Below are 57671 nucleotides of genomic sequence, written 5' to 3' on the forward strand. Positions count from 1 at the left end.
ATCGATAAAACCTGTTCAGTATTTCGCTTACGCGAAAACTGAGTCATTACTTGAATTAATTGGTTGGTTTACTGTTCAGTTTTCAAGGTTCTGTTTGTTACTCTCAACAACTTATGTTTGACGCAACAGAAGCTATCTTATCATGTATCATCTGCTTTGTCAACATCTTTTTTATATGTTTTTAACGGAGAAGGAGGGATTTGAACCCTCGCGCCGCGTGAACGACCTATACCCTTAGCAGGGGCACCTCTTCAGCCACTTGAGTACTTCCCCATGGTTGAAAAACAAGATAAAAAAGCATTTTATTGTCTGTCCTAATTTATAGGCGCAAATGATATTATACTAAAGCTTGAACCACTTGTCAACCCTTTTTGGCTGTAAGTTTTCCCATACTGCAAAAGTTCTATATTATTACATTTAACAATTAAATGCCTTCATTATAATCCTATAGAATTCACACTATATTACCCAATCTCTAAACCCTAGTCACTGTTTTATTTACCTTAAATATTAATTTAGAATATTTACTTCTGAACTTTAATTCCGATCTTTATTAAAACAGTCAGAATTTTAGCTGGTCATCACACTTTGGCTATTGATTCATCTAATCTATCTTTTCTTAACAGAAGATTTTTAGCCTTAATTATGCTTACCCATTAATATAAATCCTTACCTATTACTATAGTTCTGTCTTCCTTAGTTCTATTATTAAAAACTCTTGACACATGAGGTACCTTTATAATTAAACATGATCTTCCTCTCATGTTATCAACATATAATCAAAAAAAGACACAAGCTATCAACCGAAGTTGACAACTCATGCCTTCCTACTAGATAAATTAAATCAATCTACGATCTACCTCTTACCTTTATCATAAGGTTCCCCTGCTGCCTTTGGCCCAACTGCCTTTCCACTAAATACAACAAGTGCAATAATTGTTAATATATAAGGAAGCGCATAAAAAAATTCAAAAGGTAACTTAGATAAAATCCCAAATTTATTGGAGTAAATACTAAGTATTTGTGAAAAACCAAAGAATAAACTTGCTCCAAGCACACCAACTGGTTTCCATTTTCCGAAAATTAACGCTGCCAAAGCAATAAATCCTGTTCCATGAATACTCATAACAGTATATTGTGTATCTTGAGTTAGAATCATGATTCCTCCTCCAAGACCAGCTAGACAACCAGATAGGATAACACCTATATATCTAATCTTATAAACATTGATACCCATACTGTCCGCAGCATGTGGGTGCTCTCCTGTTGCTCGTAAACGCAATCCAAACTTAGTCTTATATACAACGTACCAAGTTACAACAACGAGTGCTAACGCAATAAATACTGTCGGATAAATATTAGTAAAGAAAACATCACCAATAATTGGAATATCACTTAATCCATTATAAGTAGTTTTGATGAATCCTTTTTTAAATGTTTCTGTTCTTTGTTGATGAAATATTACTTGTGACAAATAAATTGTAATCCCAATAGCAAAAATATTAATTGCTGTACCCGAAATGACTTGGTTCCCTTGCAAGTTAACACTAATATATGCATGTATAAGAGAAACCAATCCCCCTACTAGCATACCGATAACGATTGCTATCCATGGTGCCAAACCTGGTATTGTTTTTTCAAGAAATACGATACTTGTTGCTGCTGAAAAACCACCAATCATCATTAAACCTTCAAGGGCAATATTAACAACCCCTGCTCGTTCAGAAAACAATCCACCTAATGCAACTATTATTATTGGCGTAGAAAAAATTAGTGTTAAGGTTAGCATTGATAGTAATGTACTCATATTATTTTGCACCCCCTAATTTTTTTAGAATCATTTTAATACCATTTTGCATTGCAATAAATAGTATTATTGAGGATACAATTATGATAGCAATATCTCTTGGGATTTTCATTGTTTGCATAATGGGTTGTGCTGCTTTTAAAGAACCTAATAAGAGTCCTCCAAAAAGACTGCCTAGCCCCGTATTCCCACCAACTAGAGCTACTGCGATTCCATCAAACCCATAATTTTCGAATGCTGGCAAAACTCTTCCATAACCAAACGTGCCCACTGCGATAATTGCCCCAGCCAAACCTGAAAATGCTCCAGATATCATCATAGATAAAACCGTGTTCCTCTCTACTTTCATACCTGCATATTTTGAAGCATTTTTATTAAAACCTACGGAACGTAATTCATATCCAAAAGTTGTTTTTTCAATAATGAACCAGAATATAAACACCGCAATAATGACAACAATAAATCCCCAATGAAGTCTAGATTTATTCGTAATACTTGCAAGAAAGTCACTACTAAGCGTTGCACTGAGTGGAAGATCCGCTGTTTTTGCATTATCGCTACCTGGTAAATTTTTCAGGAAATAATTTGTAATATGTAAGGCTGTATAGTTCATCATAATACTTACAACAACCTCATGCACATTAAATTTTGCCTTTAATATACCTGGTACAAAACCCCAAATCGCTCCTGCTAACGCTCCTGAAACGATAACTAATGGTAGATGAATGAAAACTGGTAGGTTAAAAGATAGTCCAACCACTACTGCAGCAAATGAGCCTACTATTACTTGCCCTTCTGCTCCAATATTGAATAATCCAGTCCTAAATGCAAAGGCTACCGATAAACCAGTTAAAATAATAGGCATTGCATATACAAAATATTCACCCACATATCTAGGATTAAAAACATCCTTTCCACTTCCAACTTTGTTTAAGTCAACACCAAATACGGCTCTTAAAATGGCTTTAAAGATATCTATCGGATTTTCACCTGTTATTAGTAAAATAAAAACCCCCACAAGAAAGCCTGTAAATACTGCTATAAATGGTATTAGGAATTTTTGATTTTTATCACTACTAATGAACTCTTTAAATTTTGTCATTTGGTTCACCTTCTTTCCTCGTAGAACCAGACATCATAAGTCCAAGCTCATTTTCATTTGTTTCATGTGCCTCTACAGTTCCAACTATTTCACCTTCATACATTACAGCAATTCCATCTGCTAAGTTCAATACTTCTTCCATTTCAAATGACATAAGAAGAACTGCCTTACCTTTATCACGCTCTTCTACAAGGCGCTTGTGTATATATTCAATCGCACCAACATCGAGTCCTCTAGTTGGTTGTGCTGCAATCAAAAGAATTGGAGAGCGTTCTAATTCTCTTGCAATAATCGCCTTCTGTTGATTACCCCCAGACATACTTCTAGCTTTGGTAATGCTTCCTTGACCACTTCTTACATCAAACTCGCTAATTAACTGTTCAGAATATTTTCGAACCTCTTCATATTGTAAAGTACCCTTCTTTGAAAAAGGCTCTTTAAAATAAGTCTGAAGAATAAAGTTTTCTTCTAAACTAAAATCTAAAACTAGTCCATACTTATGGCGATCTTCCGGGATATGCCCTATGCCACCTAATGTTCTTTCTCTAATACTTAACCCTTGAATTTCTGTACCATTAAATACGATCTTGCCACTTTCTACTTTTCTAAGACCAACAATTGCTTCTATAAGCTCTGTTTGACCATTGCCTTCTATCCCTGCAACACAGGTAATTTCACCCGCTTTAAACTGAAGGTTTAAATTCTTAACAGCTGGAAGCCCTCTTGCATTTTTTACCACTAGATTATTGATGGATAAAACAACTTCTCCAGTTTTAGGATAATCTTTATCAACCTTAAAGCTTACCTCACGACCTACCATCATCTCAGCCATTTGCATTTCTGAAGTCTCGTGAACATTAACTGTACCGATATACTTACCTCTTCTTAGTACAGTACAATGATTTGCTACCATTTTTATTTCTTTTAATTTATGAGTAATTAATACAATGGACTTACCTTCATTTGTTAACTCCTTCATAATACCCATTAATTCATGTATTTCTTGAGGTGTTAAAACTGCAGTTGGTTCATCAAAAATAAGAATTTCAGCATCTCTATATAGCATTTTCAATATTTCAACTCTTTGTTGCATGCCAACTGATATATCTTCGATCTTTGCATAAGGATCAACACTTAATCCATACTTTTCACTAATTTCTTTTACTTTTTTTGCTGCACTCTCTATATCTATTCTCGAAAAAGATTTCATTGGTTCAATCCCAAGAATAATATTTTCAGTTACTGTGAAATTTTCTACTAATTTAAAATGTTGATGCACCATGCCAATGCCATATTTATTCGCTATATTCGGATTAGAAATTGCCACTTCTTCTCCTCTAACTTTAATAGTCCCTTTTTCAGGTTGATATAGACCAAATAAAACACTCATAAGTGTAGATTTACCTGCTCCATTTTCACCTAACAAGGCATGAATTTCACCCTTCTCAACCTGTAGGGTTACATTATCATTTGCTTTAATACCAGGAAACTCTTTTGTAATGCCGAGCATTTCAATAACATATTCCATATAAGCTCTCCTTGTCTACTGTATTATAAAACATACTCCATCTTCTGAATTCCCAGATCTCTTCCAAACTGAACTAGTTCTAGTATTTGTTCATCAGATGGTATAAAATCATTCACCATGACTACTTGTTTTTTTAATAGCCCTTGCGTATGCACCTTTGTAATTCTATAGGTTACATCAAGATTGTTTAATAGCAGTTTTGCTACCTGTTCAATTGTTTTTCTTCCATCCATATAAGAGTTTATTACAACTGTTCTAACCTCTTCTACCTTATTCCTTTTTAATAAATATTCTAATGTAGCTAAAGAAGAAAGATCAGCTACACCACATAACTTCTGAGAATCATCAACTGTTTTAATATCGAATAGAAATTTATCTGTTATCTCTACTAGAGCTTCCATTTCACTAACATCAAAAAAACCATTTGTATCTACATAACACGACAATCCTAAAGTTTTCACATTTTTAAATAATTCAATAATGAGATCTTTCTGTAAAGTCGGTTCTCCTCCAGATATTGTAATTCCGCGTATAAAAGGCAAATATTGTTTTATCACATCTAACAATTCAGGAACACTATAGGTCATAGTCTTAGGTGATGAATTGTTTTCACATGCCCTAATACAATCACTGCATGAAATACATAGCTTTTTATTATATTGAATTCTTCCATTTACAAGTCTAATAGCCCCGAATCTGCAAGCAGTTACACATTCACCACAGTCATTACAATGCCTGATTGTTTCAGGATTATGACAATAAACACATGAAATATTGCAACCTTGCAAGAAAATTGCGCATCGATTCCCATTTCCATCTACATTAGAAAAAGGAATTATTTGGTTTACAATCAACTTATTGTCCATCTTTTCTCGTCTTTCTGTTGAATAATTGAGAATTCTTATTCGTTCCGTGTCCAAAAATATCAGTATCTCTTAGAACTACCTTTTCATCTTCAACCTTTGCAACTTCACTTCTTTTCACAAGATAACCTGTAATTCGAATCAAATCACTATCTTGAAGATATATAGAAATATATCGAAATTGAATATCTATGGCACCCTTAATAATATCGGCCACCCCATCTAAGTTCTTGACATAGGTTTGATCAAAAGCAAATAGATCTCCTGTACCAGATGGAAAATACTTGTGAAACTGAGCTGCTTGAATTAAATGCATAGGTAATGGTGGTTCGTCTCCAACAGGTATTCTATGTGCTGGTGCATTAAAATTATCCTCATCATCAAGGCTAGCTCCTACTTGCCCGTGAAACAAATAATGGTTATTTGTTCTTTCAACATATTTCCCATTATAATTGTTCACGATAACTTCTAGTTTTGAGAGTATTAGATGACCTATCTCGTCTCCACGCTTTGAAGTCCCAAACTTTTCACTAATTCCCTCACACTTTAAGAGATGATTTACAGCATTTGCTAATCCTACTATTCCAAACATTGCTGTAAAATTCTCTTTCTTAATATATCCTTCTTCAACTAAAAAGGAGGTTTCAAAAAAATGTGATTTCTCAACTATATAAGAAACTCTTTTATCGATCATTGATAACATAGCATTTGCCACACGAGGTAGCTCATCTATTATTAATTCGTCTATTGAATTTGTCTCTCTAGCAATTGTCCCTAACCTTAATCTAGTCAGCGTATAAGCCCCTCCTGCTAAAGGCAAAGCATTATAGCAGCTCACTATAGCATGATCACCTACATCTTTATTATATAAAACATCATTGCTAAAGGATGGTTTTGCTACCCTTAAGCTAGCATTAATCGCGTTTAATAGAAAATCCTCCTGCACAACATCTTTATTATACTTAAAGGTTAAATTTGGTGTTGGATTTTCTAATTCAATAATCGCTCTAAGTATAAGCTCACCTGCCAAGGTTTTCTCTGGACCAATATTGCCATGACAAAAAGAGTCCACAATTGTTTTATCAATATGATTTAAAAATCGCTTAATCTTAACATATGCTTCTTTTTCTTCTATAATAAATGGATCAATAAGCTTATCTAAATCTCCAATATAAACAGGAAAAGAAGTTATGGATGGCACATGATGATACAATATTATTAATCCATCTAATAATTCATCTAAGCACTGAGGTGGCTGAATATTCAAGAATTTACAACCATTTTCTACAAAAACCTTGTAATCTGGAACTATATAACGAGGTCTATAGAGAGCATATCCTTCATTCAAATCACAAATCATCTTATTGTTCAAATATTGCATTTCTTCATTTGAATAGCCTAATAGCTCTCTGGGATCTATTAATCTTTCTGCAACATTTGCCATATTAAATAACTTTTGTTGATAAGTTAACGATTTACTTTCAGTAACTTGGATAATATCTTGAATGGTTGATATCAAATGATGACCTCCTTAAATAAATTGCTTAGAAAAAAACCAAGACAATTGCCTTGGCTTTTTATAGACAAGGAAGCTTGCTAACATAAGCGAAGCTCTCCTGTCTACTTAAGTAGCTTAACTACTTTATTTATAATTTTTAATTACTGAGCTAAACGTACAGGAGCTGTAGGAACTACAATTTCTCCAGATTTTACTTTACCTTCAAATTCAGTAACTTTAGCTACTATTTCAGCTGATAAATTTGGATTTTCTGCTGGAATACCAACACCACTGTTTTCAAGTGTAAATGCTAATATCTCTCCACCAGGGAATTCACCCTTCATAGTCATTTCAGCTACATCATATGCTGCTACGTCTACACGTTTCATCATTGATGTAAGAATAACTGACTTAGTTCCATCATAAATACCATCTTCATATTGGTCTTTATCAACACCAATTGCCCAAACTTCTTGGCCATTTGTTGCACGGTCTTTTGCTTCTTTTATTAAACCATTTCCTGTAGCTCCAGCTGCATGATAAATAACATATGCGCCTTCATTATACATTTTTGCTGCTAGGGTTTGACCTTTTTGAGCATCTGCAAATGAACCAGCATATTCAATTAATACGTTCATCTCTGGATCTACTGCTTTAACGCCAGCTTCAAAACCAGCTTCAAATTTTTGGATAAGATCAAAGTCCATACCACCAATAAATCCTACTGTATCTTTTCCTGCTTCTTGTGATTTTAATGCTGCTGCAACACCAACTAAGAAAGAACCTTGTTCTTCTGCAAAAACTGCACTAGCTACGTTTGGTGCGTTAATTACCATATCGATAATTAGATATTTTTGATCTGGGAAATTTGCAGATACTTCTGTTAAAGAATCTTCAAACAAAAATCCTGGTGCAACAATAAGGTCAAATGCTTCATCAGAAAATGTTGATAAGTTAGGAATATAATCTGTATCTGATTCTGATTGTAAGTAATCTGTAGAAGCACCTGTATCTTCAGCAAATCTTTTAATACCTTCCCAAGTTCCTTGGTTAAATGATTTGTCATCAATACCACCTATGTCAGTTACTAAACCTACACTAATTGCTTCGACAGTTGGCTCTTCTGGTGTCTCCACTGGAGCTGGTGTTTCTTTTGGTTCATCAACTTTCTTACCACATCCTGTAATTCCTAAAGATAAAACCATAGTTAAAACTAATAATAATGCAAAAATCTTTTTGTACATTTCCAAATCCTCCTGTTAGTTTTTTATAAACTACTTTCCTATTAATATACTACATTTTACCATACTATATCTGATTTGTCACTTAAAGCTATTAAAATTTCTAATTTTGGGCAATTATCCACAAAAAGCTATGCTCTATATTTTGCTCTTTCACTTTTATACAGGTTATTTCCATTGCAATCAATTACAACAATTACAGGAAAATCTTCTACCTCTAACTTTTTTAAACTTTCTGTTCCCAGCTCTTCATAAGCAATAACTTCACAATTTTTTATTGTGTTTGCAATTAAAGCTGCTGCTCCACCAACGGCTGCAAAATAAACACAAGTATTTTTTTTCATACTTTGAATTACCGCTTCATTTCTATCACCTTTTCCTATCATTCCTTTTAAACCCAAATCTAAAAGTGTTGGTGTATAATCATCCATTCTATAACTTGTTGTTGGACCTGCAGATCCAATAACTTGACCTGGCTTAGCTGGAGATGGACCAGCATAATAGATAATATTGTCTTTTATGTTTATAGGAAGAGTATCCCCATTATTTATTTGTTCTATCATTTTCTTATGTCCAGCATCTCTTAACGTGTAAATTGTACCTGTTATTAGTACCTTATCCCCACTTTTCAAGCCCTGAACCTTTTCTTTTGTTAATGGTGTAGTCAATTTAATATCCATAACAACCTCCAATACTTTTTTCGCTAGGATCAATATTAAGAAACCTCCGCATTCGCTACGGTTTCGTAACCGTATACAAGCTTCGCTTGCACATCGGTGGGGGCCCCCACCGATGTTGGAATAAGTTCCCCGCTTTAGAAGCGGGGAACTTATTCCATTCGGTTAAATTACTCTTGTACTATGTCTTGTAACATGACAACTAATATTAATAGCTACCGGCAATCCGGCAATATGTGTTGGAAATACTTCTACTTTAACTCCCAAAACCGTAGTATTTCCCCCCAGACCTTGAGGACCAATTCCTAGTTCATTCGCTTTGTTAAGTAATTCCTTTTCTAATTCTTTTACATACTCTATTTTTGAAACATCACCCACTGGCCTCAACAATGCTTTTTTTGCTAAAATTGCTGCTTTTTCAAAGGTACCACCAATGCCAACCCCTACAACCATAGGTGGACAAGCATTACCACCAGCTGCTTCTATCGTTTCTAGGATTACTCTCTTTGCACCCTCCATACCATCTGAAGGCGTAAGCATATAAATTCTACTCATATTCTCACTCCCAAAGCCTTTTGGAGCAATTGTAATTTTTATATTTTCTCCTTTAACAATGTCATAATGAATGATTGCGGGCGTATTATCCTTTGTATTTTCTCTAAAAAAAGGGTCTCTAACAACTGATTTTCTCAAATACCCTTCTTCATACCCTCTTCTTACACCTTCATGAATCGCCTCACTCAAATCACCATCAACAATTCTAACCTCTTGACCTATCTCAAAAAAAACAACCGCCATTCCAGTATCTTGACAAATTGGCATCTGTTTTTCACTAGCGATCTTTGAATTCTCAATTAATTGATCTAAAACCTCTTTACCAATTTCAGAACTTTCCTTTTTATAATACTCCTGAAAGGCACATAAAATATCTTTGCTTATATTATAATTTGAATCTATGCACAATTCTTTCACTACATTAATAATCTCATTCACACCAATTTCTCTCATTTTATCCTCCTATCTGGCCATTTTCATTTGCTAATGTATTCATTTTAATATATACGTATACAACAAAGTGGTTATACCCTGTACAACCACTTTATTTTTACATTCTATTCTTCTTCATTCTCTATCTCAAACACGTCTTTAATCTTTGCGATACTTGCAATATTGATATGTTCATCAATATTCATTAATTTAACACCTGATGTAACACGTCCAGATTGAGAAATTTCTTTAGCACGTATTCTAATAATAATACCTTGATTCGTTACTAACATAACATCATCATCAATATTAACAGCCTTCATACCTATAACATTACCCGTTCTATCATTAATCTTATAGAATTTAACCCCTTTACCTCCACGTCTTTGGATGGTAAAGCTCTTAATTTTCGTTCTCTTTCCTAGACCATTTTGAGATACAACTAGTATATCAGAACCTTGCGATAATAATTGCATACCTATTAATTCATCATCATCATTTAAATTCATACCTCTAACACCCATTGAGGTTCTACCCGTTGATCTAACATCATCTTCATTAAATACGATGCATTGTCCATGCTTCGTACCTAAAATAATCTGTTGACTTCCATCCGTTAATTTAACTTCGATTAAATCATCTTCTTCTTTTAGGACGATTGCTTGCAAACCACTCACTCTAATATTTACATAATCCATAATACTAGATTTTTTGATTACACCTTTTTTTGTCGCCATAATCAAAAATTTATCTGCTTCATATTCCTTTAAAGGAATAACTGCTGTTATTTGTTCACCAGGATCTAATTGTAGCAAGTTCACAATAGCTGTTCCTCTTGCTGTTCTTCCAGATTCTGGTATTTCATACGCTTTCATTCTATAAACCTTACCTTTGTTGGTAAAGAATAAAATATAATGATGGGTTGAAGTAATGAAAATATTTTTAACGAAATCTTCTTCCCTTGTTTGCATCCCTTTTATTCCCTTACCACCTCTATTTTGGCTTTTATAAGTATCCATTGGAATTCTTTTAATATAGCCAAGATAAGTCATAGTAATCGTAGTTTCTTCTACTTCAATTAAGTCCTCGATGGATATTTCACTGTCATCATAGGTTAATTGAGTTCTTCTCTTATCACCAAATTTTTCTCTAATGATTAAGATTTCTTCCTTAATAACCTTATATAAAATATTTTCATCGCCTAAGATAGCTCTTAATTCTTTGATTTTCTCAAGTAACTCTCTATATTCTTCTTCAAGTTTTTCTCTTTCTAAACCTGTTAAAGCTCTAAGACGCATATCTACAATTGCTTGCGCTTGAACATCGGAAAATGCAAAGGCTTCAATTAAATTACTTTTAGCTTCTGCAGTGTTCTTGGAAGCTCTAATAATTCTAATGATTTCATCAATTGCATCCAATGCTTTTAGCAAGCCTTCTAAAATATGTGCTCTATCTTCCGCTTTTTGAAGATCAAATTTAGTTCTTCTCGTTACAACATCCTTTTGATGCTCTAAATAATATTCAAGCATTTGCTTTAAATTAAGAACCTTAGGCTCATTTTTTACTAATGCAAGCATATTAATACCAAAAGTATCTTGTAATTGTGTATGCTTGTATAACTGATTTACAACTATATTGGCATTTGAATCTCTTTTTAATTCAATAACAATTCGCATACCTGTTCTATCAGATTCATCTCTTAAATCAGAAATACCATTGATTTTTTTATCTTTTACAAGATCAGCAATTTTTTCAATTAAACGTGCCTTGTTCACTTGAAATGGCAATTCCGTTACAATAATTTTTTGTCTATTACTAGCGGTGGTTTCTATTTCAAGGGCAGCTCTTACTTTTACTTTTCCTTTTCCAGTTCTATATGCTTCTAAAATACCTGTTTTACCTAATATTTTAGCAGCTGTTGGAAAATCAGGACCTTTTACGATTTTAATTAACTCTTCAATATCTGTTTCTTTGTTTTCCAATACATGATTATCAATAATCTTAACCACTGCATCAATTATTTCTCTAAGGTTATGCGGCGGAATATTAGTTGCCATTCCTACTGCAATTCCAGAGGTTCCGTTAACCAATAGATTTGGATATCTTGCAGGTAGAACAGATGGTTGCTTCAAGGATTCATCAAAGTTTGGAACAAAATCTACAGTATCCTTTTGAATATCTGCTAACATATCCATTGCCATTTTACTAAGTCTAGCTTCGGTATAACGCATTGCTGCTGCACTATCTCCATCAACAGAACCGAAATTACCATGTCCATCAACTAACAAATACCTAGTAGAAAAATCTTGTGCCATTCTAACCATCGCTTCATAAATAGAACTGTCACCATGAGGATGGTACTTACCCATTGTATCCCCAACGATACGTGCTGATTTACGAAATGGTTTATCTGGAGATAAGTTCAACTCACTCATTGCATAAAGAATTCTTCTTTGAACAGGTTTTAATCCATCTCTTACGTCAGGTAATGCACGAGATGCGATAACACTCATTGCATAATCTATATAAGATTTCTTCATTTCTTCCTGTAAATCTACACCAATAATCTTGTCAAAATCTTCATTCTCATTCATTTAACAGTATCCTCCCATTTGATATGGATTAATCCTAGATGTCTAAATTCTTAACATGCTTAGCATGAGTTTCAATAAACTCTCTTCTAGGTTCTACTTTGTCTCCCATCAGGGTTGTAAAAATTTCATCTGCAGCTGCAGCATCTTCTATTTCAACCTGTAATAAAATTCTTTTTTCTGGATCCATTGTTGTATCCCATAATTGAGTTGCATCCATTTCACCAAGACCTTTGTATCTTTGTAATACAATATTGTCTTTTCCTAGTACTGTAAGTAATTTATCCAGTGCTCTTTCATTGTATACATACTCAGATTTTTTGTTTTTTGTCACCCTATAAAGTGGTGGCTGAGCAATATAAATAATTCCATTTTCAATTAATTGAGGCATAAATCGATAGAAAAAGGTTAATAGCAATGTACGTATATGCGCTCCATCAACGTCTGCATCTGTCATAATAATAATCTTATAATATCTCAATTTTTCAAGATTAAAGTCATCAGAAATTCCGGTGCCAAATGCTGTAATCATTGAAATAATTTCATTGTTTCCAAGTATTTTATCTAATCTAGCTTTTTCTACATTTAAGATTTTTCCTCTAAGAGGTAAAATGGCTTGCGTTTGTCTTGAACGAGCAGATTTTGCTGAACCACCTGCCGAGTCCCCTTCGACTAGATAAATCTCACAATTTTTTGGATCTTTATCAGAGCAATCTGCCAATTTTCCTGGCAAGCTTGTCCCTTCAAGCGCACTTTTTCTTCTAGTTAAGTCTCTCGCTTTTCTTGCAGCTTCTCTTGCTCTATTTGCCATAATAGATTTTTCAAGTACTATTTTTGCAACACCAGGATTTTGTTCAAGAAAAAATGTCAAGCCTTCTGTTAGAATTGAGTCAACAGCTCCTCTTGCTTCACTATTACCAAGTTTTTGTTTCGTTTGTCCTTCAAATTGAGGATCTGCTAATTTTATACTAATAACTGCTGTTAAACCTTCTCTTGCATCTTCACCAGAAAGATTTTTATCCTGATCTTTTAAATACTTATTTTTTCTTGCATAATCATTCAGTGTTTTTGTAAGTGCATTTTTAAAACCACTAAGGTGTGTACCACCCTCAGGAGTTGTTATGTTATTAACAAAACTAAATATATTTTCAACATAAGTATCATTGTGTTGCATTGATACTTCTACAACTACTCCATCTCTTTCACCTTCACAATACATGATTTTGTCATAAAGAGGAGTCTTATTTCTGTTTCTATAGGCAACAAATTCTTTTATTCCACCATCATATTTAAACTCTACCTTTTGACCATCCTCTCGTTTATCTTCTAAGGTAATCTTTAAGCCTCTCATTAAAAAGGCCATTTCTTGTAGTCTTTGTTTTAATGTATCAAAGTCATATTCAAGTTCTTCGAAAATTGTACCATCTGGCTTAAACTGTATAAAAGTACCTCTATCTTTCGTTTTTCCAATCACTTTTAATTCAGTCTTTACATCACCAAATGCATATTCTTGATAATGAACTTTACCTTCCGTATATATTTCTACCTTTAACCATTCTGATAATGCATTTACTACAGAGGCACCAACGCCATGGAGTCCGCCTGAAACCTTGTAACCACCACCGCCAAATTTACCACCTGCATGAAGTGTTGTGAATACCAATTGAATTGCTGGAACACCCTTTTCATGCATACCTACTGGTATTCCTCTACCATTATCTAATACAGATATAGAATTATCTTCATGTATAATTACTTCAATGGTGTCACAAAACCCTGCCAATGCCTCATCTACTGCATTGTCAACAATTTCATATACTAAATGATGCAATCCTCTTGCAGAGGTACTACCAATATACATACCCGGCCTTCTTCTTACAGCCTCTAAACCTTCTAAAACCTGTATCTGACTTTGATCGTAATCTGTATCTTTACTCATTGTATACCTCCTCTAAATAATAGAGCAATTTATTAACTCACACTTTAATAGATATCAAAGTTTGATTAAATACGTTTTTATATTTGCAAATGATTTACTTTCATATACGACAAGAAAATCGGCTGTATCATCTTAAAATCTTTCCTTGATACCTATCTACCTCTTTTCCAATTGCTAATGATTTACTTTCATATACGACAAAAAAATATGGAACCAATTTCCTTCCATCATTCCTATTATATATGAATCCTTGTTTTATTGCAAATTTTAAGCGAAATATTTATAACAAATCACTTTTTATTGTCTTACCTAACTTTAATACTATTTAATGCTTTGTTATATGCTTCCGTGGAAATTATTAATTTTATATAGAAAATATTTTATTTATCAAAATTATTGAACCCATGAACCATTTTCAATTTTAATCATATTTTCAATTTTAATTTTACTATTGATAAAATCTTCAATACCTGTACAAGTAATAATTGTTTGAATATCCTTAATATTTTCAATTAAATAACTTTGTCTCATTTCATCTAACTCTGATAAAACATCATCCAATAAAAGAATTGGATTATCTTCACCTAACGTTTTTATCAATTCGATTTCAGATAATTTCAATGAAAGTGCTGCTGTTCTTTGTTGACCTTGTGACCCATATTTTCTAATGTCTATCCCATTGATTTCAAATTTCAAATCATCTTTATGAGGTCCTACAGATGTTGAACCTATAGAAATATCATATTGAATATTTTTAAATAATTTTTTTTCAAATTGATCTATTTCAACATTTCTTTCATAAAAAATATTACTATTTTCACACTCACCTGAAATTTTATAATGATTACTCTGGAAATAAGGATTTAATTCATCTATAAAAATTTGTCTATGTTTCATAATATGTTTTCCATACTCAACCAATTGAAGATCCCATACTTCTAACTGATCCATATAACTACTATTTTTCTTAATAGTTTTTAAAAGATTATTTCTTTGCTTTAACACCAAATAATAGCTTTTCAGATGGTGATAATATATTGGATTAATTTGACACAATTCCAAATCAATAAATCTTCTTCTTTCCTTTGGACCATTCTTAATTAAACCTAAATCTTCAGGAGAAAACATAATAATTTTCATTACACCAAATAATTCATTTAATTTTCTAATTGATACTTTGTTAATTGCAATTGACTTTTTATTATTTTTTCTAAGATGTACATCAATTAACTTTATTTGATTATCCTTAACAATCTCAACAGTTATATGAGCTTCCTCTTGATGAAACAATATTAATTCTTTTATATTAGAAGTTCTATGAGATTTCGATGTTGAACATAAATAAATTGCTTCAAGAATATTTGTTTTTCCTTGCGCATTTTTTCCATATATAATATTGATATGGTCATCAAATAAAATTTTAGTATCTTCGTAATTTCTAAAATTTTTCAATGATATGGATTTGATGTACATTTTTTATCACTCCATCTACTCTACTTTAAGGGAATGACCTATGAGTTCAATAACATCCCCTTTGACTATTTTTTTACCTCTTTGCATTTCTACAGCTCCATTTAATTTCACTTCTCCATTTAAAATTAATATCTTAGCATGAACACCTGAATCTGCTATACCTGCAAGTTTTAATAATTGTCCAAGTTTAATAAATTCAGTATCTATTTTTATTTTTTTCATATTACACACTCCTACTACTTTTAATTGTTTAATCTTATTGGTAAAATCAAATACTTATATTCGTTTCCATCTATTTTTCTAATAATACATGGATTCAAGGCATTTGTAAATTGAAGATTAACAAGCTCATCATCAATAACCTTTAACGCATCTATTAAATATTTAGGATTAAAGGCTATTTCAATTTCATTTCCCTCTTTTTTTATGTCTATTTCCTCATATACATTTCCTATTTCGGTATTTGAAGTAATAATCATACTTTGGTCTTTAATTTCAATTTTAATTGGATTTTTCTTATTTTCTCTTGTAATAAGAGCTGCTCTTTCTAAGCTTAAAATTGTATTTTTACGATCTACTGTTGCAATGATATCATAATCTTTAGAAAATATTTGATCATATTTAGGAAAATCACCTTCTAACAATCTTGATACAACAATACTATCATCTAATTCAAATAAAATATGTTTGTCTGTATAGTAAATGGTTATGTAATCCTCTTCAAAGCTGGATAATATTTTATTGATTTCATTTAATGTTTTACCAGGCACAATAACTTTAAAATCTCTTACTTCATGATCTAAATCTATTTCTCTAATAGATACCCTATATCCATCTACAGAAACAATATTGAATTTACCGTTTTTAACCTCTAATAATTCACCTGTAAAAATAGGTCTAATCTCTTCTATTGCAATTGAAAAAATTGTTTGTCTAATCATTTCTTTAAAAACACCTTGTTTAAGAGTAAAGGAATTGTTTTTTTCTATTTGTGGTAATTGAATAAATTCACTACCTGGTTGTCCTGAAATATTGAATTTTGATTTTTCACATTCAATAGTTGTTAAATGGTTTTCATCTACCGTAATCGTTACTTCATTGTCAGGAAGCTTTTTTACAATTTCAGAAAATATTCTAGCTTCTAATGCAATGCTTCCATTTTCCCTAATAATAGCCTTTACAGTACTTTCAATACCTAATTCTAAATCATTACTTATTAATTTTAATTCATCATTTGTAGCTTGTAGTAATATACATTGTAGTATAGGCAGTGTAGTTCTAGAGGATACTGCTTTCAATACAGTATTGACACCATTTAGTAAATCTAATTTGTTACATTTAATTTGCATTGTGTATATCTCCTTTCGAGGTTTTGTATATAAATAATTAAATATTTTTATAGTAATTCTAGTAATAAGCGCTGTTAATTTGTTGAAAAGTAGTCTAGAGCCTTATTTTAAAAGGGCTGAAATCTAGGTATAAGGTTGTTTATGAGTTAAAAACTTATTAGACTTCATTCACAGGACAAAAACAGTGGATATTTATTCCACAATCTATGTACAAGTTATCGTAATCTTATTCACAGGTTTTATTTAGGTGTATATTTGATTATTTGCCGGTTACCTTTTTGGTTAAAATAGAGATTGTATTAAATAGAAGCTGATCTGTTTTCATTTCGGAATTAATTTTTTCATAACCGTGAATAATTGTTGTATGATCACGTTTTCCAAGCTTATTTCCAATTTGAGGTAAGGACATATCTGTTAAAGTTCTGCTAAGGTACATAACAATTTGTCTAGGATATGATATTTCTCTTGGTCTTTTTTTAGAGGTAATGTCTTCAGGATTTAAGTTATAGTGTTGAGAAACAACTTCAACAATGTATTCTATTGTGATAGCAGGGTTTTCTTTAAGAGAAATAAGATCCTTTAATGCATCCTCTGCTAATTCCTTGGTAATTTGTTTATGAACTAGTGTTGAGTAAGCCACAATTTTATTTACAGCTCCTTCAAGCTCCCTTATATTAGAAGTAATATTGTTAGCTACATATTGATTTACTTCATTTGGTATATCTAAATTTTCAAGTTCAGCTTTTTTTCTAAGGATAGCCATACGTGTTTCGAAATCAGGAGCCTGAATATCAGCAGTTAAGCCCCATTCAAATCTAGACCTTAATCTTTCTTCGAGTGTTTCAATTTCCTTTGGAGGACGATCAGAAGAAATGATTAATTGTTTTTTTGCTTCATATAAAGTATTAAAGGTATGGAAAAATTCTTCTTGTGTTCTTTCTTTACCTGCAATAAATTGAATATCATCTACCAAAAGAACATCAATGTCACGATATTTTTTTCTGAAGTCTTCATTATTACCTGTTTTAATAGAATTAATAAGTTCGTTTGTAAATTTTTCAGAAGAAACATATAGAACCTTAGAATGAGGTGATTCATTCAAAATATTATGTGCTATGGAATGCATTAAATGAGTTTTGCCAAGCCCTACTCCACCATAAATAAACAAAGGATTATATGCTTCTGCAGGAGAGTCTGCAACAGCTAAAGAAGCAGCATGAGCTAATTTATTATTGTTACCAACGACAAAAGTATCAAAAGTATATCTTGAATTTAAGTTATTGTGTTTTGAAGCAATACCAACCATAGCAGATCTACTAACAACAGTTTGATTTTCTTCATCAATCATTTCATTAATTGAAGAAAGCTCTTTTGGTATGATAAACTTAATATCATAAGATTTACCAGTAACTTCATTAATAGCAATCATAATAATTTTTGAATATTTTTTTTCAATATAATTTCTTTCAAGATCATTATCTGCTTTAATAATGACTAGATTGTTAGATACTTTAACAGGTTCTAGTGTTTCCAAAAATGTTTTATAAGACATATTAGAAATATCGGATTCATTTTTTAATAAAGATTGTATCTCACTCCATTGATCTATTACGGACATAATATACCTCCAAAATATCTTATTATATATATTAAAATCATCTAATATTAGAATTTTACAACTCAAAAGAATATATGACTTCTTTTATTATAGGAAAGGTAGTCCTTTAAAGAACAGAACTTTCCTATAATACTTGAACAAAATAGAAAGAAATTCAAGGAAAAAAAAGAATATATTCATTTAGTTTGTTTCAATATATAAGATGTATACTTATATTACTCTAAAAAAAAGATTATTTCAATCCTATATTAGTGGGTATAAACGGTCTGTTTGTTAATAAATTATTAATTACACATTGTGAATAATGTGGATAAGTTTTATGAAATGAGATTATACACAAGGTGTTAATTATATAATAAACAAGGTGTTAATATATATTAATAGATATTTCTGTTTTTTATAAAGCATAATAAATAAAAATTAACATTTGTAACCAATAATATGGGAATAAAAGTTTTAAACAATTTATCCACAGAAACAAAGGTTTCTTATGAAAAAATATGTGGATAAAAAAAATAAATAAATTAAAAATTTTCTTCTTGACTAAAGTGAACATATTTAATATAATTGAAATAGTGCTTTTTCAAGGAGTGGACGATAATGCAGTAGATTCCGCCTTGTTATTAAAGCAATTTATATCATTAATTCATTTAAATTGATATAACTTCTGAATTTTAAAGGAGGTGCTTAGAGTGAAAAGAACATATCAGCCAAAGAAAAGACAAAGAAGTAGAGAGCATGGTTTTAGAAAAAGAATGGGTACTAAAAGCGGAAGAGCCATTTTAGCAAGTAGAAGAGCTAAGGGTAGAAAAAAATTGACAGCATAAGGCCGCATTTTGTGGCCTTTTATACTATTTAATTACTAACCAATTTTTACCTTTTATCTAAAATAAACAATGAAAGCTAAGGTAAAAATATGAAAACTTATATTTCTCTGAAAAACAGATTTGAATTTGATAGAGTGTATAACAACAAAAATTCATGTGGAAATAAGAATTTAGTGATGTATATATGCAAAAATGAATTAAATGTGAATAGATTAGGGCTTTCTATAAGTAAAAAGGTAGGAAATAGTGTAGTCAGACATAGAATTGGGCGTTTAATAAAAGAAAGCTATCGATTAAATGATACGTCCATTTCTAATGGATATGATATTGTTATAGTTGCAAGAACTAGTGTTGTCGGTAAGTCATATCAAGAAGTTGAAGGATCATTACTACACTTATTTAAACTACACAAGCTACTATGTAAAGCCGATTATAAGTAGAAGGAAATTGAAAAGTTTAAATATGAGAGCTTTTCTAATTTCCAATATCATGATTATGAATAAGAGAAGTGATTAAATGAATTTATTAAAGAGAAGTGTTTTATTACTAATTAGATTTTATAGAAAGTACATCTCTCCTTTAAAAAAACCATCTTGTATTTTTATACCAACATGTTCACAATATGCGCTAGACGCAGTAACTAAGTATGGGTTTTTTAAAGGATTATATTTAAGTATAAAAAGGATATTAAGGTGTCATCCATTCTCAAAGGGTGGATATGATCCAGTTCCATAATTAATTGGAGGATATACAATGAATTTTTCATCTATTTTTATTTTAACTCAGTCAAGCTTTCCAATTATTGGAACAATTGCTAAGGTATTTGGTCTAATAATGAATGCAATTTATAATTTTTTCTTTAACAGTTTCGGGGTTGTTTCTATAGGTATCAGTATTATAGTATTTACAATAATTGTAAGATTATTAATGATTCCATTAGCGATAAAACAACAAAAGTCAATGAAGGATATGCAAAAGGTACAACCAGAGTTAAAAAAAATACAAGAGAAATATAAAAACAAGAAAGATCCAGAATCCCAAAAAAAATTACAAGAGGAATCAGCTAAATTATATCAAGAGCATAATGTGAGTCCTTTAGGTGGATGCCTACCTCTCATGATTCAAATGCCTATTTTATTTGCATTGTTTGCAGTCTTAAGAAATATACCTGCATATATTGGTCATGTTAGAGTAGTATATGAAAATGTTGTGAATAATATTATAGCGGTTCCAGGATATGAAAAAATCATAGATGCTGTACATGGTGCACAAAAGATAAAAGTAAAAGGGTTTGTTGCTACAGATCAAAATAAAATTATTGATTTACTAAATGGATTATCATCGTCAGGATGGGTAGATTTAACAAATTCATTTGCGATTATCTCTGATAAATTAACACCGTTGATGGAACAAATTACTAAGATGCATTATTTCCTAGGTATTAATCTAGCTGATAGACCAGTTAATTTCACAAATGGTATTGATGGTATTTTAACTCCAGGCTTACTAATTCCGATACTATGTTTTATTGCACAAGTCTTGGTAACGAAAACAACTTCATCACCAAGTTCATCAGGCAATAAGCAAACTGATCAAACTCAAAAAACGATGATGATTATGATGCCTTTTATCACCTTAATGTTTGTTTTCCAAATGCCTGCTGGTTTAGGTTTATATTGGTTAATAAGTAATATATTCCAAGTAGTACAACAAGTTGTTGTTAACAAACATTTAGAAGAGAAAATTTAGTTGGAGGGAAGCATTTATGAATGTAATAGAAAAGAGAGCAAGAACTGTAGAGGATGCTATTACTGAGGCATTGGTAGAATTAGGTATTACGAGCGAAGAAGCAAACATCGAAATAATTGAAAAAGGTGTAGGCGGAATATTAGGTATTTTTAGTAATAAACAGGCTGTCGTAAAAGTGTCTAAAAAAATGAATCTTACAGAAACAGCAGTTCATTTTTTAACTAGTGTATTTGAAAAGATGAATTTAGAGGTTAAGATTGACGTTAATTTAGATGAAACCAATTCAATGAATATTGATTTATCTGGACCAAATATGGGCGTTCTTATAGGTAAAAGAGGACAAACGTTAGATTCACTTCAATACTTAATTAGCCTAGTTGTTAACAAAGAAGCAGATATATATATCCGAATTAAACTTGATACAGAAAATTATAGATTAAGAAGAAAAGAAACACTTGAAACCCTAGCTGTAAATCTTGCTAGTAAGGTTAGAAAAACTGGTAAAAAGTTCTCATTAGAGCCAATGAATCCGTACGAGAGAAGAATTATACATTATACATTACAAGATAATAAGTTTGTTGAAACTCACAGTGAAGGTGAAGAACCTTATAGGAAAGTTATCATAACTCCTGCTGTAAAAAAATAGTCCAAGTAATCAACTACCCCAGGCTTTATAGCGTGGGGTATCATTTCTTAAAGGAGCTTTTATATGATTTATGATACGATTGCAGCTGTTGCCACACCTATATCTTCTGCAGGCATAGGTATAATTAGGATAAGTGGTGAAGAAGCCATTAATATTGTGGATAATATTTTTCTTTCAAAAAAGAAGGGTAAATGTTTAAAACATGCCCTATCTCACACCTTAAACTACGGGTATATTATTGATAAAAAAAATAATCAAGTAGTAGATGAGGTATTAGTGTCTGTAATGAAAGCACCAAATAGCTTCACTAAAGAAAATGTTGTAGAAATCAATGCTCATGGTGGAATAGTTGTAGTTCAAAAAATACTAAGAATGGTATTGAATGAAGGAACAAGATTAGCGGAACCAGGTGAGTTTACAAAAAGAGCATTTTTAAATGGCAGGATTGATTTATCTCAGGCTGAGGCCGTGATTGATATTATAAATGCTAAGACAGAAATGTCCTTAGATGCTTCTGTTAATCAATTAAAGGGTTCAGTATCCGCGAAACTTGAGGTTATAAAAAAGCTAGTTCTTGAGCTAGTTGCTCATATTGAAGCGTCAATAGATTACCCAGAATATGACTTAGAAGAATTGAATTTTGATAATATTCAGGTGCAAATTCAAAACATAAAAAGTTTGATAGAAGAACTTTTAATTACCTATGATGATGGAAAACTAATTAAAGAAGGTATTAAAACTGTAATTATTGGAAAGCCCAATGTTGGAAAATCTTCTTTATTGAATACTCTCCTAAAAGAACAACGGGCAATTGTTACAGATGTACCCGGAACTACAAGAGACGTCTTAGAAGAATATATGCAAATACATGGAATTCCACTCAGACTTATTGATACAGCAGGGATTAGAGAAACTAAAGATATAGTTGAGAAGTTAGGTGTAGAAAAATCTTTAGAAAAAATAGATGAGGCTGATTTAATATTACTAATGCTTGATGCATCTGAGAAATTAGATGAGGAAGATTTTAATATTCTGGAGTTAGTTAAGAAAAAGAAAACGATTGTAATTTTAAATAAGTCTGATTTAGACCAAAAACTCGACATAAAAGAAATTGAAGCATTTGTTGGGGGTAAAGAAATTATATATATGTCAGTTAAAACTTTAGATGGTATGAATCAACTTGAAGACCATATTAAAGAACTATTTATGGTTGGAAATATAAATATGAATGAAAATGTTTATATAACGAGTGTAAGACATAAAAATGCATTAGAAAAAGCGATTCATAGTATTGAGCAAGTTATGAATGCACTTGAATCAAAAATGCCAGTAGATTTATTAGCGATTGATATCACTAATATTTATGAATCAATAGGTGAAATAACCGGTGATTCTGTTAAGGAAGATCTTATTCATCAAATATTTAGTCAATTTTGTATCGGTAAATAATCAAAAGGAGGCACTACTATGCGATTTGAAGAAGGAAGTTTTGATGTTATTATAATAGGAGCAGGACATGCAGGTTGTGAAGCTGCTTTAGCTTCTGCAAGATTAGGACTTAAAACTGTTGTATTTGCAGTAAATTTAGATAGCATTGCTATGATGCCTTGTAACCCAAGTATTGGTGGAACATCAAAGGGACATTTAGTAAGAGAGATAGATGCATTAGGTGGTCAAATGGGTATCAATATTGATAAAACCTATATTCAATCTAAAATGTTAAATACAGGAAAAGGGCCAGCTGTACATTCTTTAAGAGCACAAGCAGATAAATTTAAATATTCAAAAACGATGAAAAAAGTTCTAGAGGATACAGTAAATTTGCAAATCAGACAGGCAGAGGTTACAAATATTTTAATTGAAGACAATCAAATTATTGGTGTACAAATACTATCAGGTGCTATATATAGATCAAAAGCTGTAGTCATTGCTACAGGAACATACTTAAAGGCGAAATGTATTTATGGTGATGTGACTGTCTATAGTGGACCCAATGGGCTACAGGCTGCAAACAACTTATCAGCTTCTTTAATAGAATCTGGTATTGAATTATTTAGATTTAAAACGGGTACACCTGCAAGAATAGATAAAAAATCGATTGATTTTTCTAAACTTGAAGAACAAAAGGGAGACGATCGAGTAGTTCCCTTCTCATTTACTCATAAGGAACAAGATATTAATAGAGAGCAAATATCTTGTTGGTTAACATACACGAATAATGAAACTCATCAAATAATTAGAGATAACCTAGACCGATCCCCTCTTTACGGTGGAGTGATAGAAGGTACAGGACCTAGATATTGTCCATCAATAGAGGTTAAGGTTGTGAATTTCCATGATAAAGATAGACATCAAGTTTTTCTAGAGCCTGAAGGTGAAGAGACAAATGAAATGTACGTTCAAGGAATGTCAACTTCTTTACCTGAAGACGTTCAAAGAGATATGCTAAGAAGTTTACCTGGGTTAGAGAATTGTAATATTATGCGAACGGGATATGCAATTGAATATGATTGCATTAACCCAATTCAATTAAACCCTACATTAGAATTTAAAGCTATTAGTGGATTATATAGTGCAGGACAATTCAATGGTAGTTCAGGTTATGAGGAAGCTGCAGCACAAGGCCTTATAGCTGGAATAAATGCGGGGCTTAAGGCATTAGGAAAAGAACAAATTGTTATCGATCGATCACAAGGATATATTGGAGTACTAATTGATGATTTAGTAACAAAAGGTACGAGTGAGCCATATAGAATGATGACATCAAGAGCAGAATATAGATTGTTACTTAGACAAGATAATGCAGACTTAAGACTTACTGATATCGGTTACAAGGTTGGATTAATTGATGAGAATAGATATGAAATGTTTCTTCTGAAAAAAGAAATGATAGAAAATGAGATTAGTAGACTAAACCAAACAATTGTGGGGACTACTGAAAAAGTTCAAAGTCTATTATCAAAGCTTGAAAGTACACTTTTAAGGAGTGGTGCGTCATTGGCTGATTTGTTAAAAAGACCAGAATTAAACTACGAAGACTTAAATGAAATAGATGATGGAAGAAGTCCATTGCCTTTAGATGTAATTGAGCAAGTGAATATTCAAATTAAATATGAGGGTTATATCTCAAAGCAAATTAAACAAGTTGAACAATTTAAAAAGTTAGAAAAGAAAATTATTCCAGAGAGTTTAATATATGAAGAAATTAAAAGCTTAAGAATTGAAGCGAAACAAAAGCTCATTCAAGTTAAACCAATGTCTATAGGGCAAGCATCAAGAATTTCTGGTGTATCGCCTGCAGATGTTTCGGTTCTTCTGGTTTACTTGGAACAATTCAATAGAAACAAATCTGTGTAAACAATAATTTGTATAAAGGTGATAGTATGAAAAATATTGAATTTTTTTTGAATGGTCTTAAACAACTACACATCAATCCTACGGATGCAATGCTTGAACAATTTAGTCTATACTTTGAGATGCTCATCGATTGGAATGAAAGAATTAACTTAACCTCAATAACAGATGAAAAAGATGTTATTATAAAACACTTTTTAGATAGTCTGTTACTTGTTCATTCAATCAATTTAGAAAAGGTGAATAGTATTATTGATATAGGAACAGGAGCTGGATTTCCAGGGATACCATTGAAAATTATCTTTCCAAATATGAGATTGGTATTATTAGATTCAGTTAATAAAAAAGTTAGTTTCTTGGAAGAAGTTTGTAAAAGATTAAGCTTAACAAATGTAAAGTGTTTACATGGACGAGCTGAGGATTATGCAAAAGATCCAATCTATAGAGAAAAATTTGATTTGGTTGTATCAAGAGCTGTAAGCAATCTTTCTACACTATCCGAATATTGTATCCCGTTTGTTAATATGCATGGATCATTTATAGCATATAAAGCTGTCGACTATGAATTCGAACTGGAAGATGCACAACATGCAATAGAAGAGCTAGGAGGCCAAGTTAAAAAGGTAGATCAGTTAGTCATTCCTAATTCAGACATAACACGAACATATGTTTGTATTGAAAAATGTTCAGTAACTCCTAAGTATTATCCTAGAAAGGCTGGGCTACCTGCCAAAAACCCTCTATAAATGACAAATTATTTCCTGGGAAATAGAAATTATATAGCTCTCTCTTGAAGATATTATATCACTATGGTATAATTAGTCTATAAGAGGGGGTTTTTTATGAGAAATTATGGTGACTATAAGGTTATAATGATACCAATTGCAAATATTCGACCTAATCCATACCAACCTAGGAAGGTTTTTGATCAGGTTATGCTTGAAGAACTGTCAAATTCCATAAAAGAGTTTGGGGTAATTCAACCAGTTAATGTAAGAGTAATAAAAGATGAAACTTATGAATTAGTGGCTGGTGAAAGAAGATTAAGAGCTGCCAAATTAGCAAAGTTAGAAAAAATTCCTGCAATTGTAATAGATGTGAATGATAAAGACAGCGCTGTTCTTGCGTTAATTGAAAATTTGCAACGCGAAAATCTTAATTATTTCGAAGAAGCAGAAGGATATTATAATCTTATGGAAGATTATAACTTAACACAGGAAGATATTGCAAAACAAGTTGGAAAAAGTCAATCTACAGTAGCAAATAAGCTCAGATTATTAAAACTATCAGATCAAGTTGTTAAAGTACTGTTAGATCATCATTTATCAGAAAGACATGCTCGGGCACTTTTGAAGTTGCCAACTCCCGATTTACAATTAGCAATATTAGATAAAGTAATTATACAGTCTTTAAATGTCAAAAAGACGGAAGATTTAATTGATAACACATTACATAAAGTAATCAATGATGAGAAAACAAATAGCAAACAAAATGCATACTTAAAAAGGTATATTAAAGATATTCGAATATTTACGAATACCATTAAGCAATCTGTAGAAATGATGAAAGAAAGTGGTGTCGATGTGCAATACAAGCTTGAGGAAAATGACAATGCGTATTATATTTCAATTGTGATACCAACTACAAAATAAATAAGGTGATTATATGATAGAAGCGATCGTTGTAAAGGGGTTAGAAAAGATTGAAGACATTCATGTTATTAGAAATGAAATTCATTTAACACAAGAGGATAGTTTGAAACTATTTCGTGTTGATTCTTTTGATGAGAAAGCTATCCACGTGATTGTGTATGAAGGTCAACGAGTTGTAGCAACTGGACGATTATTAATCTTTGAGGAGTATATCGTCGATAAGGTGTGTGTTAGAATAGTTGATCGAAAAAATCATTACGGAGATCTTGTAGTAAAGATGTTAATAGATAAGGCATTTACTATGGGGGCTAGGAAGGTTGTTGCATTAGTTCCAGATGATATTACAGGATTCTTCAGTAGAATTGGATTTGTAAATGAAGAAGAGTTGGATGGATTGAATAAAATGACTATTACTAAAGAAAGTATTATAAAATGCAAACATTAAATGCATTAATTGCATTAATTGATGGGTTCAGACAGTCGACAAAAGCATTTTTTCTGGTAGGTGTATTCATTATAGGCAGTAAGTGTTCATTTTTCTGGCCTTACCCTTCGGCCGGTCAGGCGAAAAATGAACACTTACTGCCTTTGTATTAATCTAGAAGAAAAAATGCTTTTATCTCTGTTTCGTAATTGATCATTAATTAAAATGTAGACAACCTGAATCCATTAATTGATCATTAATTAAAATGTCGACAACCGAATCCATCAATTGATGGGTTTTTGATTTAAGATAACTAAAACTTTTACCTAACTTAAATATAAAGATAAAACTTCTAAAACTGCTTTTGGTTTTTCAATATGTGGAAATTCTTTTGTTTTATAAATAATTGAACTTTCTATAGAAGCATTCGCTTTTTTATATTCATTTATAATATTCTCAAAAGGTTCTGTACGTTCATTTCCTTGTATAATATAGATGCTATTGTTAATTTGCTCTAGAGCAGTGGTGATATTTACATTATTATAACGGCATAAGTTTGATGCAAAAATAAATTTATTATTTGCATCGCCAATATGGGAATTTTCATAAAAGGAATCAATGAATTTATTACTAATGTGAGTATCGTTATAAAAATAAGACTTTTTGAATTGTCTCTTAATTTGATTTTTTGAATTTATAACTAGATAGAGCATTGTTCCAATAATAGGAGTTTCTAATATATATTTAAGTATTGAGTATTTTTTAATTGGATTCTTTGACAATTTAGTTAAATCACCAGGATTGATAAATATCAATTTGTTAATATAGTTTGAGTTTTGAATGCTTAACATTGTAACAAAAGAGTTGCTGTGACCACTTGTGATGATGTCGGTGTCTTCTTGGATTACATCCTTAATGAAGTCATGTAAAAGTTGAACATACATGTATGCGGTATAGGTTATTTTGGGTTTCTCGGACAATCCGAAACCAATTAGATCAATTGCATATACGGTGTGGTTTTTAGCTAATTGTTTTGTCAGTTTACTAAACTCGTAAGAGGATGAACCGCTTTTCATAGAGTGAATACATAGAATGGGTTTTCCTGAGCCCATAGCAGTATAATGAATTTTGCCAAATTTCCATTGATAATAATAGCTATTATAATCGTATAGTTTTTTGTTAAGAGTTGCAATTGCAAAAATTACTTTATTAATAAATAACATCGTTATAAAAACGAAGCTTATATATAAACTGAATTTTGTAATTTTCTTTAATATGTTTTTCATGTATTGTACTCCTTTTAAATATTCATATTTATATTATGTAGCATAAACATGTAAATATCAAGAGTAAAGTGATTTCTTTATACATTTATTAATAGGGGTAGTTTACATATGATACGAATCAGTGGAGATAAACATTGTAAGTACCGATATATATCAAAGAAGAAAACATACCAAATTATATGGGGTTGTTTTTATCTTTAATTTAGTGGTATAATTAAGAATATTATTTATTATAAAAAGGTGCACTAATGTATAAAAATCAAATAAATAAGCTTGACGAAATTATTGATAAAACTTTAAAAACAATTAGCGAAAGCCATGATGAAATCAAAGAAATCAGCCATTTTGCAAAACATGAATACCTTGAATTAGAAGAAGAGTTTTTGAAATTAAAAATCGAGGCTAATTATGTTATAGATAAAGTGGAGGAGTTAGAATTAGGTTTAAAAAAGAGCAAATCAAGGCTTTTGTACGTTAATAAGAATTATGAAAAATTTTCAGAAAGCGACATGAAAGAGGTGTACGATTCAACGGATAAGATTCGTTTAGAATTAGCTGTTGAAAACGAAAGAGGAATACACCTTATCAGACGAAGAAATGAACTGGAGCTTCATTTAAAAAGCGTACAGAAAATATATGATAAAGCTGATAAATTGTCAAATGATTTTAACATGGCATACGGTGTATTGGTAGGCGATCTAAAGCAAGCAACTGAGCAAATGGATGGCTTCCAGGATAAGGAAATTTGGGGCGTAAAAGTACTTGAAGCACAAGAATTTGAGAGAAAAAGAATAGCAAGAGATATGCATGATGGACCTACTCAAAACTTATCTAATCTATTGTTAAAAACGGAATTATGTATTAAGTTATTAGATAAGGATATTGATAGAACCAAATTAGAACTCAATTCTTTGAAGCTTTTAATTAGAGCAACTATAGAGGAAACAAGAAGACTTATACACAATTTGAGGCCAATGTCGATAGATGATTTAGGATTGATACCAACCATTGAAAGATTGATTGATGAAATGAAGGGTGAAGTTAAATTTGAACTAAATTTAACACATGCTAAAAATTTAGAACTTAATCTGGATCCTGTAATGACATTAGCGGTGTATAGAATTTCACAAGAAGCACTTAACAATATTAAAAAATATTCTCAGGCAACTAAGGTTGAATTTGAGATAAAAGTCGAGGGAGATATTTTGAATTTGCACATTACTGACAATGGAATAGGTTTCGATATTGATGGTGTTAAACTTAATCTTGAAGATAATAGAGGATTTGGTATTTCCATGATGCGTGAGCGTACGAATTTATTGTTAGGGGAATTTCAAATATTTTCTACAAAGAATAAAGGGACAACTATTACCGTCAAGCTACCTATAATTTTGAAAAAAGAGGTTCTCAAAGATGAATAGAATTAAGATACTAATAGCAGATGATCATCTAATGGTTCGAGAAGGATTGAAGCAATTAATAGAATTAGAAGAAGATATAGTAGTAGTAGCGCAAGCTGGAGATGGGAAAGAAGCAATTCAAAAAATAATTCAGTATGCGCCAGATGTTGTTTTACTAGATATTAATATGCCTGTTATGAATGGTCTAGAGGTAATCAAGCATTTGAAAGCAGAAAAAATTGAAGCTAAGGTTTTGATGCTTACATTACACAATGAAGTAGAATATCTTTTCAAAGCAGTTGAAATTGGAGTAAAAGGGTATGTATTAAAGGATTCAGAAGCTGATGTCTTGATAAAAGCGATTAGAGAAGTATATAAGGGCGATTCCTATATACAACCGAACATGGCAGCTAAGCTATTTCAAAAGATGAATGATCATGCAGAAAAAACTAGTACCTGTGAGAAACTAACGAAAAGGGAACTTGAGGTACTTAAGCTCATTACGGAAGGTTTGTTAAACAAAGAGATTGCGCACAAGTTATGTATAAGCGAAAAGACAGTGAAAAATCATATTTCTAATATATTCAAAAAGATTGAGGTTTCAGATCGTACGCAAGCAGCGGTGTTTGCAATAAAAAATAAAGTTGTAGATGTTTTTGATAGATAAATTCATGAAAAATCAAATGAAGGGCACTTCAATAGTTAGTGTCTCGGACGGTCGACAAAAGCATTTTTTCTGATAGGTGTATACATTATTGGCAGTAAATGTTCATTTTTCTGGCCTTACCCTTTGGCCGGTCGGGCGAAAAATGAACACTTACTGCCTTTCATATTCATCTAGAAGAAAAAATGCTTTTATCTCTGTTTCGTCAATTGATAATAAATTAAATTGTCAACAATCTGTGGCACTTCAATAAGAAGTGTCTTTTTATTTGTTTCTTATAGCCGCAATAATAAAGCGTTGCACTTAATATATAAAAAGCAGATAGTAAGCCAGAACATATTATAATGTGTTTGATTGGCGAGGAGTATAGATTTTCTAGATTATACATGCATAGTATTTCCATGTACGTTCCTGCTTTCTGTATTCATTCTTGGATATATGTTATTTGTCTTGGAAGTTGAAGGTATAGAGGACGAGACGGGGATAGCTTTTTTATGCGAATTGATAAATATATTAATTGCTGTAGCTAACAATGCGGGTTTGTCGTAGGTGTTATATTAATAGAGGCATAATTGGAACGGGTACTTCTTATTTATACCAGTGTAAAGGCTTAAGCTTTCTATGAGGTTTACTAAAATAATATATTGTAACTAGTAGGGGGCTTTGTTATTAGAAATATCAAATATTACATTTAGAAATTGCTATTGAATTGCATTATTCTAAATTTAATGATTTTCGGTGTGTATTTTAGCATTGTTTTGCAATCATGCCGATATTGGCGTTTAAAGCACTGTTTAACGGGTTTTGTAGTGTAGTGGACCTTTTATATGTCTGATTTTATGACTTTGTATTAATTTGCCTGTTTTTTTGCATTTTTTTAAAAACCATGAATATTAAAATTAACAAGATTATTGATTACTAATTTGTTTTATAAATTTAAATTTTCTGAAAAAGTGGGAGGATAGTTTATCCATTGAATGAGAAAGTATATGTAATTAATATAAAGTATATCTTTAGATAACGTAGTATCTATTTATTCATTTTATTTTGTTTGTATAATTCAAGATATAGTCTAGTTTCTATTTTGAATAGTAGAATGTTTAGAAAATATATTCATCTTAACATGGTGATTTTGAAACAATAGTATGTGTTTGAAGTGGTACAAACTGTATCATATATAGTGAAAACCAATTATGTATTTACTTAAAAATACATCCTAATAATATAAATTTACTTCTATTCAAAGGGATATGTCTTTTAGAATGAATAAAATATTTCATAGATCAATTTGAATTTAATCCTTATTGCTACATATTTGTGCTCTAGTATAACGGTTGTAACCCAGATAACAAATATTTAAGTTTGTTTTTATCGCATAAAAGTAGGTACTAAAGTATATTTTTGTTGTATTAAATACGCTATTTGGGGGCCCATTTATTTTAAATGCTATAATTGGATTCTAAGGTTCACAAGTATTTGGGTTGAAGATAATTAATTTCAAGGCGAAAAATGAGCGAATATTTGAAAGCTATTTGATAAAGATATCTTTCAAGGTTCTAAGTATTAGATGAGAAAATTCATTATGTAGTTTACAGGTATTAAATAAGTTGATCAAATTCTTATACCATTTATGTGTTTAACAAGCTCTTTTAATTCGTTAGTTATCTTATTATAAAAACGATGAGCTGGTTAAACGCCCAGAATCTATTAAGTAAGGTGTTTTAATTATAATGTTTATGGGTTTTTAATAATCTTTTCTAATGACAAAGTTCGGATAATTAATAAGGTATTGTATGGTTTGTATGTGAACAAATTAGCTTGTTTCCAATTATTATACAGACTACATTTTCCGTTTTGATAGATATAAATATTTGTTAATAGTATGAATTTGAAAATATTTTCTCTGCAAGCAAGATGTCTTTATCAAATAGCTTTAAAATATCCGCTTATTTTTACCTTGAAATAAATGAAATACATAGTATTTAATTGATATTTAAGACGCTAAATGCATTTAACCGAATAGAGATTTTCATCAGTTCCTCTTAAGTGGGGGAACTAGTTCCAACATCGGAGGGGGGTGAGTCCCCTCTGATGTGGAAGCGAAGGTTACATTTGATTACAAAACCGTAGTAAATGCGGGGGTTTTGTAACATTGATATGTTTCACGTGAAACATTTTATCTGTTCCAATCTGTTCATGGTGGTTTTGTCGGCTATAATACTTTGTTAGGAATAATGAGAATCATAGCTTGAAGTCCATGATAACGCACCTTTATTGTGTGCTTGACATCACTCCTAACTAATTATAAGGAGAAATGCATTAAAAAATGTTTCACGTGAAACATTTTAAATAAAATTAAGCGTAAAATTGACGCAAAAAAAGCAAAAACTAAGGCAAAGAAGTGGTTAATTGAAAACGAATGTGCTATAATAATAAAAGGTACAATTGACATATTAGGAGGAAGTAGCATATAATGGGTAGAATTATTGCTGTGGCAAATCAAAAAGGTGGAGTGGGTAAAACTACAACAACAGTGAACTTGTCAGCATGTTTAGCTGAAAAGGGAAAGAAAGTCCTTACTGTAGATATAGATCCACAAGGAAATACAACAAGAGGTTTAGGCATTGATAAGAAAAAAATAAATGAACAAAAGAAAACAATGTATGAGTTACTTCTTGGTGAAATATCAATTGAAGATTGTCTCCTAACCAATTTGATTGAAAACCTATCAGTAATACCAGCGGATGTTGACTTAGCGGGTGCAGAAATTGAGTTAATAGGCACAGAAAGCAGTAGCTTTACTCTAAAAACTGAACTCGACAGAATCAAAAACTCTTATGATTTTATTATAATTGATTGCCCTCCATCCCTTAGCATACTAACGGTAAATGCATTAACTGCAGCTGATACTGTTCTTGTTCCGATACAATGTGAGTTTTTTGCACTCGAGGGGTTATCTCAATTGATGTATACAATAAATCTTATTCAGAAAAGATTAAATCCGCATTTGGAAATTGAGGGTGTTGTATTCACTATGTATGATGCAAGAACGAATCTATCTATTCAAGTTGTAGATGAAGTGAAAAAAAAGCTAAGAAAAACCAACATCTACAAATCAATAATTCCTAGAAATGTTCGACTTGGCGAAGCGCCTAGTCATGGACTTCCAATAAATTTGTATGACCCTACATCAAAAGGGGCTGAAAGTTATAGACTACTTGCGGATGAAGTAATTGAAAGAGAGGAAAAGAAGAATGACGACAAAAAGAAAGGGTTTGGGAAAAGGTTTATCCGCTCTTATTGAGGATGACCTAGAGGAAAAGATATTAGAACAAAACAATAATGGCGTTATATATCTTAAAACTTCAGACGTTGAACCGAATAGAGAACAACCAAGAAAGACATTCAATGAAGATTCATTGCATGAGCTAGCTGAATCTATAAAGTTGTATGGAATCATTCAGCCATTAATAGTTACTAAGAAGGAAAATTATTTTGAAATTATTGCAGGAGAAAGAAGATGGAGAGCATCTAAGATTGCTGGACTGAAAGAGATTCCAGTAGTAATAAAAGATTTTACACAAGAAGAAATTTTAGCAGTATCTCTAATTGAGAACATTCAAAGAGAAAATCTGAATCCTATTGAAGAAGCCTTGGCATATCAAAGACTATTAACAGAGTTTATGCTGAAGCAAGATGATATTGCAGAAAGAGTATCAAAGAGTAGATCAGCTATAGCAAATATTATGAGATTACTCAATTTAGATAATCGTGTTCAACAAATGATAATTGATGAAATGATATCAAGTGGTCACGCAAGAACATTATTAGCGCTTGAAGATAAGCAGACTCAATATGAATTAGCGTATAAAATATTTGATGAAAAATTAAGTGTTAGAGAAACAGAAAAACTAATCAAAAGCATTATGAAACCATCTGCTAAAAAACAAAAAACCATCGAAAATATGGATATGCTAGAACCAATATATCGAGAAATGGAAAAGAACATACAAGAGATACTGGGGACAAAGGTAACTATTAATAGAAAGAATGAGCATAAAGGTAATATTGAAATTGAGTATTTTTCAATGGAAGAGTTAGAGAGAATTTCAGATTTGTTATCAATAATAAAAGCAAATTAATATTTGACAATCACCGATAAAAGTCGAACAGAAATGTTCTAGTTACACAACAGGCATTGTTATAAATACGTGCGATCTATATTTTATTTGCTTGTAAAATCAAAAAATGAGAATACTGTATAGTGAAAATATAATCATTATTACTAAGGAGATTTACAATGGAAACTGTTACATATTTAATGAGCAATTATGGTTTAGAAATAATAATTGGAACATACTCATTTCTAGCCCTATTGTTTATATTATTAATTATTCAAATGGTTAAAACTTCCAAGCTTAAAAAAAGGTATAATTTAATGTTTAAAGGTGAAAAAGTCCAAAATGTTGAAGAAATGTTATTAATGCATAAAATTGAGGTAGATAAGGTAATAAATACTCATGCAGATATTAAATCTAACATATCGAATATGCAAAAAGCATTAACAACGGCATATTCAAAATCATCTATTTATAGATATGATGCGTTCTCGGGGTTATCAGGAAAGTTAAGTTTTGTATATGTATTATTAGATTCAACAAATTCGGGACTTATATTAAATGGTATTTATAGCAGCGAAGGCCATTATTTATACATTAAAGATGTAGTTAATGGGAAGACGGAAAAAGAATTGTCAAAAGAAGAAAGATTAACATTAGATAAAGTAATGAATACGAATAACTAATTATTGTAATGTAGGAGGCACACTTGTCATATAAATTATTAGCAATAGATTTAGACGATACATTATTAAATGATAATTTAGAAATAAGCAGAACCAATCTTGACGCATTAAAGTATGCCTTAGACAAGGGAGTGAAACTGGTACTTTGTACGGGAAGGCCTACCCAGTCTGTAAGTAAATATATTGAAGCAATTGAAGGCTATGGAAGTGAAGATTTTGCAATCGTGTTTAATGGATCAATAATTACGTCTGCCAAGGGAGAGGTAATTTTTAGAAAATATATAAACAAGGAATTGTTAGAAAAGCTAGTAGATATAGGTAGAGCAGAGGATGTAGATATACAGATCTATAATGATAGAGAGCTTCTTGTAGAAAAATATACAAACAGAATCAAAGATTATGAAAATTTATCAGGTATGAAGGCGAAACATATAGAAGATTTAAAGAATGAGCAAATGAGTATAAAAGTTCTATATAATTGCACAGACACATCTAAGCTTGATAGAATAAAAGCGAAAATTGAATGCGAATTAAAAAATGAAGTATTTGTATTTTATTCAAAAAAAGCATATTTAGAGGTTTTGTGTAATGAAGGAAACAAGGGTATTGCGCTCGAGTATTTAGCAAATAAGTTATCAATAACTAGAGAACAAGTTATTGCGATTGGTGATAGCGAAAATGATATTTATATGCTTGAATTCGCGGGATTAGCAATATGTATGAAAAACGGCAGAGAGACAGTTAAAGCTATTGCAGATTACATTACTCAAAATACGAATAATGAGAACGGAGTTGCCGAAGCTATATATAAGTTTATTTAAAAATATATAGTTACTATGAAAGTGAAAAGCACATCCGATAATTAAGATATTGAACATGAATAAAGATGATCTTTTTCATTAAGAGATAGTGACAAAAAATTACAAATTATTTCCTGGGAAATAAAAACCTGCGCAATGAAACGCAGGTTGAGGGGGGTATTAGATGTTATTGTACCAATTTAATAAAAAATGTGGTACAATCGTAGTATAACCTTTCTAGCAATATTTATTCAGGAAGCGTGCAAATTAAATAAGCATGAGAAACAGTGGGGCCGACAGGGCTATCATATTAACTGGTGTAGGTGATATAAATGAGAAGAGTATTCGTAGATAATTTAAAAGGAACAGAAATATTAGCTAAACCAATATACACTAAGAATGATATGATTTTGCTATCCCAAGGTATTAGGGTGAAAAAATCATACGTTGGAAAATTAAAGGAATTGGGGATAGACTATATTTATATTGAGGATGCAATATCTGAAGGTATTGAAATTGAAGATTTTATCGATGAGCGTACAAGAGACCTTTGTAAAAAAGAAGTTAAAAATGTTTTGGAAAAATTCTCTACGTCAGGTAAAGTTGAACTAGATGCTATAGCACAAGTAGCACAAACTGTAATTGAAGACATTCTATCTAATAAAGAAGTTCTTGTAAATATTTCTGATATTAGAAGAGAAGATGAATATACATACTCACATAGTGTTAACGTATGTAGTCTCTCTGTCTTAACCGCAATAAAAAGAGGATACTCACCTGAGAAGGCAAGAGACTTAGCAATTGGTGCATTGCTTCATGATTTAGGAAAAGTATTAATACCAGATGAAATATTAAATAAAGAAACAGGGTTAAGTGCTCAGGAAAAGGAAATATTTAAGCAGCATGTAATACATGGGTATGAAGCAGTAAAAGATGAAGTGTGGCTGAGTGCTATTTCAAAGGTTGTAATATTGACACATCATGAAAGACTTGATGGAAGTGGATATCCATTTGGATGGACAGGAGACAAGATACATGACTCAGCTAAAATAGTTGCGATATGTGATGTGTTTGATACAATGACGAATAGAAGATCTAATAGGGATGCCTACAAAATATATGAAGTGATTGAGTACTTAACTGCAATGAAGGGTGTTATATTTGATCAAGAAATTGTAAATACATTTACCAATCACATAGCTGTTTATCCATCAGGATCAGGAGTAATTACCAACAGAGGGGATTATTGTATCGTTATCAAACAAAATAATACCCTTACTACTAGACCTATCATTAGACTAATAAAAAATTCTAATGGCGAACCATATGAAAATATGAAAGAATTAGATTTGGCAACGGAAACTACACTATTTATAGTAGACACATACGAAATCTAAAACAAGGGAACATGTATGCGTGTTCCCTTGTTAGTTCTAAAAATAAGATAATACGATAGTACGAATATAAATAAGCAAGAAAAACTAGGAAGAAAAATTATGTGTGAAAACATAAACACATGTTCCTTTTAGACACTCCGATTAATAAGTTTTTTCACATAGAGCAAAATAATTATTTATTATTGAATTAATATTATTACTTGAGATAAATCATCTTTAATAAATCTGTTTTGTAAGATTTCTTTTCACAATCTAAATCATAATAAGGTTTAATCAATGGTGGGCAAGTATTTATATCATGTGCTCATACAACTTTTTAGATACAATAACAGAAAAAACATATACCAGTACATATTTAAAAATATTTATTGAAAAATAAATTCTAATAGATTATAATAAGAACAGATAAATTGACGTTGATAGAAGCTAAGATTATTGTATCACTTAAGAGAGTCGATGGTTGGTGAGAATCGATGTGACATATAATCCCTCTACTTCTGGAGTTGCCGATGAAAATCGGAAGGGTTGTATCCTTTATAATACATCAGAGAGGCCGATTAGGCAATTTGGGTGGCAACGCGGAACTTTTTCGTCCCATATATTTATATGGTGGCGTAGAGGTTTTTTTTATGTTCCAGGAAGCACAAAAAGTAAGACAATGTAAAGGATATAATACACGAACAAGCGCTTTCATTCCTTACAGAATAAGTTCTGCATAAGTAACTAGAAAAGAGACAGATAGGTAACGTGAATTTACATGCTTCACAACCATTTGTGATTAATGAATAGGAGAAAAAAACAATGATTGATATTAAACTATTAAGAGAGAATTTTGAAGAAGTACAAAATGCATTAAGTAATAGAAAAGAAGACTTTAATCTAGATCGATTTAAGGATCTTGATCTAAAAAGAAGAGAACTTTTGCAGGAAGTAGAACAACTTAAGAACAAACAAAATGTAGTATCTAAACAAGTTCCTATTTTAAAAAAGGAAGGCAAAGATGCTACCGCAATTTTAGAACAAATGAAAGCATTATCTAACGAGATCAAGGATTTAGATCAAGAAATTAAAGAGATAGAAATTGAATTGAATAACTTCATGTTAACAATTCCCAATATGCCTCATAGCTCGGTTCCGCTTGGAGATACAGATGAAGACAATGTTGAAATTAGAAAGTGGGGGGAACCAAAATCGTTTGGGTTTGAACCAAAGCCACATTGGGATCTAGGCACGGAGCTTGACATATTAGACTTTGAAGCTGCAGCTAAAATAACGGGTGCAAGATTTACAGTTTATAAAGGACTAGGTGCAAGACTCGAAAGGGCTTTGACTAATTTTATGTTGGATTTACATGTTGATAAACATGATTATACAGAAGTGTTTCCACCTTTTATGGTTCATAGAAGAAGTATGATAGGAACCGGTCAACTACCTAAGTTTGAAGAAGATGCTTTTAAAGTTGAAGGGACGGAGTATTTTTTAGTGCCTACTGCTGAGGTTCCTGTAACAAACATGTATAGAGATCAAATATTAACTTCCGAGCAGCTACCAATTAGACATTGTGCTTATACTGCGTGCTTTAGAGCAGAAGCAGGATCAGCGGGTAGAGATACCAGAGGATTAATAAGACAACATCAATTTAATAAGGTAGAGTTGGTTAAATTTGTTAAACCAGAAAATTCATATGAAGAATTAGAATCACTAACAAGAGATGCAGAAGAGGTGCTTCAATTACTAGGTATACCGTATAGAGTTGTGAAAATATGTATGGGAGATTTAGGATTTACTGCAGCAATGAAGTATGATTTAGAAGTATGGATGCCAAGTTACAATAGATATGTAGAAATATCTAGTTGTAGTAATTTTGAATCTTTTCAAGCGAGAAGAGCTAATATAAAATATAAAGAAAATGTCAAAGACAAAGCAAATTTTATTCATACACTAAACGGCAGTGGCGTTGCAGTAGGTAGAGCAACTGCAGCTGTACTTGAGAATTTTCAACAAGAAGATGGTAGCATTATAATACCTGAGGTATTAAGGCCATATATGAACGGTAAGGAAAAAATAAATAAATAATTACAAAATAATAAAAAATACAAAAACAAAAAATACAAAAACAAGAAAAAAAATAAGAAATACAACAATAAGAAATACAACAAAACAACAATTAGAAACTAAAAGAAGAATTTCAATAAAATAGAACCTATAGTATAGACACTTGTTAAAAGAGTTTATACTATAGGTCCTTCTTGTTTATAACCGTACTAATTAATTAGCATCTTTGTGCATAAGTGCATTAATGACGCGAATAGCATCTTCATTTATAACCTTATAATTGATTTCTAAACCGTTACGTTCGCCAGATATTATTCTAGCAGATTTAAGTTTTGAAATATGCTGGGATACAGTTGATTGAGGTATATTTAGGCAATTTTGCATAAATGAAACATTACATCCATCTTGATTTAGTAATCCATTTACGATACATAACCTTGTTGGATGGCCTAGTACCTTTAAAAGTTCAGCCATTTCAGTATATTTGTTGATATCCATTTGTTCACCTCGTTAATTGTATTATTATAATATGTGAATAAGTATAGTTTAGCAGAAAAATAAATGAAAGTAAAGCGGAGATATCTTTATTCTAAAAGGACATTTTAGTATAGTATAGGAGGTGACTTATGAAGGTAAATGGTCGAAGGCTTATATTGAAAGGATTCTTAATAAATAAAATTTAAAACCGCATTTATGAAATCATATGTTATAATTGTATAATAAGATATGAATTGAGGAGTTTATTATGACAACACAAGACAGTTATGAAATTGTTAAACATAATATTAGAGTGAGTAATCTAGCAGAAGGGTTTGCTAGATATTTAGGATTCTCAGAAGAAATGAGTAAAATGGTCGCAGTAGCGGGTGTTTTCATTGACTTAGGTAAAATTGCAATGGATTATAGCGTTTTCAATAAGGAAAGAGTGTTAACAGAAGATGAATTTGAATATGTTAAACAACATTCCTCAAAGAGTACAGAAATTCTTATTCAAAGCAATCTGATTTCTAAGGATATTTTATCTTGTATTATTCATCATCATGAAAACTTTGATGGAACAGGGTATCCAAGTAAGTTGAAAGGGATTATGATTCCAGAAGGTGCTAGGGTACTAAAGATATGCGATGTATATTTAGCACTCATTGAAAAAAGACCCTATAGAGAGTCGTTTTCTCATGAAGGTGCAATTGAAATAATTCGAAGTGAGAGAAACAAGTTTGATTCTAAATTACTAGATGAATTTGTTGTTTATATAGAATCATCCAAACAAGAATATAAATAAACCAGAAGAATAATAAAATAACAACTAAGAAAAACTGTAAATAGGATTGTTGAAATTGATCAACGAATCTATAAACAGTTTTTGATTTTTAAAATATTAAAACGTTAATACATATTGATACATAAGAACAAAGTGACAATAACTACCTAATAAGACAAACAAATGAAAGATTTCATGAAAACCAAACCACTTTGAATTAATTTTTGGCCATTTAGTACCATAAATAATAGCACCAAGTGTATAGGCAATCCCTCCTGCGAATAGCCAACTAATAGCTGTACCAGGTAAAGTTTTTGCAAGTGGAAAAATTGCTATTACAATCATCCAACCCATTCCAATGTATATTCCAGTGTTAATCCACCGAGGAGCATTCATCCAAAATAATTTGAATAAGATGCCTGCGATTGCAGTCGACCATATAATACATAGTAAAGTAAGTCCAATTGTTCCCTTCAAGGGTATTAAACAAATAGGGGTATAGGTTCCAGCTATTAAGACAAAAATCATCATATGATCAATTCTGTGAAGAATATTGCTTAAGCCTTTTGGTCTATCGATAATATGATATAAAGTACTAGCTAAATATAGTAGTATTAAACTCGATCCAAAAATTGCAAATGCTGCAACATGAATTGTGGAACCAACGATATACGACTTAGATACTAGACTAAAGACAGCAATAATGGATAGAATAACTCCAATAAAATGAGTGAACGCACTCATAGGATCTTTAATATACTTCATATTAACACCTCCAACACGTAGTATCTAATACTACGTTTGATAATACGTACATTATAATACGTGATTAACGATAACGCAAGAACTATTTATTATAAATACATTGAACGATATTAGTATTAACTTTCATAGCTCAGCTTATACATTATTAGCCGTCATAATCGAAAAAAATCTATAAAGCGAGATAACTAGTTGAGTATATAAATGTAGTTACATATTATTTTTACTATGCTATAATTATCCTTACTGAAATATAATAAGATTACCAATGGAGATACAAATGCAAGAAAAAATAGCAACACCAAAAAGAACAATGGAAATCATCAATAAATACAATTTTATTTTTCAAAAAAGATTTGGGCAAAACTTTCTGATAGACTCAAATATCCTTGAAAAAATTGTACACGGGGCAGAATTAACAAAAGAAGATGTTGTTATAGAGATTGGTCCGGGTATTGGAAGTTTAACTCAAGTTTTGGCTGAGAATGCAAAAATGGTTATCGCTATAGAAATTGATAAGAAGTTAATTCCTATACTAGAGGAGACTCTAATAGGATACGACAATGTTATCATTATCAATGAAGACATTTTAAAGGTTGATATGCAAAAGCTTATAGACCAATATAATGATGGTAGAAAGATTAAGGTAATAGCAAACTTACCTTATTATATTACTACTCCCATTATTATGGGTCTGTTTGAAAACAACGTTCCAGTTGATACAATCACGGTAATGGTACAAAAAGAAGTTGCAGACAGAATGCAAGCTGGACCTGGCACAAAAGATTATGGTGCACTCTCTTTAGCGGTACAATACTATTCAAAACCAAAGGTAATTGCTCAGGTTGGTCCTAACTGTTTCATACCAGCTCCGAAGGTAGGATCTTCAGTTATTAGTTTGAAGAGATTTGATGAACAAGAGATAGAAGTCGCCGACGAGAAATTCTTGTTTAGAATAATTAGAGCCTCATTTAACCAAAGAAGGAAAACATTAGTAAATAGTATAAGTAATCAAGAGACTCTTAACGTTTCAAAGGCTTGTTTGCAACAAGTACTTGGAAAAATGGGATTAGATGAAAGGATCAGAGGAGAAGCACTAACCTTAAAACAATTCATTGAGCTAAGTAATTATATATTAACTAATTGAAAAAATAATAAAACCCCCCTTTAACTAATATAAATATATAAAGGGGGTTTTTAAATGGAAAAATATATTAGAAAAATTGTTCATCTTGAAGTAATTAATAAAGAATATTGTTTAAAAGGAAAACCTATTATCGCGTACTATAAATTAGAAAAAAGAAGTGGTAAATACAAAATTACACTATCTATTGAAGGTATGAAACCTTTAGAAAATGAGAGCTATTATTTTTGTATAGTATTTAATAGAGGACAAAAATATTATATGAAAGAAATACAAGCAATAAGGCCAGATAAAAACGGGAAAATGAATGAATTAATTCCAGTTGAAGGTTTATGGATGGATGATTTAAAAGGAGTAGTTATAACAAGATATAAACATGAACAAATTTTAGTTGGATATCATGATGATGTGTTTAACCATGAAAATCTTGTCTTTGAAGAAGAAGTTACCAAGAAACACATCGTGGCAGCTAGCGACGAAGTTACAGTTGAGGATATTCGTGTTAATCAGCTGAAAAATTATAATCACGATAAAATTCAAGGCATTACTAACAAACAGAGTATGCATAATATAATTGATGAATCAAGCAATATGGATGCAAAGAATATTCATGATAATGAAAATACATCGAATGAACAAGGAACACCAAACACTCAAAACACTCAAAACACTCAAAACACCCAAAACACCCAAAACACCCAAAACACCCAAAAAACTCAAGACATTCCATATCCACATGACAATAAAATAAATAGTAATGGGAACGATACTAATACTGAAAATAACAATAACAATAAAAATACTAGCATACCAGATTCGATTAATAGGCAAAAAGTACTTAATAAGACGGAGAAAGATTTTAACCAGAGGTCGGATAATCAAAATCAACGTAAAACGAATATGAACCCTGAAAGTGGCTTAAATACAATTGAATATATTAAAAAGCAGCTTGAAATGAAAGAAGAAGTTAAAATTATTGATGAAATATTTGAAAAGAACGAAAAAATAACACCTTTTGATAAGCAAGATACAAAAACAGAGTGGGTAAAAATAGAAATAACTGACCTTGTATTTTTACCATTAGAGTCATGGATATTAATGAACAATGCCTTCTTGATGACTTGTTATAGAAAATACAAACATTTAATTTTAGGTAGAAGTAAAGTGGAAGGTGCATTAAAGCTGGGGATACCTGACATATATTATTTTAAAGAAAGTTTAGTAGCAAATGTATGTGGATTTCATGAATTCTATTCCTGCAATGGAAAAAATCCAAAATCAGGTGAATACGGATATTGGGTAATAAAAACTATATTATAACTTAAGATATGCTTTCGTAATATGTAATATAAATGTAAGGAGATATTCATATAAAATACATATTAACAAGATAGTATAATAGTATAGTTTGAATCCCCCTTTAAATTTAAATAGATATAATAATGAAAAATGTCCTATCCGCTTAAAAGTGGGTAGGACTTTTTTGTCATTTATGGTAAGTAATTTATAATTTTTTATTTTGAAGAAATTGACACGTTTCCAAAACTTGAGTAAATATGAAGATCAGGATTATCACTTTCTTTTACAATTGAAAAGCTTGAATCAATGTCAATATTGCCCATATTTGAATCAATATATGCAGTCGAGTTTTTATTATTTGCAAAGGATAGATCTACATTTCCCATCTCAGTACTAGTATTTAAATTTGCTACCTTCCCATTGAAATCTGCAACAATCTCACCCATTCTAGCAGTAAGATTTACAACTTCTATGTTCTTTGCAGCTGTTATATCTAAGCTTCCCATATCAAGCTCACATACCAAGGATTCGATAATATCTGTAAAATCAAGGCTCATTTCTCCAAAGTTAGAGGTAGAATCAAAAGAGGTAACAGGAGCAGACACACGTAAATCGATATCACCCATTTCACTATGAACTGAAATAGATTCTTTAGGGGTTGTTATATCTAAATCTATATTTCCTAAGCTTGACGTTAGATATAAATTATTGATCTTGCCAAAAATACTCTGATTTGTTATTTCTCCCATGGATAGTGTTAAATCTAAAGTATTACATACATAATCAGTCGGCACATGAACTTTAATATAACTATCATATTCACGATCTATAAAAATATCAGTTACGGAATAGTAGGTATTAATATAGAGGGTATTTTCCACTTGCTCTACTTTATATTCTACGGAATATAGAGGAGAGCTAGGATGTTCATTATAATACTCAACCATAATATCCGTGCGATCTTCTTCAACAAAAATTACATCTTCTAAAGAGGAGTTGATTACAATAGAGTCTGATAATGAAAAGTTATCTGTCTGAGAAGCTGTCACAGTTTCAAATTGGCTACTCTTGTTATTATTAAAAATGGACCAATTATAATTAAGATTTTTGCCATCATTAATTTGTAAGTTTCCAAAATTACTCAAAATATCTTTATGTTTTGAGATATAGTATCCAGTAAAGGATATGGCTATGATTAATACGATTGATAGGATCAATGAGGTAATGCCTAAGAATTTATGAAATCCTCTCATGTTAAAACCCCCTTATGAGCTTAATTAGCCATTTAACATATTTATAAGTATAAATACAAGTGAATCTAATTAAAAAATACATAATGATCAGCATTAAGCCACCAATACAGATTAGTATAATGGATATTGCGAAAAGAAGTATTGGATATTGATATAAGATGACAGGAGCACTTAAAAATGCAACGGGTGTAGCAATTAAAGAAGAGATTAATAAAGCAAATCCTCCAAATACTAGACCAATTCCAGCAACAGTAAAACCAATCAATATACCCCATGCTGCAATATAAAACCCAATAAAAATACTATTAAGGATTAATGCAACAATGGAAAGAGCAACGATTTCACCAATGCTATTTCCTTGGATTCTTGTTTGAGTGGGTTTTGGTTTATCTATATGGGAGGCTTCCGTGTTTTGATTAGATTGACTAACGACGGGCACAATTGCAGCAACATACTGCAGGGCTATTTTTTCTGGAGAACCTAAAGCAGTAATAACATCCTCTTCGGAGGTTCCTTCTTTAAGCTCTTCTTTAAAATGTTCTTCATAATCGTACATGATATCTCTTCTTTCATTATATGGTAAAGAAGTAAGCAAACGATCTAAGTTTTCTAAATAATCGTCTTTTAACATAATTTAATCCTCCTTAATAAGATTGTTGACTCGACTTAAGATGTCATGCCATTCTAATACATAACTTTCTTTTGCTTCAAAGCCTTTTTTAGTGAGACGATAAAACTTTTTGGATTCACCTTCAAGTTCCGCTATATAGGTTTCTATAAAACCATCAGATATTAATTGTCTCAGTAAGGGATATAAAGTACCCATGGGTATCTTTATGCAACTAGAAATTATTTTTACAAGCTCATAAGCATAATATTCCTTTTTAGAAAGGATAGAGAATATACATAATTCAATTACCCCTTTATTAAATTGAATGTTCAAAAGGTTAACCTCCTAGGTAAAATGATTCATAGCCTATGTCAAAAAGTATATCATGCAAGGCTTTGTAAAAGGCTATAACTGGATTAAAATTTGGTTAAAAAACCTTGACAAAACAAAAAAAAATGATATACTTTGAATATCAAAGCAAATACTTTGATTATCAAACAATTTGACGATTTATGTAATTATATGTAAACAAGGAGTTGCCTATGAAATATGGAAAGATCATTGGTACAGGTAAATATTTACCAGATAAAATCCTTACCAATACTGAGTTAGAACAGATGGTAGAAACGAATCACGAATGGATATTTTCAAGAACAGGAATTAAAGAAAGACGAATTGCAAATGATCAAACCAGTTATGAACTTGCAATATTAGCAGCAGAAGATGCTCTTGAATCTTCAAAATTGAACCCTGAAAACATAGAATTGATAATTGTTGCAACAATGACAGCTGAATATGCCACACCTGCAATTGCGTGCTTAGTACAAAAGGCTATAGGAGCAAAAAATGCTCTTGCTTTTGATTTAAATGCTGCTTGCTCAGGCTTCATTTTTGCACTTCATACAGCAAATCAGTTTATGATAAGTGGCACTTATAAAAATGCACTCATTATTGGAAGTGAAAAACTATCTAACATAGTAAATTGGGAAGATAGAAATACATGTGTACTATTTGGTGATGGAGCAGGCGCTGTCGTTCTTGAGGCAAGCGAACAACCAGGAATCATAGAAACTATTTGTCAGTCAGTTGGTGATGATTATACCAGCTTAACCGCAGGAATTAATAGGATTAAAACACCTTTTCCAAATACTGATGTTGAAAATAATTTTATACAAATGGATGGAAGAGAAGTATTTGAATTTGCATGTACGAAAGTACCTCAATGTATAGAGGATGTTTTGGTAAAAGCAAATATCGAAAAGAGCGAGGTTGATTATTTTATATTGCATCAAGCGAATATAAGAATTATCAATAGAGTTGCTAAAAAACTTGACCAAAACATTGAAAAATTTTATACTAATATTGATAGCTACGGCAATACTTCATCTGCAAGCATTGGTATAGCGCTAGATGAAATGTATAGAAGTGGAAATCTAAAAGACAAAAAAGTTGTATTATCTGGATTTGGTGCTGGTTTAACTTATGGTGCAAGCATTATTCAATTTTAACAGCTTTTAGGATATCTTGACTAGGATATACGAAGTTAAGAATCCCCAATATAATATTATTTTAGGAGGATTAAGAAATGAATTTTGAAAAATTAAAAGAACTTATTGTAGAAGAATTAGGTGTTGAAGCAGACGCAGTAACAGCGGAAGCAAGTTTTTCTGATGATTTAGGAGCAGATTCTTTAGACTTATTTGAATTAGTTATGGCTATAGAAGACACTTTTGGTGTAAAAATTCCAAATGAAGATTTAGCTAATATCAAAACAGTTCAAAATGCAATTGATTATATTGAAGCTAACTAATTAGCACTTATACCAAATGCAGGCTAGCTTGCATTTGGTAATTATCTTTATCGGTTAACGGTACAATTACTTAAGATGAATGAACTTAACGTATCAAGAAATGTCCAATATTAGATCGAAATATATAATTCGAAAGGATTTTAATATAAGTAATAAATAAAGGCATTATGAAATCAATGGTTTTAGTAGCAAAATAGAGTGAAGGTAGGGACGATATGAGCAAAATAGCATTTGTTTTTCCAGGTCAAGGAGCACAGTATGTAGGTATGGGAGAAGAAATAATAAAAAGCAATATTGAAAGTAAAGCTATCTTTGACTGTGCTGATAAAATACTTGATTTTGATTTAAAAGAAATTTGCTTTACACAACAAGAAAAAATCAATAGTACAGAATATACACAACCAGCATTGCTTACTGTTTCTATAGCAATTTTAAAGGCTATTGAAGAGTTAGGTATTAAGCCTGATTATGTAGCAGGGTTAAGCCTTGGTGAATATAGTGCGCTTGTAGCAAATGGATGTATCGCTTTTGAAGACGCTGTTTATCTTGTAAGAAAAAGAGGACAGTTTATGGAAGAAGCAGCTAGAAAAACACAAGGCTCAATGGCAGCAATTCTTGGATCAGATAGAGTAACAATTGAGGAAGAATGTAAAAAGGCATCAGGAATTGTAGGTATAGCAAATTATAATAGTCCAGCACAAATGGTTATTGCAGGGGAAATTCAATCAGTTTCAGAAGTCTCTTCAAAGCTTTCAGAAAAAGGAATTAGAGTAATTCCACTAAACGTTAGTGGTGCTTTTCACTCGATATTAATGAAAGAGGCGGCTAATCAGCTGGAAACGGTGCTGAATGATATACAAATTAATTCATTTGAAACACCGTATGCAACTAACGTAACAGGAGAAATAATAACTACAAGTGAAGAGGTTAAGGCCTTACTCATTCAACAGGTTATGTCATCTGTGAAATGGGAGGACTGTATTCATTCCTTAATTGCAAAAGGTGTAGATATATTTGTTGAAATTGGACCAGGAAAAACCTTATCTGGACTCATTAAAAAAATAGATAGAAGTAAAAAAGTAGTAAACATTGAAAACTTTAATGGCTTACAAAGCTTAAAAAAGGAATTGGAGGTATAGAGATCATTATGTTAGATAAAAAAGTAGCTCTTATAACAGGCGCTAATACAGGTATTGGTAAGGAAATTGCCCTTACATTAGCCGCAGAAGGATTTATTGTAATTGTAAATTACTTATTCAATGAAGAAAAAGCCCAAGAGGTTAAATCAGAAATTGAAGGTAAAGGTGGACAGTGTCACCTGCAATACGGAGATGTAAGTGATTTTACAAAGGCAGCTGAAATAATGGAAGAAGCTTTTACTATGTTTGGAAGATTAGATGTATTAGTCAATAACGCGGGTATCACTAGAGATCAGCTTGTTTTAAGAATGACGGAGGAAGATTTTGATGATGTTCTTCGTGTAAATCTAAAGGGTACTTTTAATTGTGTAAAAGGTGTTTCTAAGAGAATGCTCAAGCAACGATTTGGTAAAATAATTAACATGTCATCTGTAGTTGGAATTATGGGGAATATAGGACAATGTAATTATTCAGCATCTAAGGCAGGGGTTATTGGTTTAACGAAGTCACTCGCACGTGAATTCGCTGCAAGAAATATTCAAGTAAATGCTATAGCACCAGGGTTTATTGAGACAGATATGACAGATAAAATCCCAGAAAAAATAAAAGAAGAAATGATAAGTACAATACCCCTTCAAAGAATGGGAAAACCTGAAGATATTGCAAGTTTAGTTGCATTTCTAGCTTCAGATAAAGCTAATTATATAACGGGTCAAATAATACAAGTTGATGGCGGCATGGCCATGTAATTTACTGGTGATGCTTAAGGAGGAACAGAATGCGTAAAAGAGTAGTAGTAACTGGGCTTGGGGTAATTTCTCCAGTTGGTAATAATGTAGATGCCTTCTGGAGCAGCTTACGACAAGGTGTATGTGGAATAGATAGAACAACAAGCTTTGATATAACGGAATTTGATTCAAAAGTTTCTGGTCAGGTTAAAGATTTTGATGAAAAGGTATATATGGACAGAAAAATTGCAAAGCGAATGGATCGATTTTCACATTTTGCGATAGCAGCGACTAAAGAGGCACTTGATATGTCTGGATTAGACCTTGAGAAGGAAGATTTGACTAGAATTGGTGTTATTATAGGCTCAGGCATTGGTAGCTTAGGAACGATTGAAATAGAAGAACAAAAGCTTATTGAAAAGGGCCCAAGTAAAATATCACCAATGCTTATTCCGAAAATCATTGCTAACATAGCAGCGGGTAATGTTGCTATTAGATTTGGGTTAAAGGGCATGTGTACATGTGTTGTAACAGCATGTGCAAGTGGTACTAATTCAATTGGAGATGCTTTTAGAGCAATTCAATATGGAACTGCTGATGTTATGGTAGCAGGTGGTACTGAAAGTAGTATTTGCCCGCTAGGAATTGCTGGTTTTACATCGCTAACAGCACTTTCAACAACACATGATCCATTAAAAGCTTCTAGACCCTTTGATAAAAATAGAAATGGTTTTGTTTTAGGAGAAGGAGCTGGCACGTTAATACTTGAAGAGCTAGATCATGCCTTAAATAGAGGTGCAAATATATTAGCAGAAGTTAGCGGATATGGAGCAACTTGTGATGCTTATCATCTTACGTCCCCTTCACCTGATGGAGAAGGTGCAGCAAGGTGTATGGAGTTAGCAATTGCAGATGGGGGTGTTTCGAAAGAAGATATATCCTATATTAATGCGCATGGCACAAGTACAGAATACAATGATAAGTTTGAGACAATTGCGATTAAAAGAGTTTTTGGTGATTATGCATATAAAATACCTGTTAGTTCAACAAAATCAATGACTGGACATTTACTTGGAGCAGCTGGAGCAATAGAGGCCGTTGCTTGTGTTAAGTCAATCAATGACAATTATGTACATCCTACAATTGGGTATGAGACACCAGATGAAGACTGTGATCTTGATTATGTTCCAAATTTTGGCAGAGAAGTTGAAGTGAACTGTGTTTTGACCAATTCATTAGGCTTTGGTGGTCACAATGCAACATTACTATTTAAAAAATATAAGTAATTTAAGGAGATTAAGATAATATGGAGACAGGAGAAATAAAAGAACTAATTCAAGCACTTAAAGATTCAGAGTATAGTTATATTGAAATTAAACATGAAGGTAGTCAAATCATTCTTAGTAAAGAGGCAACTTCAATTTCCACGCCTAGAGGTTTTGTTTCTCATAGTAGTGTAGAAGCAGCAGTTGTAGCAAAAACAGAAACCATCAGTGAAGCAGTAGTAGTAGATAGTGATTCAACATGTCATATTGTAAAATCACCGATAGTGGGAACTTTTTATGCTTCATCCAGCCCTGAAAATCCACCTTTTGTAAAAAAAGGTCAAAAGATTAAAAAAGGTGATACGCTTTGTATTATTGAAGCGATGAAGCTGATGAATGAAATTGATGCTGATGTAGAAGGTGAGATTGTAGACATTCTAATCTGTAATGAAGCAGTTGTAGAATACAATCAACCATTGTTTAAGATCAAGGTAACGGCATAATAGAAAGGACGGTAGAAGAGTATGTTAACAATTAATGAGATTAAAAATATAATTCCACATAGAGCACCATTTTTATTAATCGATAAGGTGGAAGAATTGATTCCAGGTGAACGCGCTACTGCTTATAAAAACGTTACTTTTAATGAATACTTTTTTGAAGGACATTTTCCACAGGAACCTGTTATGCCTGGCGTTCTAATCATTGAAGCCCTTGCACAAACGGGAGCAGTCGCTATTTTATCACTAGAAGAACTAAAAGGTAAAATTGCCTATTTCGGTGGAATTAAAAGTGCTAGATTTAGAGGTAAGGTTATACCAGGTGATGTACTAAAGCTTGATGTAGAAATTATAAAAAGAAGAGGCCCGATTGGGGTTGGGCAAGCGACAGCAACTGTGAATGGAAAGGTCGTAACTGAATGCGAATTAACCTTTGTTGTTGGAGAATAAGGAGAGTAGTATGTTTAATAAAATATTAATTGCAAATAGAGGCGAAATAGCAGTAAGAATTATTAGAGCTTGTAGAGAGCTTGGAATTCAAACTGTAGCAGTTTACTCAGAAGCAGACAAAGAATCACTACATACGCAACTAGCTGATGAAGCTATATGTATTGGACCTGCTAAGGCAAGCGAAAGCTATTTGGATATAAAAAGAATCATCAGTGCTACTTTAGCTACTAAGGCAGATGCAATACATCCTGGTTTCGGATTTTTATCGGAAACCCCTAAGTTTGCTAAAATATGCGAGGAAAGCAATATTACATTTATTGGACCAAGCTCTGAAATGATGGAATGCATGGGCAATAAATCAAGAGCTAGAGAAACAATGAAAAAGGCTGGAATTCCTATTGTGCCAGGTTCTGAAGGGGTAATAAAGGATATAAAAGAGGCTAAAAAACTTGCAAAACGTATAGGCTATCCTGTAATTATGAAGGCTTCCTCTGGTGGTGGAGGAAAGGGTATGAGAGTTGCGCACTGTGAAGAAGAGGTATCAAATAGCTTTTTGATGGCAAAAAGAGAAGCAAAAGCTTCCTTTAATGATGATGCAATGTATATGGAAAAATATGTTGTTAATCCTAAACATATAGAATTTCAAATATTTGGAGACAAGCAAGGTAACATCATTCATTTAGGTGAAAGAGATTGTTCGATTCAAAGAAGACATCAAAAGGTTATGGAGGAAGCACCTTCAGCAGCCATTGATGAAGCACTTAGAAAGAAAATGGGCGATATAGCTGTAAAAGCAGCAAAAGCGATTCATTATTACAATGCTGGAACTGTGGAATTTTTACTGGCTGAAAATGGAGAGTTTTATTTTATGGAAATGAACACTCGTATCCAAGTAGAACATCCAATAACTGAAATGATCACAGGAATTGACCTAATCAAAAAACAAATAGAAATTGCTGCGGGTAGACCATTAAATTTAAAGCAAAAGGATGTCATCATAAAAGGTCATTCAATTGAATGCCGTATAAATGCTGAAAATCCATCTAAAGGTTTTAGACCATCACCAGGAAAGATCACAAATTTACATTTGCCGGGTGGTAATGGTGTTAGAATTGATAGTGCAATTTATTATGGTTATGAAGTACCGCCTAACTACGATTCCATGTTAGCGAAGCTTATAGTATATGGTAAGGATAGGCAAGAAGCAATTGCTAAGATGAATAGTGCAATTGGAGAATTCATTATCGAAGGTATCGATACTAATATAGAATTCCAATATGAAATTTTGCATAATAAAGAATTTATTGAAGGTAAATATAACACTGGATTTATAGAAAACCTCGCAAAAGGTGTTGAATAATCATGGCCAATGTATTTCGTAAAACACAATATGTTAAGCTTCCGACAAAACAAGTAATTCAACAAAATATTCCTACTGATTTATGGGTCAAATGTGATGTTTGTGGAGAAATTATTTATAAGGATGACTTTCATACCAATAACAAAACCTGCGTAAAGTGTGAACAACATTTTAGGTTAGATGGTTATGGGCGAGTAAAACTAGTTATCGATGAAGGTACTTTTGTTGAAAGTAATTTAGATGTAATCACGAAAAATGTATTGAATTTTCCAGGTTATGATAAGAAGATTGAAGCACTTCAACAAAGCACTGGTTTGGTTGAGGGTGTAATTACTGGAACAGGAGAAATGAATGGGTGTAAGGTTGCATTAGGCGTCATGGATAGTAGATTTCTTATGGGTAGCATGGGAGCTGCTGTAGGAGAAAAAATTACAAGACTTATTGAAGAAGCGACAATGCAGAAAATTCCTTTGATTATATTTACGGCATCTGGTGGAGCTAGAATGCAGGAGGGTATCATATCTCTTATGCAGATGGCTAAAACATCCGCAGCAATTGGTAGACATAGTGAAAAGGGTGGACTTTATATTACCGTTTTAACAGATCCTACTACGGGTGGAGTTACAGCAAGCTTTGCAATGCTTGGGGATGTGATTTTAGCAGAACCGGGAAGCTTAATTGGTTTTGCAGGCCCAAGAGTAATTAAGCAAACCATTAAACAAGATCTTCCAGAGGGCTTTCAAAGAGCAGAATTTTTGTTAGAGCATGGTTTTGTAGATAAAATTGTTAAGAGAAATGAAATGAAAGAAACGCTATATAAAATTGTTAAACTTCATGGTATAATTTAATCAAATGGAAGCTTGCATTCTGTTAGTAGTAAATGCGGAGGTTTTGTAACCTTGACTAAATAACAGCAAAAAGTATTGGATGTAGAAAAAGGTGGTAATAAAATGTTGGCATGGGAAAAAGTTCAAAAAGCAAGAAGGATAGATCGTCCAACAAGTATTGATTATATTGAGAAAATCGTTGAAGATTTTATTGAGTTTCATGGAGATAGACTTTACGAAGATGATCATGCCATTATTGGTGGAATTGGAAGAATTGGTTCTATCAGTGTTACGGTTATTGCACAGGAAAAAGGTAAAAATACAAATGATAAAGTTATGAGAAACTTTGCTATGCCTAATCCAGAAGGCTATAGAAAAGCACTTAGACTTATGAAACAGGCAGAGAAATTTAACCGACCTGTTATTTGTTTTGTAGATACCCCTGGTGCATATCCAGGTATTGGTGCTGAGGAAAGAGGTCAAGGTGAAGCAATAGCAAAGAATCTATTAGAAATGTCGAAGCTTAAGGTTCCAATTATTTCTATTATTATTGGTGAGGGCGGCAGTGGTGGGGCGCTAGCACTTGCTGTAGCAGATCAGGTATGGATGCTTGAAAATGCCATTTATTCTATACTTTCTCCAGAAGGCTACGCTAGTATATTGTACAAGGATAGTAGTAAGGCAAAAGAAGTATCTGAAGAGATGAAACTAACCTCAGAGGATTTATTAGAACTTGGAGTAATTGATCGTATCATTAAAGAACCTTTAGACGGTGCTCATGAAAGCTTTAAGCCGATTGCAAGGGCATTGAAGGAAGCAATTGAAACAGAGTTAATTAGGCTAAAAGAAATTGAAATAAACGAATTACTCGATAGTAGATATCAAAAATATAGAAAGTTTTATTAACATATACAAGAGCTATAATGACGATGACGTGCACCCCAAACATTAGAATCTAATATTTGGGGTGCACGTCATTATAAACTTCATATTTGTTATAGATCTGTTAAGAATTTACCAGTTTTAATAAAGGTATCGATAAGCTCAGCGGTTTCTTCTTTCTTATGTATTTGAGTGTGCTTATACGGAAGCGTAATGAAGTCTGTTAATTCATCATACTTAACAGCATTTACATCAATACGTCCATCATTTATGCCTCCGATAAGACCAGATAGAAGTGGGGATGACTTAGTTCCAGCAATGGCACCAATTTCTACTTCGTTACCGATAAGCTTTAATAAATTAACTTGTTCAGGCTGTAGGCTTTTCATAGTTTTATAGATACTTATATAGGTTTTAGAAAGTTTTTCTGCGTAGCTAGCAAGCTTATATCCATGATTAGGTGTTGCAATTAGAACACAACGTCCAACGTAAGGCAAAAAATCACTAACAGCAAGAAAATGACGTATAATTAAACCACCCGTACTATGACCGACCAAATGAATCTTTTGTCCGTTTTTAAGCTTAGGGATTTTTTTGTCTGCTATTTCTATCAAAGCACTAGTTGCTTCTTCAATTGTCGAAAAGGTTAATGGTAAGTTAATTCTAGATACCTTATACCCCTTTGAAATTAATAAGTTTCTAAGCGGGGTCATATCCATGTAAGATCTGTGAAATCCATGTATTAGAATTATCCATTCTTTTCCATCTACGGGCATATTGTTCTCCTTAAAAATGTCTATTAACTATTATAACAAAAAAACAGGAGATTAGCACTAGCAAGAAAGTGGTAGCGTCGCTGATTTTCTTATTATTAAAATGTATTGCATAAGAAATTAAAAAAGCGGCAGATATGCATCAAGTATTTTAATCATAGCGTAGCCGATTTTCTTTTTTGATAAGAAAGTATGCAGAAGCAATTGGAAAAGCGGCAGATATGCATCAAGTATTTTAATCATAGCGTAGCCGATTTTCTTGTGATACAATTATTTTAGGATTAAATAAATATAGTCAGGTGATAAATATGAAGAAGGATCATGATAAAAAATATTGGTATAAACTTGATAATGCAGGTAAATTATATCCCTCCATCGTTTCTACTAGAATGTCTACAGTATTTAGAATGAGTATTGAACTATTAGAAGACGTTGATGCAAAAGCTTTACAAGCAGCAATCAGTCAAATTATAGAAAGATTCCCGTATTTCAAGGTAAACTTACGTAGGGGATTGTTTTGGTATTATTTTGAATACAGCGATAAACATCCTAAAATTGAAAAAGAAAAATACTACCCAAGTATGTTTATGAAATATAAGAAGAAAAAAACCTTTCCCTTTAGAATTCTTTATTATAATAACTATATAAATGTTGAATTTAGTCATAGTATTGCAGATGGATCAGGTGCAATTACCTTTTTAAAGACGCTGCTAATTCAATATTTTAAAATAAAGAAGCATATTATATGTGAAGAATTAGTTGGAGCAATTGACATTCATACACCTGTTGACCCTTTAGAGTTTGAAGATTCATTTAATAAATACTATAAAAAAGAAATTCCTATTGCAAAAAGAAATCGAAAGGCTGTACATTTCCCATTTCCACTTATAGAAAAGGGGAAGTATATTTTGTTAACGGGTATAGTTCCAATAGAATCAATTAAAAAACAAGCAAAATTACTAGGCTGCACAATTACACAACTCGTTACGGCTTATTATTTTGATGCAATACAAGAATATATTATGGGATTAAATAAAAAAGATAAAAAGAAGATGATCGGGAGAATTGTAATAAATATGCCCGTAGATCTTAGGCAAATGTTTCCATCAAAGTCACTCAAAAACTTCTTCATTTCCATTACACCAGAAATTGATTTAAGATTAGGAACCTACAGAATTGAAGAAATTGTTGATTATTTGAAAAGCTATATGAATATTCATATAAATGAAAAAACAATAAGTAAATACATTTCTAGAAATGTTAAAAATGAAAAGAAGATATTGATACGAATTTTACCGTTATGGTTTAAAAATCTAATTATGCCAACGATTTATAGTCGCTTTGGTGAACGAGGTTATACGAGTAGTATTTCGAATTTGGGGATTATTAAGCTTCCAAAGGAAATTGAGGAGTATGTCCATAAATTTGAAATTTTTCCACCTCCAAGCATTGAAAATAAAATCAAACTTGCTATTGTTACCTACAGAGATAATATGATGCTATGCTTTGGTTCCACAGTATACAATACTGAAGTTGAAAAAATATTTTTTAGAAAAATCAGAAAATTAGGAATACCAGTTAAAATTGAAACAAATATGAGGTGATAAAAAATGGCATATTGTCCTAAATGTGGTGTAGAATTAGATTCCTATATTAAAAACTGTCCCCTTTGTGAATTCCCCATACCAGATATTGGAGAAGAGGATATGGGATTAGAAGGAAAAGGTACTCATAAATATCCGAATGCTATTAGCACTTATCGTAGAGACTATAGAGTGATTAAAAATAAAATATTCTTTTCTTTTGTCTTAATTGTTATAAGTACCATTATTATATTAGCAGTGCTTAAGCTGGTTTATCCTGCAAGTACGCATATA

General features: G+C 31.7%; 55 protein-coding genes and 1 tRNA gene (1 of these 56 running past the window's edge). 34 read left to right on the plus strand and 22 right to left on the minus strand.

Annotated features, from left to right (window positions below):
* Window positions 1-185: 185 nt before the first annotated feature.
* The 15 genes from CVU84_12820 to CVU84_12890 all read right to left on the minus strand — a co-directional run bounded on the left by CVU84_12820 (window position 186) and on the right by CVU84_12890 (window position 18673).
* Window positions 186-273, minus strand: a tRNA-Ser gene (locus CVU84_12820).
* Between the two features lie 583 nt (window positions 274-856).
* Entirely contained in the window at window positions 857-1807 is a 951-nt protein-coding gene (locus CVU84_12825) for a sugar ABC transporter permease (protein ID PKM93790.1), read from the minus strand.
* A gap of 1 nt (window position 1808) precedes the next feature.
* Window positions 1809-2909: an ABC transporter permease gene (locus CVU84_12830; GenBank protein PKM93791.1), complete on the minus strand. Its 1101-nt coding sequence runs from the start codon at window positions 2907-2909 to the stop codon at window positions 1809-1811.
* Window positions 2896-4437, minus strand: coding sequence for a heme ABC transporter ATP-binding protein (locus tag CVU84_12835; GenBank protein PKM93792.1), 1542 nt, complete (start codon window positions 4435-4437; stop codon window positions 2896-2898). Before CVU84_12835 ends, CVU84_12830 begins: the two co-directional genes overlap by 14 nt.
* Before the next feature lie 23 nt (window positions 4438-4460).
* Window positions 4461-5303, minus strand: a complete 843-nt coding sequence (gene yjjW, locus CVU84_12840; GenBank protein PKM93793.1) for a YjjW family glycine radical enzyme activase — start codon at window positions 5301-5303, stop codon at window positions 4461-4463.
* A complete protein-coding gene (yjjI, locus tag CVU84_12845; GenBank protein PKM93794.1) occupies window positions 5293-6819 on the minus strand; it encodes a YjjI family glycine radical enzyme in 1527 nt (508 codons plus the stop codon). The genes yjjW and yjjI overlap by 11 nt, the downstream gene beginning before the upstream one ends.
* Window positions 6820-6959: 140 nt before the next feature.
* A complete protein-coding gene (locus CVU84_12850; GenBank protein PKM93795.1) occupies window positions 6960-8042 on the minus strand; it encodes a BMP family ABC transporter substrate-binding protein in 1083 nt (360 codons plus the stop codon).
* A gap of 128 nt (window positions 8043-8170) precedes the next feature.
* Window positions 8171-8719 (minus strand): fumarate hydratase, encoded by a 549-nt coding sequence (locus CVU84_12855; protein ID PKM93796.1) that lies wholly within the window; start codon window positions 8717-8719, stop codon window positions 8171-8173.
* Window positions 8720-8881: 162 nt separating this feature from the next.
* Window positions 8882-9724, minus strand: coding sequence for a fumarate hydratase (locus tag CVU84_12860; protein PKM93797.1), 843 nt, complete (start codon window positions 9722-9724; stop codon window positions 8882-8884).
* Between the two features lie 104 nt (window positions 9725-9828).
* Entirely contained in the window at window positions 9829-12297 is a 2469-nt protein-coding gene (locus CVU84_12865) for a DNA gyrase subunit A (GenBank protein PKM93798.1), read from the minus strand.
* A gap of 34 nt (window positions 12298-12331) precedes the next feature.
* Window positions 12332-14233: a DNA topoisomerase (ATP-hydrolyzing) subunit B gene (gyrB, locus tag CVU84_12870; GenBank protein ID PKM93799.1), complete on the minus strand. Its 1902-nt coding sequence runs from the start codon at window positions 14231-14233 to the stop codon at window positions 12332-12334.
* Window positions 14234-14626: 393 nt separating this feature from the next.
* The gene (locus CVU84_12875) at window positions 14627-15706 is read right to left on the minus strand and encodes a DNA replication/repair protein RecF (protein PKM93800.1); all 1080 of its coding nucleotides are present in this window, start codon (window positions 15704-15706) and stop codon (window positions 14627-14629) included.
* A gap of 15 nt (window positions 15707-15721) precedes the next feature.
* Entirely contained in the window at window positions 15722-15928 is a 207-nt protein-coding gene (locus CVU84_12880) for an RNA-binding protein (protein PKM93801.1), read from the minus strand.
* Between the two features lie 20 nt (window positions 15929-15948).
* The gene (gene dnaN, locus CVU84_12885) at window positions 15949-17055 is read right to left on the minus strand and encodes a DNA polymerase III subunit beta (GenBank protein ID PKM93802.1); all 1107 of its coding nucleotides are present in this window, start codon (window positions 17053-17055) and stop codon (window positions 15949-15951) included.
* A 259-nt stretch (window positions 17056-17314) separates the two neighbouring features.
* On the minus strand, window positions 17315-18673 hold the full coding sequence (locus tag CVU84_12890; GenBank protein ID PKM93803.1) for a chromosomal replication initiator protein DnaA: 1359 nt from the start codon (window positions 18671-18673) through the stop codon (window positions 17315-17317).
* A gap of 692 nt (window positions 18674-19365) precedes the next feature.
* Here CVU84_12890 and CVU84_12895 point away from each other — a divergent pair.
* From CVU84_12895 to CVU84_12940, 10 genes are all read left to right on the plus strand, one after another.
* Window positions 19366-19500 (plus strand): 50S ribosomal protein L34, encoded by a 135-nt coding sequence (locus CVU84_12895; GenBank protein ID PKM93804.1) that lies wholly within the window; start codon window positions 19366-19368, stop codon window positions 19498-19500.
* An 89-nt stretch (window positions 19501-19589) separates the two neighbouring features.
* The gene (locus CVU84_12900) at window positions 19590-19940 is read left to right on the plus strand and encodes a ribonuclease P protein component (protein PKM93805.1); all 351 of its coding nucleotides are present in this window, start codon (window positions 19590-19592) and stop codon (window positions 19938-19940) included.
* A gap of 76 nt (window positions 19941-20016) precedes the next feature.
* Window positions 20017-20235, plus strand: coding sequence for a membrane protein insertion efficiency factor YidD (locus CVU84_12905; GenBank protein PKM93806.1), 219 nt, complete (start codon window positions 20017-20019; stop codon window positions 20233-20235).
* Window positions 20236-20253: 18 nt separating this feature from the next.
* Entirely contained in the window at window positions 20254-21249 is a 996-nt protein-coding gene (locus CVU84_12910) for a hypothetical protein (protein ID PKM93807.1), read from the plus strand.
* A gap of 16 nt (window positions 21250-21265) precedes the next feature.
* Complete coding sequence (locus tag CVU84_12915) at window positions 21266-21895, plus strand: DNA-binding protein (protein PKM93808.1); 630 nt, start codon at window positions 21266-21268, stop codon at window positions 21893-21895.
* Window positions 21896-21958: 63 nt separating this feature from the next.
* A complete protein-coding gene (locus tag CVU84_12920; GenBank protein PKM93809.1) occupies window positions 21959-23344 on the plus strand; it encodes a tRNA uridine-5-carboxymethylaminomethyl(34) synthesis GTPase MnmE in 1386 nt (461 codons plus the stop codon).
* 18 nt (window positions 23345-23362) lie between these two features.
* Window positions 23363-25252: a tRNA uridine-5-carboxymethylaminomethyl(34) synthesis enzyme MnmG gene (locus CVU84_12925; GenBank protein ID PKM93810.1), complete on the plus strand. Its 1890-nt coding sequence runs from the start codon at window positions 23363-23365 to the stop codon at window positions 25250-25252.
* Between the two features lie 26 nt (window positions 25253-25278).
* Complete coding sequence (locus tag CVU84_12930; GenBank protein ID PKM93811.1) at window positions 25279-25995, plus strand: 16S rRNA (guanine(527)-N(7))-methyltransferase RsmG; 717 nt, start codon at window positions 25279-25281, stop codon at window positions 25993-25995.
* A 96-nt stretch (window positions 25996-26091) separates the two neighbouring features.
* The gene (gene noc, locus CVU84_12935) at window positions 26092-26901 is read left to right on the plus strand and encodes a nucleoid occlusion protein (protein PKM93812.1); all 810 of its coding nucleotides are present in this window, start codon (window positions 26092-26094) and stop codon (window positions 26899-26901) included.
* Window positions 26902-26914: 13 nt separating this feature from the next.
* The gene (locus tag CVU84_12940) at window positions 26915-27346 is read left to right on the plus strand and encodes a hypothetical protein (GenBank protein PKM93813.1); all 432 of its coding nucleotides are present in this window, start codon (window positions 26915-26917) and stop codon (window positions 27344-27346) included.
* A gap of 305 nt (window positions 27347-27651) precedes the next feature.
* Here CVU84_12940 and CVU84_12945 read toward each other — a convergent pair whose 3' ends face one another.
* The gene (locus tag CVU84_12945) at window positions 27652-28611 is read right to left on the minus strand and encodes an alpha/beta hydrolase (GenBank protein PKM93814.1); all 960 of its coding nucleotides are present in this window, start codon (window positions 28609-28611) and stop codon (window positions 27652-27654) included.
* Window positions 28612-28859: 248 nt separating this feature from the next.
* Here CVU84_12945 and CVU84_12950 point away from each other — a divergent pair, with 248 nt between their 5' ends.
* From CVU84_12950 to CVU84_12990, 9 genes are all read left to right on the plus strand, one after another.
* Entirely contained in the window at window positions 28860-30032 is a 1173-nt protein-coding gene (locus tag CVU84_12950) for a histidine kinase (protein ID PKM93815.1), read from the plus strand.
* Complete coding sequence (locus CVU84_12955) at window positions 30025-30678, plus strand: DNA-binding response regulator (GenBank protein ID PKM93816.1); 654 nt, start codon at window positions 30025-30027, stop codon at window positions 30676-30678. Before CVU84_12950 ends, CVU84_12955 begins: the two co-directional genes overlap by 8 nt.
* A gap of 2470 nt (window positions 30679-33148) precedes the next feature.
* The gene (locus CVU84_12960; GenBank protein ID PKM93817.1) at window positions 33149-33979 is read left to right on the plus strand and encodes a chromosome partitioning protein ParA; all 831 of its coding nucleotides are present in this window, start codon (window positions 33149-33151) and stop codon (window positions 33977-33979) included.
* The gene (locus tag CVU84_12965; protein PKM93818.1) at window positions 33930-34817 is read left to right on the plus strand and encodes a chromosome partitioning protein ParB; all 888 of its coding nucleotides are present in this window, start codon (window positions 33930-33932) and stop codon (window positions 34815-34817) included. Before CVU84_12960 ends, CVU84_12965 begins: the two co-directional genes overlap by 50 nt.
* A gap of 158 nt (window positions 34818-34975) precedes the next feature.
* Entirely contained in the window at window positions 34976-35479 is a 504-nt protein-coding gene (locus CVU84_12970; protein PKM93819.1) for a DUF4446 domain-containing protein, read from the plus strand.
* Between the two features lie 23 nt (window positions 35480-35502).
* On the plus strand, window positions 35503-36300 hold the full coding sequence (locus CVU84_12975) for a hypothetical protein (GenBank protein ID PKM93820.1): 798 nt from the start codon (window positions 35503-35505) through the stop codon (window positions 36298-36300).
* A 311-nt stretch (window positions 36301-36611) separates the two neighbouring features.
* Window positions 36612-37676, plus strand: coding sequence for a hypothetical protein (locus CVU84_12980; GenBank protein PKM93821.1), 1065 nt, complete (start codon window positions 36612-36614; stop codon window positions 37674-37676).
* A gap of 509 nt (window positions 37677-38185) precedes the next feature.
* On the plus strand, window positions 38186-38395 hold the full coding sequence (locus CVU84_12985; protein PKM93822.1) for a hypothetical protein: 210 nt from the start codon (window positions 38186-38188) through the stop codon (window positions 38393-38395).
* An 82-nt stretch (window positions 38396-38477) separates the two neighbouring features.
* On the plus strand, window positions 38478-39752 hold the full coding sequence (locus CVU84_12990) for a serine--tRNA ligase (protein PKM93823.1): 1275 nt from the start codon (window positions 38478-38480) through the stop codon (window positions 39750-39752).
* Window positions 39753-39944: 192 nt separating this feature from the next.
* Here CVU84_12990 and CVU84_12995 read toward each other — a convergent pair whose 3' ends face one another.
* Window positions 39945-40229 (minus strand): transcriptional regulator, encoded by a 285-nt coding sequence (locus CVU84_12995; protein ID PKM93824.1) that lies wholly within the window; start codon window positions 40227-40229, stop codon window positions 39945-39947.
* A gap of 247 nt (window positions 40230-40476) precedes the next feature.
* Between CVU84_12995 and CVU84_13000 the strand changes: the two genes are divergently transcribed.
* Window positions 40477-41013 (plus strand): phosphohydrolase, encoded by a 537-nt coding sequence (locus CVU84_13000; protein PKM93825.1) that lies wholly within the window; start codon window positions 40477-40479, stop codon window positions 41011-41013.
* Window positions 41014-41109: 96 nt separating this feature from the next.
* On the opposite strand, the gene CVU84_13005 is transcribed toward CVU84_13000, so the two are convergent.
* Window positions 41110-41757 (minus strand): hemolysin, encoded by a 648-nt coding sequence (locus CVU84_13005; GenBank protein PKM93826.1) that lies wholly within the window; start codon window positions 41755-41757, stop codon window positions 41110-41112.
* A gap of 277 nt (window positions 41758-42034) precedes the next feature.
* Here CVU84_13005 and CVU84_13010 point away from each other — a divergent pair, with 277 nt between their 5' ends.
* Both CVU84_13010 and CVU84_13015 read left to right on the plus strand, forming a co-directional pair.
* On the plus strand, window positions 42035-42901 hold the full coding sequence (locus CVU84_13010) for a 16S rRNA (adenine(1518)-N(6)/adenine(1519)-N(6))-dimethyltransferase (GenBank protein ID PKM93827.1): 867 nt from the start codon (window positions 42035-42037) through the stop codon (window positions 42899-42901).
* A 54-nt stretch (window positions 42902-42955) separates the two neighbouring features.
* Window positions 42956-44218, plus strand: a complete 1263-nt coding sequence (locus tag CVU84_13015) for a hypothetical protein (protein PKM93828.1) — start codon at window positions 42956-42958, stop codon at window positions 44216-44218.
* Window positions 44219-44412: 194 nt separating this feature from the next.
* On the opposite strand, the gene CVU84_13020 is transcribed toward CVU84_13015, so the two are convergent.
* From CVU84_13020 to CVU84_13030, 3 genes are read right to left on the minus strand one after another with little or no spacing between them, the layout of a single operon-like run.
* A complete protein-coding gene (locus CVU84_13020; protein ID PKM93829.1) occupies window positions 44413-45450 on the minus strand; it encodes a hypothetical protein in 1038 nt (345 codons plus the stop codon).
* 1 nt (window position 45451) lies between these two features.
* The gene (locus CVU84_13025; GenBank protein PKM93830.1) at window positions 45452-46081 is read right to left on the minus strand and encodes a hypothetical protein; all 630 of its coding nucleotides are present in this window, start codon (window positions 46079-46081) and stop codon (window positions 45452-45454) included.
* Between the two features lie 3 nt (window positions 46082-46084).
* Window positions 46085-46393 carry a PadR family transcriptional regulator gene (locus tag CVU84_13030; GenBank protein PKM93831.1) on the minus strand — a complete coding sequence of 103 codons (309 nt, stop codon included), beginning with the start codon at window positions 46391-46393 and terminating at the stop codon, window positions 46085-46087.
* A gap of 209 nt (window positions 46394-46602) precedes the next feature.
* On the opposite strand from CVU84_13030, the gene CVU84_13035 reads away from it, so the two are divergent.
* From CVU84_13035 to CVU84_13080, 10 genes are all read left to right on the plus strand, one after another.
* Window positions 46603-47568: a 3-oxoacyl-ACP synthase gene (locus tag CVU84_13035; GenBank protein PKM93832.1), complete on the plus strand. Its 966-nt coding sequence runs from the start codon at window positions 46603-46605 to the stop codon at window positions 47566-47568.
* Window positions 47569-47645: 77 nt separating this feature from the next.
* Window positions 47646-47870 carry an acyl carrier protein gene (locus CVU84_13040; protein PKM93833.1) on the plus strand — a complete coding sequence of 75 codons (225 nt, stop codon included), beginning with the start codon at window positions 47646-47648 and terminating at the stop codon, window positions 47868-47870.
* Window positions 47871-48085: 215 nt separating this feature from the next.
* Window positions 48086-49009, plus strand: a complete 924-nt coding sequence (fabD, locus tag CVU84_13045) for a [acyl-carrier-protein] S-malonyltransferase (GenBank protein ID PKM93834.1) — start codon at window positions 48086-48088, stop codon at window positions 49007-49009.
* 8 nt (window positions 49010-49017) lie between these two features.
* Entirely contained in the window at window positions 49018-49758 is a 741-nt protein-coding gene (locus CVU84_13050) for a beta-ketoacyl-ACP reductase (protein ID PKM93835.1), read from the plus strand.
* A 29-nt stretch (window positions 49759-49787) separates the two neighbouring features.
* Entirely contained in the window at window positions 49788-51023 is a 1236-nt protein-coding gene (fabF, locus tag CVU84_13055; protein ID PKM93836.1) for a beta-ketoacyl-[acyl-carrier-protein] synthase II, read from the plus strand.
* 20 nt (window positions 51024-51043) lie between these two features.
* On the plus strand, window positions 51044-51505 hold the full coding sequence (accB, locus tag CVU84_13060; protein PKM93837.1) for an acetyl-CoA carboxylase biotin carboxyl carrier protein: 462 nt from the start codon (window positions 51044-51046) through the stop codon (window positions 51503-51505).
* A gap of 21 nt (window positions 51506-51526) precedes the next feature.
* Window positions 51527-51952 (plus strand): 3-hydroxyacyl-[acyl-carrier-protein] dehydratase FabZ, encoded by a 426-nt coding sequence (gene fabZ / locus CVU84_13065; GenBank protein ID PKM93838.1) that lies wholly within the window; start codon window positions 51527-51529, stop codon window positions 51950-51952.
* A 10-nt stretch (window positions 51953-51962) separates the two neighbouring features.
* Window positions 51963-53312, plus strand: a complete 1350-nt coding sequence (gene accC, locus CVU84_13070; protein ID PKM93839.1) for an acetyl-CoA carboxylase biotin carboxylase subunit — start codon at window positions 51963-51965, stop codon at window positions 53310-53312.
* A gap of 2 nt (window positions 53313-53314) precedes the next feature.
* Window positions 53315-54160, plus strand: coding sequence for an acetyl-CoA carboxylase carboxyl transferase subunit beta (locus CVU84_13075; GenBank protein PKM93840.1), 846 nt, complete (start codon window positions 53315-53317; stop codon window positions 54158-54160).
* Between the two features lie 102 nt (window positions 54161-54262).
* Complete coding sequence (locus tag CVU84_13080) at window positions 54263-55045, plus strand: acetyl-CoA carboxylase carboxyl transferase subunit alpha (GenBank protein ID PKM93841.1); 783 nt, start codon at window positions 54263-54265, stop codon at window positions 55043-55045.
* Window positions 55046-55134: 89 nt separating this feature from the next.
* On the opposite strand, the gene CVU84_13085 is transcribed toward CVU84_13080, so the two are convergent.
* Window positions 55135-55797: an alpha/beta hydrolase gene (locus CVU84_13085; protein ID PKM93842.1), complete on the minus strand. Its 663-nt coding sequence runs from the start codon at window positions 55795-55797 to the stop codon at window positions 55135-55137.
* A 305-nt stretch (window positions 55798-56102) separates the two neighbouring features.
* Here CVU84_13085 and CVU84_13090 point away from each other — a divergent pair, with 305 nt between their 5' ends.
* Both CVU84_13090 and CVU84_13095 read left to right on the plus strand, forming a co-directional pair.
* Entirely contained in the window at window positions 56103-57398 is a 1296-nt protein-coding gene (locus CVU84_13090; GenBank protein PKM93843.1) for a hypothetical protein, read from the plus strand.
* A 6-nt stretch (window positions 57399-57404) separates the two neighbouring features.
* Window positions 57405-57671 carry the 5' portion of a hypothetical protein gene (locus CVU84_13095; protein PKM93844.1) on the plus strand. The gene runs 462 nt beyond the window's last position, so 267 of the gene's 729 nt are visible here — the first part of the coding sequence; it begins with the start codon at window positions 57405-57407; its stop codon lies beyond the right edge, outside the window.

The organism is Firmicutes bacterium HGW-Firmicutes-1 (assembly GCA_002841625.1).
Classification (GTDB): domain Bacteria; phylum Bacillota; class Clostridia; order Lachnospirales; family Vallitaleaceae; genus HGW-1.

Excerpts from the sequence above, each read along its gene's own strand:
- accC (PKM93839.1), top strand. The coding sequence starts at position 51,963 with ATGTTTAATAAAATATTAATTGCAAATAGAGGCGAAATAGCAGTAAGA.
- CVU84_13075 (PKM93840.1), top strand. The coding sequence starts at position 53,315 with ATGGCCAATGTATTTCGTAAAACACAATATGTTAAGCTTCCGACAAAA.
- fabF (PKM93836.1), top strand. The coding sequence starts at position 49,788 with ATGCGTAAAAGAGTAGTAGTAACTGGGCTTGGGGTAATTTCTCCAGTT.
- CVU84_13080 (PKM93841.1), top strand. The coding sequence starts at position 54,263 with ATGTTGGCATGGGAAAAAGTTCAAAAAGCAAGAAGGATAGATCGTCCA.
- CVU84_13025 (PKM93830.1), bottom strand. The coding sequence starts at position 46,081 with ATGTTAAAAGACGATTATTTAGAAAACTTAGATCGTTTGCTTACTTCT.
- CVU84_12995 (PKM93824.1), bottom strand. The coding sequence starts at position 40,229 with ATGGATATCAACAAATATACTGAAATGGCTGAACTTTTAAAGGTACTA.
- CVU84_12855 (PKM93796.1), bottom strand. The coding sequence starts at position 8,719 with ATGGATATTAAATTGACTACACCATTAACAAAAGAAAAGGTTCAGGGC.
- CVU84_12950 (PKM93815.1), top strand. The coding sequence starts at position 28,860 with ATGTATAAAAATCAAATAAATAAGCTTGACGAAATTATTGATAAAACT.
- CVU84_12980 (PKM93821.1), top strand. The coding sequence starts at position 36,612 with ATGAGAAGAGTATTCGTAGATAATTTAAAAGGAACAGAAATATTAGCT.
- CVU84_12865 (PKM93798.1), bottom strand. The coding sequence starts at position 12,297 with ATGAATGAGAATGAAGATTTTGACAAGATTATTGGTGTAGATTTACAG.
- CVU84_13085 (PKM93842.1), bottom strand. The coding sequence starts at position 55,797 with ATGCCCGTAGATGGAAAAGAATGGATAATTCTAATACATGGATTTCAC.
- CVU84_12880 (PKM93801.1), bottom strand. The coding sequence starts at position 15,928 with ATGAAAAAAATAAAAATAGATACTGAATTTATTAAACTTGGACAATTA.
- CVU84_12945 (PKM93814.1), bottom strand. The coding sequence starts at position 28,611 with ATGAAAAACATATTAAAGAAAATTACAAAATTCAGTTTATATATAAGC.
- CVU84_12825 (PKM93790.1), bottom strand. The coding sequence starts at position 1,807 with ATGAGTACATTACTATCAATGCTAACCTTAACACTAATTTTTTCTACG.
- CVU84_12940 (PKM93813.1), top strand. The coding sequence starts at position 26,915 with ATGATAGAAGCGATCGTTGTAAAGGGGTTAGAAAAGATTGAAGACATT.
- CVU84_12960 (PKM93817.1), top strand. The coding sequence starts at position 33,149 with ATGGGTAGAATTATTGCTGTGGCAAATCAAAAAGGTGGAGTGGGTAAA.
- CVU84_12850 (PKM93795.1), bottom strand. The coding sequence starts at position 8,042 with ATGTACAAAAAGATTTTTGCATTATTATTAGTTTTAACTATGGTTTTA.
- accB (PKM93837.1), top strand. The coding sequence starts at position 51,044 with ATGGAGACAGGAGAAATAAAAGAACTAATTCAAGCACTTAAAGATTCA.
- CVU84_13015 (PKM93828.1), top strand. The coding sequence starts at position 42,956 with ATGGAAAAATATATTAGAAAAATTGTTCATCTTGAAGTAATTAATAAA.
- CVU84_13005 (PKM93826.1), bottom strand. The coding sequence starts at position 41,757 with ATGAAGTATATTAAAGATCCTATGAGTGCGTTCACTCATTTTATTGGA.
- CVU84_12965 (PKM93818.1), top strand. The coding sequence starts at position 33,930 with ATGACGACAAAAAGAAAGGGTTTGGGAAAAGGTTTATCCGCTCTTATT.
- CVU84_12955 (PKM93816.1), top strand. The coding sequence starts at position 30,025 with ATGAATAGAATTAAGATACTAATAGCAGATGATCATCTAATGGTTCGA.
- CVU84_12860 (PKM93797.1), bottom strand. The coding sequence starts at position 9,724 with ATGAGAGAAATTGGTGTGAATGAGATTATTAATGTAGTGAAAGAATTG.
- CVU84_13050 (PKM93835.1), top strand. The coding sequence starts at position 49,018 with ATGTTAGATAAAAAAGTAGCTCTTATAACAGGCGCTAATACAGGTATT.
- CVU84_13035 (PKM93832.1), top strand. The coding sequence starts at position 46,603 with ATGAAATATGGAAAGATCATTGGTACAGGTAAATATTTACCAGATAAA.
- CVU84_12835 (PKM93792.1), bottom strand. The coding sequence starts at position 4,437 with ATGGAATATGTTATTGAAATGCTCGGCATTACAAAAGAGTTTCCTGGT.
- CVU84_13020 (PKM93829.1), bottom strand. The coding sequence starts at position 45,450 with ATGAGAGGATTTCATAAATTCTTAGGCATTACCTCATTGATCCTATCA.
- noc (PKM93812.1), top strand. The coding sequence starts at position 26,092 with ATGAGAAATTATGGTGACTATAAGGTTATAATGATACCAATTGCAAAT.
- CVU84_12985 (PKM93822.1), top strand. The coding sequence starts at position 38,186 with ATGAAAATCGGAAGGGTTGTATCCTTTATAATACATCAGAGAGGCCGA.
- CVU84_12915 (PKM93808.1), top strand. The coding sequence starts at position 21,266 with ATGAATGTAATAGAAAAGAGAGCAAGAACTGTAGAGGATGCTATTACT.
- CVU84_12920 (PKM93809.1), top strand. The coding sequence starts at position 21,959 with ATGATTTATGATACGATTGCAGCTGTTGCCACACCTATATCTTCTGCA.
- CVU84_13040 (PKM93833.1), top strand. The coding sequence starts at position 47,646 with ATGAATTTTGAAAAATTAAAAGAACTTATTGTAGAAGAATTAGGTGTT.
- CVU84_12890 (PKM93803.1), bottom strand. The coding sequence starts at position 18,673 with ATGTCCGTAATAGATCAATGGAGTGAGATACAATCTTTATTAAAAAAT.
- CVU84_12875 (PKM93800.1), bottom strand. The coding sequence starts at position 15,706 with ATGTACATCAAATCCATATCATTGAAAAATTTTAGAAATTACGAAGAT.
- CVU84_13010 (PKM93827.1), top strand. The coding sequence starts at position 42,035 with ATGCAAGAAAAAATAGCAACACCAAAAAGAACAATGGAAATCATCAAT.
- CVU84_12990 (PKM93823.1), top strand. The coding sequence starts at position 38,478 with ATGATTGATATTAAACTATTAAGAGAGAATTTTGAAGAAGTACAAAAT.
- fabZ (PKM93838.1), top strand. The coding sequence starts at position 51,527 with ATGTTAACAATTAATGAGATTAAAAATATAATTCCACATAGAGCACCA.
- CVU84_12905 (PKM93806.1), top strand. The coding sequence starts at position 20,017 with ATGAATTTATTAAAGAGAAGTGTTTTATTACTAATTAGATTTTATAGA.
- CVU84_13000 (PKM93825.1), top strand. The coding sequence starts at position 40,477 with ATGACAACACAAGACAGTTATGAAATTGTTAAACATAATATTAGAGTG.
- CVU84_12910 (PKM93807.1), top strand. The coding sequence starts at position 20,254 with ATGAATTTTTCATCTATTTTTATTTTAACTCAGTCAAGCTTTCCAATT.
- fabD (PKM93834.1), top strand. The coding sequence starts at position 48,086 with ATGAGCAAAATAGCATTTGTTTTTCCAGGTCAAGGAGCACAGTATGTA.
- dnaN (PKM93802.1), bottom strand. The coding sequence starts at position 17,055 with ATGCAAATTAAATGTAACAAATTAGATTTACTAAATGGTGTCAATACT.
- gyrB (PKM93799.1), bottom strand. The coding sequence starts at position 14,233 with ATGAGTAAAGATACAGATTACGATCAAAGTCAGATACAGGTTTTAGAA.
- CVU84_13090 (PKM93843.1), top strand. The coding sequence starts at position 56,103 with ATGAAGAAGGATCATGATAAAAAATATTGGTATAAACTTGATAATGCA.
- CVU84_12900 (PKM93805.1), top strand. The coding sequence starts at position 19,590 with ATGAAAACTTATATTTCTCTGAAAAACAGATTTGAATTTGATAGAGTG.
- CVU84_12830 (PKM93791.1), bottom strand. The coding sequence starts at position 2,909 with ATGACAAAATTTAAAGAGTTCATTAGTAGTGATAAAAATCAAAAATTC.
- CVU84_12925 (PKM93810.1), top strand. The coding sequence starts at position 23,363 with ATGCGATTTGAAGAAGGAAGTTTTGATGTTATTATAATAGGAGCAGGA.
- yjjW (PKM93793.1), bottom strand. The coding sequence starts at position 5,303 with ATGGACAATAAGTTGATTGTAAACCAAATAATTCCTTTTTCTAATGTA.
- CVU84_12930 (PKM93811.1), top strand. The coding sequence starts at position 25,279 with ATGAAAAATATTGAATTTTTTTTGAATGGTCTTAAACAACTACACATC.
- CVU84_12970 (PKM93819.1), top strand. The coding sequence starts at position 34,976 with ATGGAAACTGTTACATATTTAATGAGCAATTATGGTTTAGAAATAATA.